Annotated in this window: 56 protein-coding genes and 1 riboswitch (1 of these 57 running past the window's edge); of the genes, 41 read left to right on the top strand and 15 right to left on the bottom strand. The window is 45.0% G+C overall.

Annotation, left to right across the window (positions count from 1 at the left end; genetic code table 11):
* Positions 1-145: the 5' end (the start) of an ABC transporter permease gene (locus D3H55_RS11560; protein WP_119547075.1), read on the bottom strand. The gene continues 608 nt to the left of window position 1, outside the view; only the first 145 of its 753 coding nucleotides appear in the window; the start codon lies at positions 143-145; the stop codon falls past the left edge of the window.
* On the bottom strand, positions 129-917 hold the full coding sequence (locus D3H55_RS11555; RefSeq protein ID WP_119547074.1) for an ABC transporter ATP-binding protein: 789 nt from the start codon (positions 915-917) through the stop codon (positions 129-131). The genes D3H55_RS11560 and D3H55_RS11555 overlap by 17 nt, the downstream gene beginning before the upstream one ends.
* 186 nt (positions 918-1103) lie before the next feature.
* Here D3H55_RS11555 and D3H55_RS11550 point away from each other — a divergent pair, with 186 nt between their 5' ends.
* From D3H55_RS11550 to D3H55_RS11540, 3 genes are all read left to right on the top strand, one after another.
* Complete coding sequence (locus tag D3H55_RS11550) at positions 1104-3293, top strand: DNA topoisomerase III (protein WP_119547073.1); 2190 nt, start codon at positions 1104-1106, stop codon at positions 3291-3293.
* Positions 3294-3578: 285 nt separating this feature from the next.
* Entirely contained in the window at positions 3579-4556 is a 978-nt protein-coding gene (locus D3H55_RS11545; protein ID WP_119547072.1) for a nuclease-related domain-containing protein, read from the top strand.
* Between the two features lie 203 nt (positions 4557-4759).
* On the top strand, positions 4760-4954 hold the full coding sequence (locus D3H55_RS11540) for a hypothetical protein (RefSeq protein ID WP_119547071.1): 195 nt from the start codon (positions 4760-4762) through the stop codon (positions 4952-4954).
* 30 nt (positions 4955-4984) lie between these two features.
* Here the strand turns inward: D3H55_RS11540 and D3H55_RS11535 are convergent, their stop codons facing one another.
* Both D3H55_RS11535 and D3H55_RS11530 read right to left on the bottom strand, forming a co-directional pair.
* Entirely contained in the window at positions 4985-5425 is a 441-nt protein-coding gene (locus tag D3H55_RS11535; protein WP_119547070.1) for a GNAT family N-acetyltransferase, read from the bottom strand.
* Between the two features lie 23 nt (positions 5426-5448).
* The gene (locus tag D3H55_RS11530; protein WP_420808747.1) at positions 5449-6678 is read right to left on the bottom strand and encodes an MDR family MFS transporter; all 1230 of its coding nucleotides are present in this window, start codon (positions 6676-6678) and stop codon (positions 5449-5451) included.
* Positions 6679-6787: 109 nt separating this feature from the next.
* On the opposite strand from D3H55_RS11530, the gene D3H55_RS11525 reads away from it, so the two are divergent.
* From D3H55_RS11525 to D3H55_RS11385, 29 genes are all read left to right on the top strand, one after another.
* On the top strand, positions 6788-8563 hold the full coding sequence (locus D3H55_RS11525) for an SgrR family transcriptional regulator (RefSeq protein ID WP_119547068.1): 1776 nt from the start codon (positions 6788-6790) through the stop codon (positions 8561-8563).
* A 278-nt stretch (positions 8564-8841) separates the two neighbouring features.
* Positions 8842-10167 (top strand): phenylacetate--CoA ligase PaaK, encoded by a 1326-nt coding sequence (paaK, locus tag D3H55_RS11520; protein WP_119547067.1) that lies wholly within the window; start codon positions 8842-8844, stop codon positions 10165-10167.
* A 74-nt stretch (positions 10168-10241) separates the two neighbouring features.
* Positions 10242-11210 (top strand): 1,2-phenylacetyl-CoA epoxidase subunit PaaA, encoded by a 969-nt coding sequence (gene paaA, locus D3H55_RS11515; RefSeq protein ID WP_119547066.1) that lies wholly within the window; start codon positions 10242-10244, stop codon positions 11208-11210.
* A gap of 15 nt (positions 11211-11225) precedes the next feature.
* Complete coding sequence (gene paaB, locus D3H55_RS11510) at positions 11226-11582, top strand: 1,2-phenylacetyl-CoA epoxidase subunit PaaB (protein ID WP_119547065.1); 357 nt, start codon at positions 11226-11228, stop codon at positions 11580-11582.
* On the top strand, positions 11579-12394 hold the full coding sequence (gene paaC, locus D3H55_RS11505) for a 1,2-phenylacetyl-CoA epoxidase subunit PaaC (protein ID WP_119547064.1): 816 nt from the start codon (positions 11579-11581) through the stop codon (positions 12392-12394). The genes paaB and paaC overlap by 4 nt, the downstream gene beginning before the upstream one ends.
* Positions 12395-12399: 5 nt before the next feature.
* The gene (gene paaD, locus D3H55_RS11500; protein WP_119547063.1) at positions 12400-12897 is read left to right on the top strand and encodes a 1,2-phenylacetyl-CoA epoxidase subunit PaaD; all 498 of its coding nucleotides are present in this window, start codon (positions 12400-12402) and stop codon (positions 12895-12897) included.
* 15 nt (positions 12898-12912) lie between these two features.
* A complete protein-coding gene (locus tag D3H55_RS11495; protein ID WP_119547062.1) occupies positions 12913-13221 on the top strand; it encodes an EthD family reductase in 309 nt (102 codons plus the stop codon).
* A complete protein-coding gene (locus tag D3H55_RS11490) occupies positions 13214-13993 on the top strand; it encodes an enoyl-CoA hydratase/isomerase family protein (RefSeq protein WP_119547061.1) in 780 nt (259 codons plus the stop codon). The genes D3H55_RS11495 and D3H55_RS11490 overlap by 8 nt, the downstream gene beginning before the upstream one ends.
* A 13-nt stretch (positions 13994-14006) precedes the next feature.
* On the top strand, positions 14007-14780 hold the full coding sequence (locus D3H55_RS11485; RefSeq protein ID WP_119547060.1) for an enoyl-CoA hydratase-related protein: 774 nt from the start codon (positions 14007-14009) through the stop codon (positions 14778-14780).
* A gap of 18 nt (positions 14781-14798) precedes the next feature.
* Positions 14799-16316: an aldehyde dehydrogenase family protein gene (locus tag D3H55_RS11480; RefSeq protein WP_119547059.1), complete on the top strand. Its 1518-nt coding sequence runs from the start codon at positions 14799-14801 to the stop codon at positions 16314-16316.
* A gap of 107 nt (positions 16317-16423) precedes the next feature.
* Positions 16424-17275: a 3-hydroxyacyl-CoA dehydrogenase gene (locus D3H55_RS11475; protein ID WP_119547058.1), complete on the top strand. Its 852-nt coding sequence runs from the start codon at positions 16424-16426 to the stop codon at positions 17273-17275.
* Between the two features lie 13 nt (positions 17276-17288).
* Entirely contained in the window at positions 17289-18491 is a 1203-nt protein-coding gene (locus tag D3H55_RS11470; protein WP_119547057.1) for a 3-oxoadipyl-CoA thiolase, read from the top strand.
* A 229-nt stretch (positions 18492-18720) separates the two neighbouring features.
* Positions 18721-19596 (top strand): phenylacetic acid degradation operon negative regulatory protein PaaX, encoded by an 876-nt coding sequence (gene paaX / locus D3H55_RS11465; protein ID WP_119547056.1) that lies wholly within the window; start codon positions 18721-18723, stop codon positions 19594-19596.
* 118 nt (positions 19597-19714) lie between these two features.
* Positions 19715-20665, top strand: a complete 951-nt coding sequence (locus tag D3H55_RS11460; protein WP_119547055.1) for an NAD(P)H-dependent flavin oxidoreductase — start codon at positions 19715-19717, stop codon at positions 20663-20665.
* Between the two features lie 344 nt (positions 20666-21009).
* Complete coding sequence (locus D3H55_RS11455; RefSeq protein WP_119547054.1) at positions 21010-21999, top strand: ABC transporter substrate-binding protein; 990 nt, start codon at positions 21010-21012, stop codon at positions 21997-21999.
* 172 nt (positions 22000-22171) lie between these two features.
* Positions 22172-23194, top strand: coding sequence for an ABC transporter permease (locus D3H55_RS11450; protein ID WP_119547053.1), 1023 nt, complete (start codon positions 22172-22174; stop codon positions 23192-23194).
* A complete protein-coding gene (locus tag D3H55_RS11445) occupies positions 23178-23972 on the top strand; it encodes an ABC transporter ATP-binding protein (protein ID WP_119547052.1) in 795 nt (264 codons plus the stop codon). Before D3H55_RS11450 ends, D3H55_RS11445 begins: the two co-directional genes overlap by 17 nt.
* Before the next feature lie 799 nt (positions 23973-24771).
* A complete protein-coding gene (locus D3H55_RS11440) occupies positions 24772-25164 on the top strand; it encodes a thioesterase family protein (protein ID WP_119547051.1) in 393 nt (130 codons plus the stop codon).
* Positions 25165-25229: 65 nt separating this feature from the next.
* On the top strand, positions 25230-26336 hold the full coding sequence (locus D3H55_RS11435) for a Leu/Phe/Val dehydrogenase (protein ID WP_119547050.1): 1107 nt from the start codon (positions 25230-25232) through the stop codon (positions 26334-26336).
* Between the two features lie 33 nt (positions 26337-26369).
* Positions 26370-27434 (top strand): pyruvate dehydrogenase (acetyl-transferring) E1 component subunit alpha, encoded by a 1065-nt coding sequence (gene pdhA, locus D3H55_RS11430; RefSeq protein ID WP_119547049.1) that lies wholly within the window; start codon positions 26370-26372, stop codon positions 27432-27434.
* Positions 27434-28429: an alpha-ketoacid dehydrogenase subunit beta gene (locus D3H55_RS11425; RefSeq protein WP_119547048.1), complete on the top strand. Its 996-nt coding sequence runs from the start codon at positions 27434-27436 to the stop codon at positions 28427-28429. The genes pdhA and D3H55_RS11425 overlap by 1 nt, the downstream gene beginning before the upstream one ends.
* 12 nt (positions 28430-28441) lie before the next feature.
* Entirely contained in the window at positions 28442-29665 is a 1224-nt protein-coding gene (locus D3H55_RS11420; RefSeq protein WP_119547047.1) for a dihydrolipoamide acetyltransferase family protein, read from the top strand.
* Positions 29666-31096 (top strand): dihydrolipoyl dehydrogenase family protein, encoded by a 1431-nt coding sequence (locus D3H55_RS11415; RefSeq protein ID WP_119547046.1) that lies wholly within the window; start codon positions 29666-29668, stop codon positions 31094-31096.
* Between the two features lie 99 nt (positions 31097-31195).
* Entirely contained in the window at positions 31196-32332 is a 1137-nt protein-coding gene (hppD, locus tag D3H55_RS11410) for a 4-hydroxyphenylpyruvate dioxygenase (RefSeq protein WP_420808745.1), read from the top strand.
* Between the two features lie 180 nt (positions 32333-32512).
* A complete protein-coding gene (hisC, locus tag D3H55_RS11405) occupies positions 32513-33628 on the top strand; it encodes a histidinol-phosphate transaminase (protein ID WP_338067932.1) in 1116 nt (371 codons plus the stop codon).
* Positions 33618-34229 carry a flavin reductase family protein gene (locus D3H55_RS11400; protein WP_119547043.1) on the top strand — a complete coding sequence of 204 codons (612 nt, stop codon included), beginning with the start codon at positions 33618-33620 and terminating at the stop codon, positions 34227-34229. Before hisC ends, D3H55_RS11400 begins: the two co-directional genes overlap by 11 nt.
* A gap of 4 nt (positions 34230-34233) precedes the next feature.
* Positions 34234-35154, top strand: a complete 921-nt coding sequence (locus D3H55_RS11395) for a fumarylacetoacetate hydrolase family protein (protein ID WP_119547042.1) — start codon at positions 34234-34236, stop codon at positions 35152-35154.
* Positions 35148-36302: a homogentisate 1,2-dioxygenase gene (locus D3H55_RS11390; protein ID WP_205685478.1), complete on the top strand. Its 1155-nt coding sequence runs from the start codon at positions 35148-35150 to the stop codon at positions 36300-36302. Before D3H55_RS11395 ends, D3H55_RS11390 begins: the two co-directional genes overlap by 7 nt.
* A gap of 111 nt (positions 36303-36413) precedes the next feature.
* Complete coding sequence (locus D3H55_RS11385; RefSeq protein ID WP_119547040.1) at positions 36414-37304, top strand: DUF4097 family beta strand repeat-containing protein; 891 nt, start codon at positions 36414-36416, stop codon at positions 37302-37304.
* 358 nt (positions 37305-37662) lie between these two features.
* On the opposite strand, the gene D3H55_RS11380 is transcribed toward D3H55_RS11385, so the two are convergent.
* Genes D3H55_RS11380 through tenA form a run of 4 tightly spaced genes read right to left on the bottom strand, consistent with a single transcriptional unit; the run spans position 37663 to position 40859 of the window.
* Positions 37663-38667: an ABC transporter substrate-binding protein gene (locus tag D3H55_RS11380; RefSeq protein WP_119547039.1), complete on the bottom strand. Its 1005-nt coding sequence runs from the start codon at positions 38665-38667 to the stop codon at positions 37663-37665.
* Positions 38664-39416, bottom strand: coding sequence for an ABC transporter permease (locus tag D3H55_RS11375; RefSeq protein ID WP_119547038.1), 753 nt, complete (start codon positions 39414-39416; stop codon positions 38664-38666). Before D3H55_RS11375 ends, D3H55_RS11380 begins: the two co-directional genes overlap by 4 nt.
* Positions 39413-40192: an ABC transporter ATP-binding protein gene (locus D3H55_RS11370; RefSeq protein WP_119547037.1), complete on the bottom strand. Its 780-nt coding sequence runs from the start codon at positions 40190-40192 to the stop codon at positions 39413-39415. Before D3H55_RS11370 ends, D3H55_RS11375 begins: the two co-directional genes overlap by 4 nt.
* Positions 40185-40859 carry a thiaminase II gene (gene tenA, locus D3H55_RS11365; RefSeq protein ID WP_119547036.1) on the bottom strand — a complete coding sequence of 225 codons (675 nt, stop codon included), beginning with the start codon at positions 40857-40859 and terminating at the stop codon, positions 40185-40187. Before tenA ends, D3H55_RS11370 begins: the two co-directional genes overlap by 8 nt.
* A gap of 160 nt (positions 40860-41019) precedes the next feature.
* Positions 41020-41124, bottom strand: a riboswitch (TPP riboswitch).
* Positions 41125-41273: 149 nt separating this feature from the next.
* On the opposite strand from tenA, the gene D3H55_RS11360 reads away from it, so the two are divergent.
* Together D3H55_RS11360 and D3H55_RS11355 are read left to right on the top strand one after the other, a co-directional pair.
* The gene (locus tag D3H55_RS11360; RefSeq protein ID WP_119547035.1) at positions 41274-42557 is read left to right on the top strand and encodes a homoserine dehydrogenase; all 1284 of its coding nucleotides are present in this window, start codon (positions 41274-41276) and stop codon (positions 42555-42557) included.
* Between the two features lie 222 nt (positions 42558-42779).
* Complete coding sequence (locus tag D3H55_RS11355; RefSeq protein ID WP_119547034.1) at positions 42780-43550, top strand: DeoR/GlpR family DNA-binding transcription regulator; 771 nt, start codon at positions 42780-42782, stop codon at positions 43548-43550.
* A 68-nt stretch (positions 43551-43618) separates the two neighbouring features.
* On the opposite strand, the gene D3H55_RS11350 is transcribed toward D3H55_RS11355, so the two are convergent.
* A complete protein-coding gene (locus D3H55_RS11350; protein ID WP_119547033.1) occupies positions 43619-43918 on the bottom strand; it encodes an AbrB/MazE/SpoVT family DNA-binding domain-containing protein in 300 nt (99 codons plus the stop codon).
* A 154-nt stretch (positions 43919-44072) separates the two neighbouring features.
* Here D3H55_RS11350 and D3H55_RS11345 point away from each other — a divergent pair, with 154 nt between their 5' ends.
* Positions 44073-45356, top strand: coding sequence for an ATP-binding protein (locus D3H55_RS11345; protein WP_119547032.1), 1284 nt, complete (start codon positions 44073-44075; stop codon positions 45354-45356).
* Between the two features lie 66 nt (positions 45357-45422).
* Positions 45423-46544, top strand: coding sequence for a DEAD/DEAH box helicase (locus tag D3H55_RS11340; protein WP_119547031.1), 1122 nt, complete (start codon positions 45423-45425; stop codon positions 46542-46544).
* 161 nt (positions 46545-46705) lie between these two features.
* On the opposite strand, the gene D3H55_RS11335 is transcribed toward D3H55_RS11340, so the two are convergent.
* Both D3H55_RS11335 and D3H55_RS11330 read right to left on the bottom strand, forming a co-directional pair.
* Entirely contained in the window at positions 46706-46852 is a 147-nt protein-coding gene (locus D3H55_RS11335) for a lmo0937 family membrane protein (RefSeq protein WP_119547030.1), read from the bottom strand.
* Positions 46853-46968: 116 nt separating this feature from the next.
* The gene (locus tag D3H55_RS11330) at positions 46969-47154 is read right to left on the bottom strand and encodes a CsbD family protein (protein ID WP_119547029.1); all 186 of its coding nucleotides are present in this window, start codon (positions 47152-47154) and stop codon (positions 46969-46971) included.
* Between the two features lie 203 nt (positions 47155-47357).
* Here D3H55_RS11330 and cls point away from each other — a divergent pair, with 203 nt between their 5' ends.
* Positions 47358-48863, top strand: a complete 1506-nt coding sequence (gene cls / locus D3H55_RS11325; RefSeq protein WP_119547028.1) for a cardiolipin synthase — start codon at positions 47358-47360, stop codon at positions 48861-48863.
* A 253-nt stretch (positions 48864-49116) separates the two neighbouring features.
* Here cls and D3H55_RS11320 read toward each other — a convergent pair whose 3' ends face one another.
* Positions 49117-50754, bottom strand: a complete 1638-nt coding sequence (locus tag D3H55_RS11320) for an amidohydrolase (RefSeq protein ID WP_119547027.1) — start codon at positions 50752-50754, stop codon at positions 49117-49119.
* Between the two features lie 264 nt (positions 50755-51018).
* Here D3H55_RS11320 and D3H55_RS11315 point away from each other — a divergent pair, with 264 nt between their 5' ends.
* Positions 51019-51468, top strand: a complete 450-nt coding sequence (locus D3H55_RS11315) for a GNAT family N-acetyltransferase (protein ID WP_119547026.1) — start codon at positions 51019-51021, stop codon at positions 51466-51468.
* Between the two features lie 65 nt (positions 51469-51533).
* Here D3H55_RS11315 and D3H55_RS11310 read toward each other — a convergent pair whose 3' ends face one another.
* From D3H55_RS11310 to D3H55_RS11300, 3 genes are all read right to left on the bottom strand, one after another.
* The gene (locus D3H55_RS11310; protein WP_119547025.1) at positions 51534-52271 is read right to left on the bottom strand and encodes a hypothetical protein; all 738 of its coding nucleotides are present in this window, start codon (positions 52269-52271) and stop codon (positions 51534-51536) included.
* Positions 52272-52417: 146 nt separating this feature from the next.
* Complete coding sequence (locus D3H55_RS11305; protein WP_119547024.1) at positions 52418-53974, bottom strand: ABC-F family ATP-binding cassette domain-containing protein; 1557 nt, start codon at positions 53972-53974, stop codon at positions 52418-52420.
* Positions 53975-54123: 149 nt separating this feature from the next.
* Positions 54124-54360: a protein YuzH gene (locus tag D3H55_RS11300; RefSeq protein ID WP_119547023.1), complete on the bottom strand. Its 237-nt coding sequence runs from the start codon at positions 54358-54360 to the stop codon at positions 54124-54126.
* A gap of 140 nt (positions 54361-54500) precedes the next feature.
* On the opposite strand from D3H55_RS11300, the gene D3H55_RS11295 reads away from it, so the two are divergent.
* From D3H55_RS11295 to D3H55_RS11285, 3 genes are all read left to right on the top strand, one after another.
* Positions 54501-55202, top strand: coding sequence for a YqjF family protein (locus tag D3H55_RS11295; protein WP_119547022.1), 702 nt, complete (start codon positions 54501-54503; stop codon positions 55200-55202).
* Positions 55203-55375: 173 nt separating this feature from the next.
* A complete protein-coding gene (locus D3H55_RS11290) occupies positions 55376-56971 on the top strand; it encodes a GGDEF domain-containing protein (RefSeq protein WP_119547021.1) in 1596 nt (531 codons plus the stop codon).
* 117 nt (positions 56972-57088) lie between these two features.
* On the top strand, positions 57089-57424 hold the full coding sequence (locus D3H55_RS11285; protein ID WP_119547020.1) for a hypothetical protein: 336 nt from the start codon (positions 57089-57091) through the stop codon (positions 57422-57424).
* Positions 57425-57671: the final 247 nt, after the last annotated feature.

Below are 57671 nucleotides of genomic sequence, written 5' to 3'. Positions count from 1 at the left end.
AATCGGAAAAACCGATTTTTAATGACTGATAGACATCCGTAGGGGCAGGGAGAATGATTTTCGGCCATAATCCCAGTCGGGCTCCACCTTCCCAAAGCAAGAGTACTACGGCAAAAAATAGTATCTTTTTAACTATTGGCTTCATATGCTAATTCCTCGCTGACTACTTTATCGATTTCTTTTTTGAGATGGACCATGATTTCTTCTTCGATGGCGATCATCTCTTCTTTATGTTCTTCACGCGGACGGGGGATATCCACCTTAATGTCCGCAATGATGGTACCGGGACGCGTACCCATGACGATGATCCGGTCTGAAAGCTTAATGGATTCAGAGATGCTGTGTGTCACGAACATCACCGTTTTTTTCGTATCCATCCATATTTGTTCCAGCTGTATGTGCAGACGGGAGCGGGTCTGTTCGTCAAGCGCACCGAATGGTTCATCCATCAAAAGAATTTCAGGATTCATCGCCAGAGCCCTGGCAATTGCCACACGCTGCTGCATCCCTCCGGAGAGTTCATGTGGATAATGGTGAAGGTAATTGCTCAACTGGACCATTTGCAAGTATTTTTTTGCCTGCTCTGCAGCATCCTTTTTAGACATCTCTTTTTTAAGGGGAAAAGTGACATTATCCAGGACATTCAACCAAGGAAATAATGCTGCCTGCTGAAAGACCATTCCTCTGTCTTTGCCTGGCTTTTTAATTGTTTTCCCTGCTGCTTCGACAACGCCGGATGAAGCGGAGTCCAGGCCAGCCACAATATTCAAAAGGGTGGATTTTCCACATCCTGACGGCCCGAGAATCGAAACAAATTCCCCTTTTTCAATGGAGAGGCCGATGTCCTTTAGAACTGTCACAGGCTGGCCGTCCTTATCATTAAAGTGTTTGTTGAGACCCTCTATATTTATAAACATATTAATCACCTATTCTCATAATTCATATAAAACAAGTCGGAATACAAAGGTTAATTATATTCTATTCTGGTTAATTGTCAAGGATAGCCTATTTTTCAGGCCGGAAGTCCCTCCTTAAATTGTGAGAGGGAATCCTGTATAATGAAGATACTATGCGCTCGTTCGCAAAGGAAAGGATTGTTTGGATTGAGTAAAACGTTAGTATTAGCTGAGAAACCTTCAGTCGGCAGGGACATAGCTGCCGTTCTGAATTGCCATAAAAAAGGGAATGGTTTTATCGAAGGAGACAAATATATCGTTACATGGGCATTGGGCCACCTTGTCACACTTGCTGAGCCTGATGCGTATGACAGCAAATATCAGACCTGGAGAATTGAAGACCTGCCTATGATGCCCGAAAACCTTAAACTCGTGGTCATCAAAAAAACAGGCAGACAGTTCAATTCGGTCAAGAGCCAAATGAGCCGCCAGGACGTGAAAGAGATCGTCATTGCGACCGATGCCGGCCGTGAAGGGGAGCTTGTAGCCCGCTGGATCATTGAAAAAGCAAGGGTGAACAAGCCGATTAAGCGGTTGTGGATTTCTTCTGTAACCGATAAGGCCATAAAGGAAGGATTCCGTAAACTAAAGAGCGGGAAAGAATATGAAAACCTGTATGCTGCTGCACAGGCACGTTCTGAAGCAGACTGGTATGTAGGGATGAATGCTACGCGTGCCCTGACAGTGAAGCATAATGCCCAGCTGTCCTGCGGAAGGGTGCAGACGCCGACACTTGGGATCATCGCCAAGCGTGAGGAAGAAATCAAACACTTCAAGCCCAAACCTTTCTATGGGTTAAAAGCAAAAAGCAGGGACCTGATCCTCACCTGGAAGGACAGCAAGACCAATGAATACCGTACTTTTTCAAAAGAATTTCTGGAGAAATTAGAGGGGAAGCTGAAAGGCGGGAAGAAAGCGAGCGTGACTTCAGTCGATAAAAGCCTGAAGAAAAGCTTTTCTCCACAGCTGTATGATCTGACTGAGCTCCAGCGTGATGCACATAAGATTTTCGGTTATTCTGCAAAAGAAACATTATCGATCATGCAGAAGCTGTATGAACAGCATAAAGTCCTGACATATCCAAGGACAGATTCACGACATCTCTCGAGTGATATTGTTGATACTCTGAAAGACCGTATCCAGGCGGTTTCGATCAAACCCTATAACCTGCTTGCGGCTAAAGCGATGAAGAGTACCGGGAAATTAGGAAAAGCATTTGTCGATGACAGCAAGGTGTCCGACCACCATGCCATCATTCCAACGGAACAGACAGCATTCTTGAATTCTCTGAGTGACAAAGAACGAAAGATATATGATCTTGTGGTGAAAAGGTTCCTGGCCATGTTCCTGCCTCCGTTTCAATATGAACAGACAACCATCGAAGCGGAAATAGCCGGTGAGAAATTTGCAGCCAAGGGTAAACGCATCATCGAGCAGGGATGGAAGGAAATTTTCGACCGCCAAGGCGTCAGTGAAGATAATGGAGAAGGACTGGCGGACCAGACCCTGCCCAAGATTGAAAAAGGCGACGTTTTGTCTGTTTCTTCTATTGAAAGAACAACTGGTCAGACCCAGCCGCCAAGCAGGTTCAATGAAGGGACGCTTCTATCTGCAATGGAAAATCCAAAGAAATACATGGCTGGCGAAAATCAGGACCTCATCAAAACCATCAGTTCTGCCGGGGGCTTGGGAACAGTCGCCACCCGTGCGGATATCATCGAGAAATTATTCAACTCTGGCGTGATTGAAAACAAAGGGAAATCCATCATGATCACCTCGAAGGGGAAACAGCTTTTGGATCTGGCCCCCGATGAATTGAAATCGCCTGCCCTGACTGCCGAATGGGAGCAGAAGCTTGAAGCCATATCAAAAGGCAAACTGAACAAAAGTGCTTTTATCAGTGAAATCAAGGATTACACAAAAAAATCCGTCCATGAAATCAAAAACAGCACCAAAAAGTTTGCGCATGACAATATAACAGGAACGAAATGCCCGGATTGCGGCAACTTAATGCTGGAAGTCAAAAACAAGCATGGCAAAAAGCTTGTTTGCAAGGACAGGGAATGCGGCTACCGCAAAAACGTCAGCAAGAAAACCAACGCCCGCTGCCCGAACTGCCACAAACGTCTGGATCTGCGCGGGGAAGGTGAGGGCCAGATGTTTACATGTGTCTGCGGCCACCGGGAAAAACTTTCTACCTTCAATGAAAGAAAAAAGAAAGAAAAGAACAGCAAGGTATCCAAACGGGACGTCAATAAGTATATGAAGAAGCAGGATGACGCCCCTGTCAACACCGCCCTTGCTGACGCACTCGCCAAACTCAAACTGGATAAATGATCATTTGCTGCCCCCAGGCTTCTGCCTGGGGTTTTTTTGCTGGGTAGGGGCGGTTGGGTGCGTCGTGGAGTGGGGTTCTGTGTCGAAGCGTGTCGGTTGGTCGATAAACCTGGAAAAACGCTGATAAATCTGAAGAATCGCTGATATATCCCAAAAAACGCTGATAAGTTCGTTAGAATCGCCGATAAATTCCAAAAATCGCTGATAAAAAAATTCTATGAGAATTTAAAGGGATTAGCTTTTTGAAGGAGAATCATAAAAAGAACTAATTAAAGAGGTGATGCAATGATTATTAAAGAACGGGATAAACCAATTTTTTTAACTAAATTGGAAGCATTAAATAGGCGTCTGTCAATAAACCATGAGAAAAAGGGGGTAGTAAGCCAGCATCTTATAAATCGTTCGGCAGGATATAAAGGAGAACAAAGTTTGGATTACTTTATAAGCTTTTTATCGGAAAGCGAATATCATATTCTACACGGTTTAAGGTTATTTGATGGAAAAAATTACTGCCAGATTGATACCCTCCTAATTTCCCGGAAAGTTATTATTGTTTCAGAAATTAAAAGAATGGCAGGAACACTAAGCTTTGATCCTGACTTTAATCAATTTAAAAGAATAACTGAAGAAAACGTAGTAGAGCCCTATAACGATCCTATTGTTCAAGTTGAAAGACAGAAATTCCAGTTGAATAAGTGGTTGCGGCTGAATACTATGCACGCCAACCTCCCAATAGAAACACTCGTAATAAGTACATCCAATAAAGCGATTCTCCAGACTACCCACGGAAATAAAACTGTCCAGGAAAAAGTGATCCATAAAGAATACTTCCCTTTTAAAATCAGCAAGCTGGAAAAGCAATATACTGAAAAAATTATTAGCACTTCCGGACTCCATTTTCTTTCCAACCTCCTCTTACAAAGCCACACTCCTCAAATTCCTGACATTCTAAATAATTATGATATTTCTCCAACAGAAATCTTAACTGGTGTTCATTGTCCAGGTTGCGATTACCTTCCTATGAAAAGAAAGAAGGGAAGATGGGTGTGTCCAAAATGCGATTCAATTGCTAAACACGCTCATATAAAAGCTTTGATCGACTATTCGCTTTTGATATGTCCAAAAATTACGAATGCAGAAGCGCGTCGATTTTTGAGGATCGACTCCAGTTCAACTGTAAAACGATTATTAGGGGCGACTTGTACAAGGTTTCAAGGAAATAATAAATCCCGTCTTTATTTATTGGAGAATCTAAAAGAATGAATTAGGGGGAAACGCCGATAAAATCCTAAGAATCGCTGATAAATTTCTAGAATCGCTGATAAATTCCAAAAAACGCCGATAAATCCCAGAATCGCAGTCGCCGCTCGAATCAAAAATACACGTTTAGCCATTTGTCATTTTGTGGTACTAAGAAGAATACAGATGAAAAGAGGACGGTTGGTATAGAAAGGGGTCTGTTGAAGATGGCAATGTGGATTTGGATTGCAGCGGGTGTTTTGGTGCTCCTCGCAGTGGTGGAGGAAGTGATTTACTTTGTGTTAAACAAGCAGCTGGGATTGGAACGGGAGTCGAAATGGAAGAAATTCAAACTCCTGATGCATAAAGGTACGGCCTTTTTTAAACGAGAGAAAAAACAGCAGGACAGCCAGTCGGCATAAATAAAGCTTGAGACCGCGGTCTCAAGCTTTTTATAATGTAACTTTCATGAATTTGCTGACATCCCGGAAGCCCATTTGTTCGTACAGCTTCACGGCTTTTTCATTGTGGGTATAGACATTCAGCCTTACATCATTGTAGCCATTGTCTTTGAATCTCTTAAATGCCTCTTCGATAAGCAGTATGGAGTAGCCTTTTCCGCGAAATTCCTGCTTCACATACAGGTCATTGATCCAGCCGACTTCATCACCGGTGAGGTAGTCAAATGCCTTGTCTATCATGATCCAGCCAAGGAGCACATCCCTTTCTTTTAAACAAAGGAAATAGGCATTATGCTTTAATGAATGCTCATAGGTCTCTATCATTTTCTGTCGGTTGTCTGGGGCATCAATATTTGCAGCTTCTCTTCTATTATCCCCTGCCAGTTCATAAATCTCTTCCAATTCTACATCAGTTGCTTTTATCCATTCCATGATAAACGTCTCCCAAAGTCAGTTTACTTTGATTTTAACATGAACTTCCTTAAAACAGGAAAGCTGGAAATTCCGGACATCTTCTGCAGGGATAATTGTGCCGCTCCTCCAGCCAGAAGGAAGAATGCAGATAGTGAAAACAATGCTGCACCGCCCCATTCTATCAGTATCAATCCTCCAAGGAAAGGCCCCGCCATCCGGGAAATGTCCCAATGGGTTCCGTATATCGCAAAGTAGAGTCCGCGTTTAGTGGAAGGGGCTATCTCTGAAATATGATTGAGGAGCCGGTTCAATCCCAGGCTTTCGGCAATCGTCACCATCAACTGTGTAAGGATGAGCAGCAGCAGCGAAGTCGATAAGCCGTATGACAACGCTGAGATAAAATAAAGGCTGTAGGAGAGAATCAGGATTTTGTTTAATGAGAATCTTCTGCTCCACCTTACCAGTGGAATCTCAAGCAGTATGCACATAACCGCTTTGATGGAGGCAAGCGTTGTAAGGACCGCCAAAAAATCAGGAAACAAATCTTCTAGATAAATGCGGTAATTGGTTTCTGTCTGTGCGTAGAAAAAGCTGATCGGCAGGCTGAAAACCATCAAGCTGAAAACATACGAATGTTGAGATAGAAAGGATTTCAGTTTTAGTCTGTGAATCTCATTATTTTGTTCTTCTCCATCAATATCAGGTATTGTTTCGGGCAGTTTGAAAAAAACAACAGCCAGGTAAATCATCAATGCGGCGGCCTGCAGTCCAAAGATGATCCCGGGGTCCCGGGTATAGACGAAGTAGCCAATCACCGGTCCGAGCGCCATTCCAGCTGCACCGACCGTGTTGATCAGAGCAAAAACCTCAGGGCGGATCCCGGCCTCAACTGAATCGGCGATTTGTGCCCGCTGTGCGGGGATGTATATAGACCGGCCGGCTCCATTCAGGATGTAGAGCAAGGAGAACAGCCAGACCGATTTTGCAAAGATAAAGCCCGCCATTGCGCCTGCCTGCAAGAGCAGTCCGGCAACAATGATTTTTTTCCTTCCCATCCGGTCAGTCAGTCCGCCTCCTAAAAAAGTGATGATAATCTCTGATAATGGCTGCAAACCGACGATCACCATCGGCAGGAGAACATTTCCGTCAAGTTTGTCGTAAAGATAGATGATCAGAAAAGGAGCCAGCATGGCCCCCGTCACACTTGTCAGCATTTCTCCAAAGATCCGGATCCAAACCAAACCCGGATAGCGATTCAAAAGCTTTCGCACCATCATTCATCAGTCCTTTCTTGTAGATTTATTTTAGTAGGAAGGAAAAAGATGAAAAAGGGTAGAAATACTAAATAAAACACTTCATCTTTTAAGGAAGGAATCTTCTATGAAAACGTTAGAACATTATGCGCGATTATTTTCATTTTTAAATACAGATTTGGAAAAGGAAAATGAACTTTCCCTTTCCGCTGTTTCCGAGGTATTGTTTTGTACGCCAAGGAACAGCAAGCTGACCATTCAAAAGTGGGAGCAGGAAGGATGGATAAAGTGGTCTCCAGGCAGGGGAAGAGGAAATAAATCAACTCTTTCATTTTTGAAGGAACCTGCAGATCTTTTGTTTGATGAAAGCAAGACTCTTGTTAAAAAAGGGAAGCTGGCGGGAGCCCAGGAGATGATCAGTGAATACAGCGGGAAATTCGGTGGTCTGGAAGAAAGGTTTGAGCTATGGCTGGATACACTATTTGGATACAGTGCGGAATCAAAAAATGACAAGCCCCGGGATGTATTGAGGCTGAAATATGGAAAACAGCCATTTTCTCCGCTCGACCCCATGCTTGCCAGCCTTAGGTCGGAATGCCATATTCTAAAGCATGTTTGTGACACATTGGTTTTATATAATGAAGAAAAAGAAGTGGTAGAGCCGCGTCTCGCCTTTCACTGGGAGCATAATCAAGCGGGAGATGAGTGGACTTTTTATATAAGGAAAGGCGTGAAATTTCATGATGGAAACCGTTTGACCTCCGAAGACATCCAGTACAGTTTCCATCGTTTTCAGTCGTATGAGGATAATCCTTACCAGTGGATGCTGGCAAATGTAGAAGAGACGGTTATCTTAGATGAATATGCCCTTAAGCTGAAGCTGAATCATCCCAACTTTCTGCTTCTTCATATTTTGAGTGATGAGCATTTATCAATTGTAAGCAAGACATCCGACAGTGCCGTTTTTCAAGAATCACTCATTGGAACAGGGCCATTCCGCCTCGTGAAAAATAATGGTTCGATGCTGGTGCTTGAAGCGAACGAATACTATTTCAAGGAACGGCCGTTTCTGGACGCGGTCGAGTTCTGGAATGTGCCTGAGGAGACCGGGGACAGGACACCAGGCAGAACAGAAGTGGAATTCGGTTACTATCGTGAAAAAGACGAGGGAGACAAAAGCAGGAAAAGAGTAAAAAGGGTGGAGAGAAATGTGCAGTTCCTGTCTTTCAACGGCAGGAAAGCGGGACCGATGGGTGATCCTTTATTTCGCCTTGCTTTAAAAGCTATTATTGATCCAGCTGTTCTTGTAGAGGAACTGGGGGAATTTCGCCAGGAAGCAGCTGCCGGTTTTTTAAAGGCCTATTCAAATGAGGGTTCAAAGGAAATCCAGAAGATTCTTGAACAGAGTATATTTAATGGGGAGGAGCTGTTTCTGTATACCTTCCAGGACAGGGATCATGTGGAGGATTCCGAATGGCTGAAACAGCGATGCAGCCGATTTGGAATCAACATTAAAAATAACTTCCTTCCAGCAGAGGAGCTGCTAAAAAAGGAGAACATCGAAAAAGCCGATATCATCCACGACAGTGCCACAATCACCGAGCAGGAAGATTTCAGTTTTCTGCAATTGATCCTGGCTGAAACCAGCCCGATCTGGCACCATCTCCCCGAGGAGCAAAGAGAGATTATTTTGAATGAGGTCAATCACCTGAAAAGTTTATCCAATCCAGAAGAACGGATGAAGAAGCTATATAATATAGAAGAAACGTTACTGGAAGACTGTCATGTGCTGCCGCTGTATAAAAATATGTCTGAGCTGGAAAGCGATGAGGATATTCAGCAGGCCATGATCAATTCCCAGGGATGGATTGATTTTTACCGCATTTGGTTTAAAAGAAAGTAAGGATTGCCGGGCGATGAGAATCGTCCGTTTTTTTATGTTGGATGGGAGGGAAAGCGGGCGCAGTTGTGTACTCCTCTCTCACTTTCCGCCATGAAACAACAAAAGTTGCTGTAAAAATATAAATTTTCAGAAAATATATTGACTTTTCAAGGGTTTCACGTTATCTTTTGATTGTAGGTATATAACAAAATAAACATATCACGAATAAAAAGCGTTATATAAAATGGAAGATGACTAACAGGGGAAGGGTCATGGTCAAATAAAGGGGGAAACAGTGAGTGATTTTACATGAAATTGAAACCGCTTCCAGAAGTAACGTTGAAAAGATCCAGCTTTCACGGCTGCAGCAGACTGTAAGCAATGTGTACTCTAATGTCCCGTTTTACAAGGAACAGTTTGATCACAGGGGTATCAAGCCGGAGGATATTCAATCGTTGGAGGATTTGAAGCTTCTTCCTTTCACAAGGAAAGCTGATTTGCGGCAGCATTATCCGTTCGGCCTCTTTGCGGTCCCCCAAAATCAGCTTGTGAGGGTTCATGCTTCTTCGGGGACGAGCGGAAAGCCTACTGTTGTCGGCTATACCCAAAATGACATCGATATGTGGAGTGATATCGTCGCCAGGGCCATTGCGATCGGCGGCGGAAAACCGGGTGAATTCCTGCATAATGCCTATGGTTATGGGTTATTCACCGGCGGTCTCGGACTGCATTATGGAAGCGAGCGCCTCGGCTTGGTGACGGTGCCAGTGTCAGGCGGAAATGCAGAAAGGCAGATAACACTCATCGAAGACTTTCAGCCGGCGGTCATTTGCGGAACGCCTTCTTATATTCTTAATATCGCTGAGAAGATGGAAGAGCAGGGGAAGGATCCCGCCCAGACTTCTGTGAAGTATGGTATTTTCGGGGCTGAACCCTGGTCTGAGAAGATGAGGCAGAAGATTGAAGAAAAGTGGAACCTTAAAGCATGCGATATATACGGACTTAGTGAAGTAATCGGTCCGGGTGTCGCCATGGAATGCCACGAAGACCAATCTGGCCTGCATATTGCGGAGGATCACTTCCTTCCTGAGATCATCGACCCTGTTACACTGGAGGTGCTGCCTCCTGGTGAAGAAGGAGAACTTGTATTTACATCGCTGACAAAGGAAGCTTTTCCGATTATCCGCTATAGAACTGGAGATATCGCGTCCTTGTCATATAATGAGTGCTCCTGCGGCAGGACAACGGTCAAAATGTCCCGTGTGAAAGGACGGGTGGATGATATGCTGATCATCCGCGGGGTCAATGTCTATCCTTCAGAGGTGGAGCATTACCTTTTGACCGTAGAAGAACTTTCGCCTCATTATCAGCTGCATTTGACCCGGAAGGGAACGCTGGATTGCGTCGAGCTGCATGTGGAAATAAAGGATGAGGTGTTCACCGGACTCCAACAGAATATGGAACATGAAATGATTTACCTCCTCACCCAAAAGATTCAGCATATCATGAAAAGCAGCTGTCTCGTATCGATGGAAGTGAAAATCAATCAGCCAAAGTCGATTCCCCGTTCTGAAGGGAAAGCAGTAAGGATACTGGATAAGCGGAATAGCGGGATTGAAGTATAAAATTTTTTGATTTCAAATAGTATCACAACATAAATGCACAACGTTAGAAATACGTTATTCAAGGAGGGTTTTACATGAGTGATACAGCATCTTTTACGGCACTGACCGAAGAAGAAAAGATGGCACACTTTATGAAACGGATTGAAGCAGGGGAAAAAATCGAAGCCGATGACTGGATGCCTGATGAATATAGGAAGACTTTGATTAAATTGATCTCCATGCACGGAATCAGCGAAATAATGGGAGCGCTTCCTGAGAAAGAATGGGTGCCGAAAGCCCCGACGCTTGGAAGGAAACTCGGCATCATGGCGAAGGTACAGGATGAAATGGGCCATGGGCAGCTGCTCCTTCGTGTTGCTGAAGATTTAATGAAGCCTTATGGAAAAACACGGGAAGAAATCATGCAGGATCTTTTTTCCGGAGATTTGAAGTTTCATAACGTTTTTCATATGGAAGCCCCGACGTGGGGAGACGCCGGTCTAATCGGCTGGCTGGTTGATGGAGCCGCCATCATTACGCAAACCAACATGCTTGGGGCATCTTATGGCCCTTATGCAAGAGCATTGAAACGGATCTGCGCTGAGGAAGTCTTCCATGCCCAGCATGGTGAAGCGATCATCATGGCACTGGCAGAAGGGACCACTGAGCAGAAGGAAATGGTCCAGGATGCAGTCGACCGCTGGTGGGAATCGCTCCTGATGTTCTTCGGTCCGGGAAGTGCCTCTACGACAGGTTCTTCAAAACAGGATATTACGATTAAGTATGGAATCCGCACCAAAACAAATGAAGAACTGAGACAGGACTTCTTCTCGAAATATGTTCCTAGAATCCTTTCACTCGGGTTGAAGCTCCCGGATGAAACGATGTACTTCGACAAGGAAAAAGAAGAGTGGGTGTATCAGCAGCCTGACTGGAGCCGATTCAAGGATATCGTGAAGAATAACGGTCCAAAATCAAAAGAGAGATTAAGCCTTCGAAAGATTTCTTATGAAAACAACGCATGGGTCCGTGAAGCACTGAGCGGAGATACAGCGGCAGGATAAAGGGGGACGGTGTACATGTCGGATAAAAGCAGGAATTTTTACCAGGAGTATGAAGTATTCAGCAGAAGAACAGATAATGCCCCGATGCAGCATCAGTTCAGCCTGCTGGCGCCCAATCAGGAAATTGCACTCGTTATGGCACAGGAAAATTTCCTGAGAAGGGAACCTGCAACAGATATCTGGGTCGTGAAGAGATCGGATATCAGGAAGATGGACCAGGAAGAAAAGGAGTCTCTTCAGCGCCTGGACAACAAGGATTACCGGAATGCCAAGGGCTATGGGTATTTAAAGAAAAAATGGCGTCACTATGAACAGGAAATGCTGGATGAGAAAGAGATCTTATCCTGGGAAGGGAAGGCGAAGAAATCATGACAGTGGGCAGTGCAGCGGAAGTGAAAGACCAGGCATACAAAAACGCGCTGGTTGAGCTTCTATATCAATTGGCAGATGATGATTTCATCACTGCCTACAGAGGATCGGAATGGCTCGGGCTTGCTCCTCATATTGAAGAGGATGTCGCTTTTTCATCCATCAACCAGGATACGATGGGGCATGCGGCAATGTTCTACAGGCTGCTTGAAGATCTCGGCGAAGGGGAAATGAACAGCCTTGCCCATGCCAGGGGATCAGAAGAACGCCGCAACGCTATCATTTTGGAAGAAGTCAATGGTTCAGGAACCTATCTTGTGGAACCGAATTACGATTGGGCCTTCGCGGTAGTCAGAAATTATTTCTATGCCCAGGCGAAAAAGGTCAAAATCGATTCATTGAAAAATTCTTCCTATCAGCCATTGGCTGATGCGGCAGTGAAGGTGAACATGGAATTATACTACCACCTGCTGCATTGGAAGACATGGTTCTCGCAGTTGATGAATGCAGGGGGCGAAGCGAGAAAACGCATGATGGATGCAGTGGATAAGACGGCAGCGGATTTTGCAGGTGTCCTGTCACTGGGAGATAAGGGAGAAGAAATCGCGAAAGCAGGTCTGATCGAAGGCGGGGATATGCTCATGGTCCGCTGGAAAAATGCTGTGAAACCAATCTTTGAATCTTGCAATCTTCCTGTTCCTGAATTGGAAATGAAGAGAGGGAACGGCAGGAACAAGGTGCATACACCTGACCTTGATCAGGCCATCGGCACATTGAGCGAAGTCTACAACTCTGATCCGGCAGCAGCCTGGTAAAAGGAATGATTCCATTGACAGAAAAAAATGAACTCATAGTAAACATACTTCAGCAGGTGAAAGACCCGGAAATTGATTCTGTCAGTATCGTTGAATTGGGAATGGTGGAAAAGGCAGGCTTTCAGGAAGGGAAGGCAACAGTAAGATTGCTGCCGACGTTCATGGGCTGCCCGGCACTGGAAATCATAAAGGGCAATGTGGAGAAAGTTCTTCTTGCGGATTCCCATATCCATGAAACCGATGTCGATTTCCTGTTCAGTCCGCCATGGACATCAGACAGGGTCTCAGAAGCGGGCAGGGAGAAGCTGAAGGAATTCGGTATCGCTCCGCCCCCGGAAAGACTGGAAGATGACGGCGGATGGAAGGTCAATTGCCCATATTGCGATTCACCATATACCACCATGGAAAACATCTTCGGACCCACCGCCTGCAGAAGCATCCTGTACTGCAAACAATGCAAGAACCCATTCGAAGCAATGAAACCAATATCTACTATTATGTAAAAGGGAGAGAATACAATGGTAAAATTGATCGCGCTTTATAAACATCCTGAAAACCAGGAACAATTCGACGAGCATTACTTCAATACTCATGCACCGATCACAGCTAAAATTCCAGGATTAAGAGAAATGAAAGTGACTAAAATCGTCGGCTCGCCAATGGGCGGAGAAGGCAAGTACTACCTTATGTGTGAAATGTTTTACGACAGCCATGACGCATTGAAGACAGCTTTGAAAACAGATGAAGGTAAAGCTTCCGGAAAGGATCTAATGTCTTTTGCCGGCGATCTCGTTACATTGATGATCGGTGAAGAAGTGAATGAATAGAACCTTCGAGTATATCAATGCCGGTATGGAGAATGGGATTGGTTTTGTTGAACTCAACCGCCCGAAAGTTCTTAACGCAATCAACAGGCAGATGGTGTCAGAGATTCTTTCCGCATTTGAACAGTTTGATCGTGACTCTGAAGTTAAGGTCATCCTTCTGTCTGGAAAAGGAAGAGCGTTTGCTGCAGGCGCAGATATCGATGAAATGGCCAATGACAGTGCCATTGATTTCGAACTTCTGAACCAGTTCACCGATTGGGACCGGATTGCCGTCGTGAAAAAACCTATCATTGGAGCCGTTCAAGGTTTTGCCTTGGGCGGAGGTTTTGAAATGGCCTTATGCTGTGACATGCTGTTTGCCTCAGATGACGCCGAATTTGGTTTTCCTGAAGTCAATCTGGCCGTAATGCCTGGAGCTGGCGGAACTCAAAGGCTGACCAAGTTAATCGGCAAGACAAGGGCAATGGAATGGCTGATGACAGGTGACAGGATGTCCGCCAAAGAAGCACAGCGCCTGGGAATCATCAACCGTGTGGTAGCAAGGGAACTGTTAATGGAAGAAACAAAGAAATTCGCTGCCAGACTGGCCAAACAGCCTCCGCTGTCCCTCCGTTTGATAAAGGAGTCTGTCCATAAGGCTGTAGACTATTCGTTGTATGAAGGAATGCAATACGAACGCAAGAACTTCTCACTTCTTTTTGCATCTGAAGATCAAAAAGAAGGAATGAATGCTTTCATTGAAAAAAGAAAACCGGACTATAAAGGGAAGTAAAGGAGGCATCAATATGTTTGAAACGATCCTCTATGGAGTCAGCAATGGAGTGGCATGGATCAGAATGAACAGACCAGATAAACTCAATGCCTTCATTGCCCAAATGAACGCCGAGATTGCGAAGGCCATGAAGCAGGCTTCCCGCGACGAAGCTGTCCGTGCGGTTGTCATTACCGGTGAAGGCAGGGCATTCTGTTCGGGCCAGGATCTAAGTGAAGTAAGTGAAGACATGGATCATGGAGAAGTCCTCCGGAATCACTATGGTCCGATGGTCAAAGAATTGGCTGCCTGTGAAAAACCGGTCATTGCCGCGGTCAATGGGGTTGCGGCCGGGGCGGGGATGAGCCTGGCGCTTGCCTGTGACTTCCGGTTGTTATCAGAGAAAGCCAGTTTCGTAGAAGCCTTCATTCATGTAGGGCTCGTACCGGATTCAGGGAACCTGTATTATCTGACACGGCTGGTCGGCCATGCCAAAGCGTTGGAACTTGCTGTATTCGGGGAGAAAATTTCAGCCGAAAAAGCAGCGGAGCTGGGCCTGGCCAATAAAATCATTAGTCTTGACCAGTGGGAAAACGAAGTAAAAGCTTACGCTGAAAGACTTGCCGGCATGCCGACAAAAGCAATAGGCTTGATTAAAAGATATTTAAATGAAAGTTATGATTCCAGTTTGGAAGAGTATCTGGAAAAAGAAGCATACGGCCAAAGAATTGCCGGACAGAGCAGCGACCACCGGGAAGGTGTAACGGCATTCATGGAAAAAAGAAAGCCCGTATTCCAGGGAAAATAAAATTGAGGAGATGAGAAAATGGCGACTGTAAAAGAACAAAATTTCGAAGTCCTTGAGACAAAACGTGAACATTATGGAATGATTATCAATGGTGAAAGAACAGACAGTTCATCAGGAGAAACATTTACTACATATAACCCGGCAACTGGCGAAGCCATTGCCACTGTTGCAAAAGCGACAACTGAAGATGCTGAGCGTGCTGTCCAGGCGGCAAGGGATGCATTTGATAATGGAAAATGGAAGAAGTTCCCGGTGAACAAGCGCCAAAGAATCATGATGAAAATCGCCGGTATCATGAGATCCCGTTTTAATGAATTGGTTTCTTTGGAAATCATGGACAGCGGTAAATCGTTATCAGCAGCACAAGGCCAGGTCATGCAGGCAATCGAAGACTTTGAATTCTATGCCGGTGCCATCGTCGGCCACCGAGGCTCAGTAAACAATGTACCAGGCCAGTTCCAAAACGTTGCAGAAAAGGAACCGGTAGGTGTCTGCGCGCAGATCATCCCTTGGAATTACCCATTGATGATGGCAGCTTGGAAAATCGCCCCTGCCATCGCTGTTGGATGCTCGGTTGTCGTGAAGCCGGCATCACTTACACCGCTGACAGCTTTAGTTCTTGGAGAAATCTGTGTTGAAGCCGGTGTTCCTCAAGGAGTGGTCAACGTCATCCCTGGATCTGGTTCTACGATTGGAAACTACCTTGTAGAGCACGACCAAGTGGATAAAGTGGCCTTCACAGGTTCAACGCCAATCGGAAAAAACATCATGGAAAGAGCTTCCCAGACTTTGAAGCGCGTGACATTGGAGCTTGGCGGAAAATCGCCTAATATCGTTTTTGAAGATGCAGATGTGGATGCCGCAGTCGATGGTTCCCTGTTCGGAATCTTCTATAATACAGGGCAGTCTTGTGAAGCACGTTCAAGATTGTATGTACATGAAGACATATATGATGAGTTCATGGAGAAGTTCGTGGCGAAAACAAAACAGCTATCCTTGGGAGATCCATCTGACAAAGGAACTCATATCGGTGCCATCATCGATGACAGCCAAGTGAAAACCATTGATGAATATGTGCAGTCTGCGAAGGAAGAAGGAGCGACGATCCTTGCCGGCGGAAAACCGGCAACAGTGGAAGGCTTCGAAAACGGCCACTGGTATGAGCCGACCATCATTACAGATGTAAATCATGAGATGAAAGCGGTACGTGAAGAAATCTTCGGACCGGTCGTTGTCGTGATGAAGTTCAGCAATGAAAAAGAAGCGATCAAACTCGCTAACGATACTGTTTATGGACTCGGTTCTGCTCTTTGGACTACTGATTACGCAAGAGCGACAAGAGTTTCAAAAGCAATCCAGGCTGGGATCGTCATGGTCAACTGCCCATTCTCGGCATTCCCCGGCACGCCTTTCGGGGGCTACAAGCAATCCGGATTCGGCAGGGAGCTGTGTATCGAGACGCTCGATCTATATACAGAGACAAAGAGTATCATTTCATACTTCGGAAGCCGTCCTTTAAATCCATTCGGCTTATAAAATAATCAGCATGTACGGGACTGAGGGTCCATCCGGTTCTTCCGGATAGGCACCAGTCCCTTGATGCTTATATTAATGAAGAAACTCGACTTGGAGGAGGCAGGACGATGAAAAAACTGGCCGTAATCGGTTCAGGCGTGATGGGAAGAGGGATTGCGTATGTCAGCGCAGTCGGCGGATTCCAGACCACGCTTTTTGATGTTGAACAAAGGCAGCTGGACAGTGCCCAAGGGGAGCTCGTCTCTATTTTTCAAAAAGGGATCGACCGCGGGAAAATTTCTAAGGAAGATAGTGATTCTGCTCAAGGAAGATTAACGTATTCAACGGACATGGCCCAAGCTGTTAAAGAGGCAGACCTGGTCATCGAAGCTGTACCTGAAAAGGCGGAGATCAAAAAAGCAGTGTTTGAAAAACTGGACGAGTATGCCGGCGGATCTTGTTATTTTGCTACCAATACATCCACCATGAGTCCAACAGAAATTGCTTCTTTCACAAATAGACCCGAAAGAGTAATTGCCATGCACTTCTTTAACCCTGTACATAAAATGCCGCTGGTAGAGATTGTCCGCGGCTTGGAAACAAGTGATGAAACAGCAGATTATGTGGAAGCAGCGGCTAAGCAGATGGGAAAAGAGACTGTTGTCATCAATGAATTCCCGGGATTTGTAACAAGCCGGATATCAGCACTTGTCGGAAATGAAGCGTTTTATATGCTTCAAGAGGGACTGGGAACACCTGAGGAAATCGATAAGGCAATCAAGTTAGGCTTGAATTATCCGATGGGCCCATTCGAATTAGGCGATCTTGTAGGTCTTGATGCCAGGCTCAATAACCTTAAATATCTTCATGAAAAGCTTGGGGAAAAATACCGTCCTGCTCCATTGCTTGAGAAGTATGTGAAAGCAGGAAGGCTTGGGAGAAAATCAGGGCGCGGGGTCTATGACTACACGAAGCAATAAAGGAGGATCCGCAATGAAAGAAGTCGTAATTGTCGATGCTGTACGTACGCCCATTGGAAAATATAAAGGTGCATTGAAAAATGTCCGTCCCGATGATCTGGGGGCAGTCGTAATTAAAGCACTGTTGGACAGAAATCCCGGGCTTCCGGCAGAACAGGTTGAAGAAGTGGTCCTTGGGAATGCCAATGGCGCAGGCGAAGACAACCGGAATGTAGCGAGAATGTCTGCATTACTGGCCGGCATGCCGGTGGAAATAAGCGCAACCACCATCAATCGTCTCTGCGGATCAGGCCTGGACGCAGTCAACTATGCAGCACGGGCGATCCTTGCCGGAGAGGGGAGTATCTTCATCGCAGGCGGAACCGAGAGCATGACCAGGGCTCCGTTTGTCATGGCGAAACCAGAAAAGGAATTTCCGCGCGGCAATATGGAGATGTTTGACACAACCATCGGCTGGAGATTCATCAATCCCAAGCTTGCCCAGAGATACGGAACAGACAGCATGCCGGAAACGGCAGAAAATGTTGCGCAGAAATTCAATATATCAAGGGAAGAGCAGGATGAGTTTGCCCTTCACAGCCAGCTGAAGGCGAAGGAAGCCATGGTATCCGGAATCTTCAATGAAGAGATTGTTCCCGTCGTTTACAAGGATCGAAAGGGGAATGATATTACGATCGACCGGGATGAGCATCCCCGTCCTGACTCCAGTATGGAAAAGCTTTCTAAGTTGAGGCCGTTATTTGAAAACGGGACCGTAACTGCCGGGAATGCTTCCGGCGTTAATGATGGTGCCTCGGCCCTGCTTTTGATGAGCGCGGAAAAAGCCGGGGAACTAGGGCTGAAGCCGATGGCTAAGTATGTGGTATCTGCCACAGCAGGCCTTGAACCATCCGTAATGGGCCTGGGACCTATATACGCGTCCAGGAAGGCAATGGACAGGGCTGGCATGAATAAAGATGATTTCGGCTTGATAGAATTAAACGAAGCGTTTGCCTCTCAGTCACTTGCGTGCATAAGAGAGCTTGGGCTTGATTCGGCATGCGTCAATGTCAATGGGGGAGCCATTGCATTCGGTCACCCCCTTGGAGCGAGCGGAGCAAGGATATTGACAACCCTTCTCTATGAAATGAAACGCAGGGAAGTGCGGCATGGCCTGGCAACAATGTGTATTGGTGTAGGCCAGGGAATCGCTACGATAGTAGAACGGATTGAATGACTTTCATCCATAATTCCATAGAGGCGTATGTCTTTATGGAATTTTTTTAATATAATAATCATCCTGTATGGCAGTATAATATTAATTTTCATAAAAGTGATAAAAGTCACGCTTTTAATTTTAAAAGTGATATCGTACTATGATAGAATAATGGTCAACGTAAATTTGACGTCACAAAATAATTATTTTAACAAAATGTCTTGTTAGGAGTAAGAAAGAGGCGAACAGGTTGAATACAAGATCGATGATTTTCACTTTATATGGAGATTATATCCGCCATTATGGCAATAAAATATGGATAGGAAGCCTCATCAAGCTTTTGAGGGAATTCGGCCATAACGACCAGGCTGTCAGGGCGGCCATCTCCAGAATGAATAAGCAGGGATGGGTCCAGTCAGAAAAGCAGGGAAACAAAAGTTATTATTCATTGACCGGAAGAGGCCTGAAGCGGATGGAAGAGGCTGCCCATCGGATATTCAAGCTGCAGACCGAAACATGGGATGGCCAATGGAGAATCCTCATGTATACGATTCCGGAAGAAATCCGAAATGTCAGGGATGAACTCCGGAAGGAACTGGTCTGGAGCGGATTTGGCACTCTTTCCAACAGCTGCTGGATTTCACCGAACAAACTGGAAAAACAGGTTTATGATCTGATAGATAAATATGACATCAAGCAATATGTCGATTTTTTCATCGCCAAATATGACGGACCCGATGAAGATCAGCGAATCATCAGCAAAAGCTGGGACCTGCAGGAAATCAATGAACGTTATTCAGATTTCATTTCGGAGTACAGCCAGAAATTCATCATTGATAAAAATAAAATTGAAAAAGGTGAAATGACGGAGGCCGAATGCTTTGTTGAAAGGACTAAACTGGTGCATGAATACCGGAAATTCCTCTTTGTTGATCCCGGCCTTCCGGAAGAACTGCTGCCGGAGAAGTGGCTTGGCGGACATGCCGCTTCCCTTTTTGGAGAGTACTATAAAGTCCTTGCAAAGCCGGCATCCCATTTCTTTGAGGAAGTCTATCAAGAAGGAAACGAGATGGGGAATAAAGATCAATCCTATAATATGTTTGACCATCCATTGATTTTGGATTAAACAGTCTTATAGATTGAACGTGTCATCATTATGGAAGCTGGATCTTCCATGCTTATTAGGGCTGTCCATGTAATTACCAGGAAAGAGAAAGGTTTTAGAATAAAGGGGGCAAAGTAAGGTGAGCAACTTAAATTCCATCCTTGGCATACGATATCCAATCCTCCAGGGAGGAATGGGCAATATAAGCAATGCACAGCTGGCCTCTGCTGTTTCGGAAGCCGGCGGACTTGGAACGATTGGAACCGGTACTATGAATGGCGATGAGGTTGAGGGGATTATCTTAAAAACAAAAGGGCTGACTGAAAAACCGATTGCCCTGAATATTCCAATCTCAGTAACGGGTCACTTGAAGGAAATGGTGGACCTTGTATTAAAGTATGACTTGGAGGCTGTTTCCCTTTCCGCAGGCAATCCTGCCCCTCTGGTTCCTATTTTCAAAGAAAGAGGAATCAAAGTCATTTGCGTTGTTGCTTCTGCAAAACAGGCGGTGAAAGCTGAAAAAGCCGGGGCGGATATCATTGTCGCCGAAGGGTATGAAGCAGCCGGGATCAATTCCAGTCTTGAAACCACCACTCTCACATTGATACCGCAGATTACGCAGGCCGTTAATGTTCCGGTTGTAGCAGCAGGTGGAATCGGCGATGGGAGAGGCCTTGCAGCTATGCTGGCACTTGGTGCATCCGGTGTGCAGATGGGTACCAGGCTGATTGCCACAAAAGAAGCGCCGTTCCACGAAAACTATAAAAATACCTTATTGGCAGCCGATGATAGAGGAACTGTCATTGTCGGCAGATCTGCAGGCCGCGTCCGCAGAATCATGAAGACCCCATATGCAGAGACACTATTGAAATACGAAAGCGATGGGATGGCACCTGAAGATTTTGCCAGGGTCACTTCTGAGGACTATCACAAAAAAGGTGCTCTTGAAGGCAGGCTCGATGAAGGATTCATCAACGGCGGACAGGTAAGCAGCCTGATTGAGGACATACCTTCTGTCCAGGAGTTATTTAAAAGAATGACAGCAGAAGCGAAAGAATATTTAGCTGCCGGAGCAGCAATATTAGATTAGAAGACGGGCTCAGCCCGTCTTTTTTTCTTGAATTCGAAGCCGGCATATAATTGCAATTGAAGTTTTAAAGGCCTGGAAACCCTGATGGAAAAATTATATAATGATAACAATTTTTAATTTTCGGAATATTGTTGACTTTCTTGCAACTTCGGTGATACTATAACGTTGTAATTACGCAGAGGTTGTTTTTCATCACAATAAAGCGCTGAAGTGATTTTGAATCCGGCGTTTGAAAAGAGCGAACCTAATGATCAACCATCCATCTTTTGCGAGATTTTTTTGATATAGAGGGGTACATGCTCCTGTATATAAATATTTTTTAATAGAACAAAGGGGGATTTCAGTTGAGAAAGAGTTTGCTGTTATTGAGTTCTGTATTAGCAGGGTCATTGATGCTAGCCGGGTGTTCCAGTGAAAAAGATGCAGCATCGGGGGATAAAACGTATACAATCGGAGTGACGCAGATTGTTGAGCATCCTTCATTGGACGCGGCATATGAAGGCTTTAAAAAAGCCCTTGCAGAGAACGGATACAAAGAAGGGGACAATGTGAAATTTGACGTGCAGAATGCCCAGAACGATCAAAGCAATTCCCAGAGTATCGCCAAAAAGCTTGTTGGCGATAAAGTGGACTTGATCTTTGCCAACTCCACTCCGAGTGCATTGCATGTCCTGAATGAAACAAAGGAAATTCCTATCGTGTTCACATCTGTTACAGATCCTGTCGGTGCCGGTCTGGTGGAGTCATTTGAAAAGCCGGGCGAGAATATTACAGGGACCACCGATACGAATCCTGACGCCATCCCGCAAACTGTCGGCTTCATGGTGGATGAAGCGGGGGCAGAGACCATCGGGGTGATTTATAATTCGGGTGAGCAGAACTCTGAAGTTCAGGTTAAGCAAGTAAATGAGATTGCGAAAGAAAAAGGGGCCGAGGTTGTAGAGGTTTCCATTTCTACTTCCGCAGAGGTTAAGCAGGCAGCCGAGTCACTTGTCGGACGGGTCGATGCTATCTACATCCCTAAGGACAACACGGTTGTTTCTGCTCTTGAATCCGTCATTTCCGTGGCAAATGATAAAGATATCCCGCTATTCGTTGGCGAATTGGATTCCCTTAAGCGCGGAGGTGTTGCAGCGAGTGGATTTAACTATGAGGACCTTGGGTATCAAACAGGTTTGATGGCTGTGAAAATCCTGAATGGAGAAAAGAAGCCATCGGAAATCAATGTGGAAACTCCTGAAAGCGCTGTCTTGACCTTCAACAAGGCTGCTGCAGAGGAACAAGGCTTGGAAATCAAGGATGAATGGGCCGACCTGGTTGAGTTCTTAGAATAGACTGTGAATTTATTGATGGTTACTTCCGGGGATTTTCCCCGGAATCATAAGACGTTCTTTTTTCTTGCTTACCAAGACCTTTCTGGGTAAACAGTATGCTGTCTTTACAATGGGGATTGAAAAGACAAGAAGCGTGAGAAAAGAGCCTTAGAATAGGGAAGGGTGATACAACATGTTTACCGCAATTTTTGGTTCTGTTGAATCGGGAATCATCTACGCCATCATGGCACTTGGAGTATATCTATCTTTCCGGATCCTGGACTTTCCAGACTTGACTGTAGATGGAAGCTTTGTAACGGGGGCGGCAGTTGCTGCCACCCTGGTTGTAAGCGGAGTGAATCCATTTGCCGCAACACTCGTATCTGTTTTTGCAGGGTTTGCTGCAGGGTGTATTACCGGAATTCTTCATACATTTGGAAAAATCAATGCTCTCTTATCCGGGATATTGATGATGATTGCCCTGTATTCGATCAATCTGAGAATCATGGGCAAATCCAATGTGCCTCTGTTAAATCAGGATACTTCTTTTACACATGTGGAAAGTTTTTGGGCTAAGATGGGAATCGATTCCGCCATGGAAAATATGCTGACGGCTGTCGGTTTGGGGGGCTTCATGCCAAGTACATGGGGAATCCTGTTCTTCATGGTGATTGTGACTTTCCTGATTAAATTCCTGACAGACAGATTCCTGAAAACCGAAATCGGATTGGCACTCAGAGCGACAGGTGACAACCAAAGGATGATCAGAAGCCTTTCTGCCAATACGAATACGCTGATCATTTTAGGCTTGGGGATTTCCAATGCAATGGTCGCCCTTTCAGGAGCACTGATTGCCCAATACAGCGGATTTGCCGATGTCGGGATGGGTATCGGAATGATCATCATCGGATTGGCTTCGGTAATTATCGGTGAGGCTCTATTCGGTACCAAAACAATTGTTAGGACAACACTTGCGGTTGTGGGCGGTGCCATCATCTACCGTATTGTTGTCAGTATGGCCCTTAGGGTTGAATTCCTGGAAACTGGTGATATGAAATTGATCACTGCCAGCATCGTCATCCTTGCATTAGTTATGCCAAAGGTCATGGACCGATATAAAGAAAAGAAACGTAAGGCTGCGAAACACGCCCAGCGGCTTCAGGAGCTCGCGCTAACTCCAAAGGGGAAGGATGATAGCAGTGTTACAATTAAATAGAATCCATAAAATCTTCAATGAAGGAACACCAGATGAAAAAGTTGCCCTTGGCGATGTGAGCCTGACCATGAATCCCGGTGATTTTGTAACCGTTATCGGAAGTAACGGGGCAGGGAAGTCGACCCTGATGAACATGATTTCCGGAGTACTTACACCCGACACAGGCGAAGTCATCATTGATGGCAATGATGTTACAAGGGTATCAGAATTCAAACGTTCCAGGCTGATAGGCAGGGTCTTCCAGGATCCAATGGCGGGCACAGCACCGACAATGACCATTGAGGAAAATCTGGCTATGGCTTATGCACGAAATAAAAAGAGGACACTGAAAAGCGGTGTAACAAGAAAACGCAGAGAGTACTTTAAACAAGTGCTGGAGTCGCTTCACCTCAATTTGGAAGACCGCCTGAATGCCAAAGTAGGGCTGCTGTCCGGAGGAGAGCGGCAAGCACTCTCCCTGCTGATGGCAACCTTTACAGAACCATCAATCCTATTGCTGGATGAGCATACAGCCGCTCTGGATCCCTCCCGTGCTGAGCTGATTACCAGCCTGACCAAGGAAATTGTTGACAAGTACCAATTGACGACACTGATGGTCACCCATAATATGCAGCAGGCAATCGACCTGGGCAACAGATTGATCATGATGGATAAAGGCGAAATCATCTTGGAAGTGAACGAAGAACAGAAGAAAGATTTGACTGTGGAAGGCCTGCTTAAAGAGTTCCAACGTATCAGAGGAACACAGATGGCAAGCGACAAAGCAATATTGGCGTGACTTAAAAAGGATGGAGGCCCCATCCTTTTTTATTATGGGGATTCTCTTTGGGGTAAGGGAATCCACTGGAGCAGGTGGGACGAATGAGTACATCGATTGCCGGTGACAAGGAGATCGACTGTGTCATAGAGTGTCAATGAATGCATCGAATCCCTGCGATGTGTAAAACGACCACATGGTTGGAAGATTTTCTGCATTCGACATCCATCAAGTATATTTCATACACCATTGTTTGCCCTGCGGTCAGATGATGCATTAAAAAGGCACTTTTTCCTGCATAATAACTGTTTACTCTCTTAATGATGTATAAAAAAAGCACTTATTCCAGCATGATTTGTATCAGACACTTAAGATTATGCCCCAATCCAATACATTTTCCTGCATTATCTTGCCCGGCTGATCAAATGATGTCCCAAAAAAGCAATTAATCAGGCATGATCCTTGTTAGGGACATTTCTTATGCATTCAAAAAATGATACCACATAAGGATTTTTCCAAAAATTCATGTTGCGTATGGAGAGTATCCTTTAACACAGAACACTCAGGCTGGCCTTGTAATACGTCTCAACCCTCACCCCTGAAATTTTCCATCCCTCTAAAAATTCCTTCCACTACTCCTCCCTGCAAATCTCACAGCATAGACTGCTGACCTGATAGGTAATGTACACCAAAAAAGAATTATTAATGTTTTAAATTTTTACAATTTATTGACTATTTATCATACAAAATGTTATTATATCGTTGAATTAACGTTATATGTTTTTTGTTTTGAAAAGGGGTCTTTAAAAGGAGGGGCAATATGAAGTCCGGAATGATGGTGGGACAGACAGCATCAATCACCGCTGCGGTGACTCCTGAAATGTTTGCCCAATTCGACGGGGAAGTTGTCCACCCGGTCTACTCGACTGTATCCATGGTCTATCATATGGAATGGGCTTCCAGGAAGATCATCCTTCCCTACCTGGAAGAAGGAGAAGAGGGTATGGGGGGAGCGGTCTCAATGAAGCACATCGCTCCAAGCGGTGAGGGGACCAGTGTTACCATCACAGCAACTTTAACCGAACTGCGGTCAAATGTGGTGATCACAAAAGTCGAGGCTAGAAATGAGAATGGCCTGATTGGGGTAGGGGAAGTCAAGCAAGTGATCCTGCCAAAAGAGAAAATTAATAGGATGGGACAAAAGGGAGAATAATCACCGATTAAATTTATCGGGATTTGTAAGCGGTTTCAAATCAAAGGGTATGAGGAGATGATTTCATGGATATGTTTGAAAAAATTCGTGAGCATGAACAAGTGGTTTTCTGCAATGACGAGGAAACCGGTTTAAAGGCGATCATAGCCATACATAATACAACGCTGGGACCGGCATTAGGGGGCTGCAGGATGCGTCCTTATAAGTCTGTTGAGGAAGCTTTGGAAGATGTTTTGAGGCTTTCAAAGGGGATGACTTATAAATGCGCAGCCTCGGATGTTGATTTTGGCGGCGGCAAAGCTGTCATCATCGGTGATCCGCAAAAAGACAAAAATCCTGAATTATTCCGTGCCTTCGGTCAATTCGTAGAATCATTGAATGGGAGATTCTATACGGGTACCGACATGGGGACAACACCGGAAGACTTTATTTATGCCTTGAAAGAAACAAACTGCATCGTGGGTGTGGACGAGGAATACGGCGGAAGCGGAGATTCATCGGTTCCGACGGCAATGGGTGTCATATACGGATTGCAAATCACCAACAAAACGGTTTGGGGAACAGAAGACCTTGGAGCAAGAAGCTATGCCATACAGGGGCTTGGCAAAGTAGGGGTGAAAGTAGCTGAACGCCTTATGGATGAAGGGGCTGAATTATATATTGCCGACATCAATCAGCATGCGATAGATGACCTTGTTTCAAGGGCAAACGAGAAAGGTGTCGCTATCAAAGTGGTGTCCGGAGATGAAATCTATTCAGTCGATGCTGATGTTTTTGTTCCTTGTGCCATCGGAGGCATCATCAATGATGACACAGTCGAGCAGCTTAAGGTCAAAGCGGTCGTCGGATCAGCCAACAATCAGCTGCTTGATACCAGACATGGAAAAAGGCTGCATGAAAGGGGAATCCTCTATGCGCCGGATTACATTGTTAATGCAGGGGGGCTTATCCAGGTGGCAGATGAATTGTATGAGCCAAATAAGGAACGTGTCCTGCAGAAGACACGGACAATTTACAACTCCCTGCAAAGAATTTATGCTCAGGCGGAGAAAGAAGGCATTACATCCGAAGAGGCTGCAAACCGTTACTGTGAAAACCTAATCCAAACGCGTTCACGCCGGAACAGCTTTTTCTCTCATATGAAAAGACCGAAGTGGTCAGTGCGCACTTAATCAGCATTCCAGTTTAGAGATAGAGGTGAAGAAATGGAAGAACAGTTTCCGATTTACAGGATAATCGATAATGATGGGAATCTTCTTGGTAATCAAGACAACAGCATTACCGAATCCCTGGCCAAGGAATTTTATCGTCATATGGTCAGGATCAGGATATTCGACAAGAAGTCGATCAGCTTGCAGAGGCAGGGGAGGATCGGAACCTATGCCCCATTTGAAGGACAGGAAGCTTCACAGGTCGGCAGTTCAGTTGCACTGCAGGCTGATGACTGGATGTTCCCTTCCTACAGGGACCATGGTGCCGCAATGACGTTCGGCCATTCTCTTAAAAACATCCTGTTGTTTTGGAAAGGCAGAAATGAAGGCTGCGTCCCGCCTGAAGGCAAAAAGATTTTTCCGCCGGGCATCCCGATTGCCACCCAGCTTCCGCACGCTGCTGGTGCAGCATATGCGGAAATGCGTAAGGGCACAAAGAATGCGGCCATTGTTTATTTTGGTGACGGAGCCACTTCGGAAGGCGACTTTCATGAAGGCCTGAATGTGGCAAGCGTACTCAATGCCCCAGTTGTCTTTTTTAACCAAAATAATGGATTTGCTATTTCTGTACCCGTCAAAAAACAAATGAAAACAAAAACCATCGCCCAAAAGGCACTTGCCTACGATATTCCGGGGGTGCGCATAGATGGGAATGACATATTCGCTGTTTACTTTGAAACCTTGAAAGCATTGGAGAGGGCCAGGGATGGAAAAGGCCCGACATTGATCGAAGCGGTGACATGGAGATATGGCGCTCACACAACAGCCGATGATCCGACGAAATACAGAGATCAGTCAGAAAGTGATGAACGCAGAAAGCTTGGCGATCCGATCGCCCGCCTTCAGCGATTCATGGAGAAGCAGGGCTGGTGGGATCAGGAGTGGGCCGGTTCTGTTGAGAAAGAATATACGGCAGAAGTGGATCAGGCTGTCGAGGAGCTGGAAGCCTATCCTGAAGCAGATCCAGAAGTGATCTTTGATTATGTGTTTGAAAAGCCGACATGGACAATCTCTCAACAGAAAGACCTGCTGCTTCAGCAGTTAAGGGGTGAAGGATGATGAAGACGGCTGTGAAAACGAATAAGCTGACAATGGTTGGTGCCATTACGGATGCCATGAGGGTCATGCTGAAGGAAAAAGATAACGTCCTCCTTCTGGGAGAAGACATCGGAACCAACGGAGGGGTTTTCAGGGCTACGGATGGTTTGCAGGAAGAGTTTGGTGAAGAGCGGGTATTGGACACACCGTTAAGTGAAGCGGGCTTTATCGGTGCGGCCATCGGCATGGCGGCCAATGGATTCATCCCAGTGGCCGAGATCCAGTTCCTTGGGTTCATCTATCCTGCCTACGAGCAGCTCATGACCCATGCTTCGCGTTTGCGTGCAAGGACTTTGGGGCACTTCACTTGTCCGCTGGTCGTCCGTGCCCCATACGGAGCGGGAGTCCGCGCCCCGGAAATCCATTCTGACAGTACCGAAGCCATTTTTACACATATGCCGGGACTTAAGGTCGTCTGCCCTTCCAATGCTTACGATGCAAAAGGGCTGCTGATTGCGGCCATTGAAGATCCGGATCCTGTTCTTTTCCTTGAGCCGATGCGGATTTACAGGGCAGCAAAACAAGATGTGCCCGAAGAGAAATATTCCATTGAGCTTGGCAAGGGAAAGGTCGTCAAGGAGGGCGAAGATGTCACCATCATCGCGTGGGGAGCAATGGTTCCCGTGGCATCCCAGGCAGCAAAAGCAGCGGAAGAGAAGGGGATCAGCTGTGAAGTGATCGACCTTAGGACACTCTATCCGATTGATATAGATATCATTGCAGAATCGGTACAGAAAACAGGAAGAACCGTTATCGTTCATGAAGCTCATGCCACCGGCGGTGTTGGGAATGACGTCCTGGCCATCATCAACGATACATCCTTCCTGTATCAGAAAGCACCAGTCGAGAGGGTTACCGGATTTGATACACCTGTGCCGTATTTCGGTTTCGAAGATTACTATCTGCCGACTGCAGAAAGAGTATTGAAGGCTGTTGAGAAGGCAGCGGATTTTTAGGGGGTGAAGAGGATGGAAGTTAAATTGCATGATATCGGTGAAGGAATGACGGAAGCGCATGTCAGCCATTTCTTCGTAAAGGCCGGTGATTCCGTAAAGGCGGACCAGCCATTGGTTGAAGTACAGACGGACAAAATGACAGCGGAAATCCCTTCTCCTTCTGCAGGTACAATCAAGGAGATTCTGGTATCAGAAGGAACAACAATAGAAGTGGGGACGGTTGTGCTGCTCATGGAGGCAGCCGGATACAAACCTGAAGAAAAAGGGAAGAAGGCAGAACCGGTTTCGGCAGCAGTTTCTATGTCATCTGCACCTGCTGCCCCCCGGAATCGAAAAAGAATCCTTGCCTCTCCCTATACAAGGAAAATCGCCAGGGAGAACGGCGTCGATATTACAGAAATAGAAGGGACGGGCGCAGCCGGCAGGATAACAGATGAAGATGTTACAAGATTCATAGAGGGCAGTAACACAGTCCAGACTCAACCAGCCGAAAAGGAGATGGAGGATCAGGCAACGGAAACGAATCAGGGTACTGCAGAAAGCCAGGAAAGCATTCCATTCAGGGGCAGGCGCAAACAAATCGGTATGAAAATGAAGTCGTCCCTGATGACGATTCCTCACTGCACTCATTTTGAGGAAATTGACGTCACGAATTTGATGGAGCTTAGATCCCAGCTGAAACGGGCGGATACCAATATTTCCGCGTCTGCGTTTTTTGTAAAAGCCCTTTCCCTGGCCCTAAAAGAATTTCCGATTTTCAACAGCAGGGTGGACGAAGAAAAAGAGCAGATCACGTTTATCAGGGAACATCACATAGGAGTCGCAACCGATACTGAAGAAGGCCTGATTGTCCCGGTTGTGAAAAATGTTGAGAATAAATCCCTAAAGGCCATTCATTCCGAAATGAAGGAGTATACCTTAAAAGCGAAGGAAAATAAACTTACGTCGAAGGATGTGACGGGCGGCACCTTCACGATTTCCAATGTAGGACCGATGGGTGGTTCAATCGGGGCCACACCGATCATCAATTACCCTGAGGTGGCATTGGTCTCCTTCCACAAAACCAAGAAAAGGCCGATGGTCAATGATGATGATGAAATCGTCATCCGGTCGATGATGAATATTTCCATGTCATTCGATCATCGGGCGGCTGACGGAGCAACAGCAGTTGCCTTCACCAACTGGTTTGCCGAACTGATTGAAAATCCAAATCTAATGATTGTGGAGTTGATATAAATGGTAGTGGGCGAATTGGCAGAAGAACGCGAACTGATCATTATCGGCGGCGGCCCTGGAGGCTATCACGCTGCCATAAGAGCGGCACAGCTTGGGCTGTCTGTCCTGCTGATCGAAAAAGAAGAACTTGGCGGCGTCTGTTTGAATAAGGGGTGCATTCCGTCCAAGGTCTTTACACAGCTCGCAAGGAAGCACAAAGAGCTGGATCACTATCAAAAAATGGGGCTTGGAACAGGCTCTGTGTCTGTGAATCTCTCTAAGCTTCAGGAATATAAAACAAGCTTGATAGGGCAATTAAAAAAAGGTGTGGATTCACTTTGCAAGGCCAATAAAGTGGAAGTGGTAAAAGGGGCAGCTTCATTTCTGGCCGAAAATAAAATCGGTGTGGAAAACGGCCATCAATTTACGGTGTATTCCTTTCAATCGGCCATCATTGCTACTGGCAGCAAAAGAGAGAAACCTTCTTTCATCCCGGGGTACAGCAGCCGGATCCTAAATGAATTTTCCATTTATGAGTTAAGGGAAATTCCTGAAGAATTAATCGTCCATGGAAGCAGCTACATAGAACTAGAAGCCGCCTCCAGTTTTGCTGCACTGGGTACGAAAGTGACTCTTGTATTGAATGGAGAGCTTCCGTTCGACGATTCTATCAACAAAGAGCTTGCGAGGGTGTTAAAAAAAATGAAGGTGAAGCTGATGACCGGCTTTGAACCCCAAGAAGCAGCCGAATCAAGCGATGGAGTATCCGTTACCTTCGTTAAGCAAGGCGGGGATTCCGTGACACTCGAAACTCCTTACTTTTTCTCGGCAGCCCGCCAAACGGCTAATATCGGTGACTTAGGTTTAGACCGTTTGAAGATGAACCTTACAAATGATGGATTCATAGAAATCGATGAATCCTGCAGGACATCCATTCAAAGTATTTTTGCAATCGGTGACGTGACAAGCGGTCAACCCCTGGCTGTCAAAGCAATCAGACAAGGAAAGGTTGCAGCGGAAAATGCCGCAGATGTACCTGCTGAATATGACGATTCACTCCTGCCTGTCATCGCCCAGACGATACCGCCAATTGCATCGATCGGAATGACAGAGAAAGAAGCAGCAGAGGAATATGATGTGTCCGTAAGCACCTATCCAATGGGCGGCAACGGATTTGCCCAGCTTTCTGGTGAAAAGGAAGGGGTAATAAAAGTTGTTGCTGACAGCGAAAATGATTTGATCCTCGGCATCCATATGATGGGAATCGGTGCGGTGGAAATGATCCCGGGAGCCGCAGTAGGAATGGAGATGGCGGGCAGGGATGAAGATTTCTCTTATCCATATTACCCGCATCCAAATACGAGCGAGAGTCTCCAGGAAGCAATGGAAGCATTAAAAGGCAGGGCGGTGCACCTTCCCCCGGTTAAGCAAAAAGAGTTTTCCAAAGTATAAAACGCTTTACCGCGGTGATGCGTTTCCGCTTTAACTCCCGCTCTTGAGAAAAGCTAATCCAAAAACTATTATAATATTTAGAATAATAAATAAAATTTAATGGAGGTTGTTCATATGCAAGGTAAAATGGCTGAAGTAAATCAAGACCAGAAGGTAGAAGATTTCTTTCCGGTAAGAGATGTAGACTTTTTAGAATACTACACAGGAAATGCGAAACAGGCAGCACACTATTTCTGCACAGCATTCGGATTCAAGATTGTTGCTTATTCCGGGCTTGAAACAGGAAATCGTGAAACGGTTTCATATGTTTTACAGCAAAATAAAGTCCGCCTCCTGGTTACAGGTTCACTTAAAGAAAGCACGCGTGTAGCCTCCTTTGTTAAGAAGCATGGAGATGGGATCAAAGATATCGCCCTGGCTGTGGATGATGTTGAAAAGGCTTACAGTGAAGCCGTATCACGCGGTGCCATAGAAATTGCCCCTCCAACGACCTTGTCCGATGATAACGGGACAATCAAAAAGGCGGTCATCGGTACATATGGGGATACGATTCATACACTTGTTGAGCGCAAGGATTATAAAGGTGTATTCATGCCTGGCTTCGAAGCTATGGAAATGAGCATTCCGGTCAAGGATGCCGGTATCATTGCCGTTGACCATGTGGTAGGGAATGTGGAGAGAATGGAAGAATGGGTATCCTATTATGAAAAGGTGATGGGCTTCAAGGAAATGAGACACTTCACCAATGACGACATTAATACCGAATATTCAGCCCTTATGTCCAAAGTGATGCACAATGGCGGCCGTGTCAAATTCCCGATCAACGAACCGGCAGAAGGCAAGAGGAAATCACAAATCGAGGAATATCTTGAATTTTATAACGGACCAGGTGTACAGCATATCGCCATCCTGACAGAAGATATTGTCCAGACGGTTGCCGCTTTGAAAGAAAATGGTGTGGAATTCCTTGAAACTCCTGACACATACTACGACATGCTGTCAGAACGCGTAGGTGAGATTGATGAGGAGATTTCCAAAATTAAAGAGTTGAAGATTTTAGTTGATAGAGATGACGAAGGCTACCTTCTGCAGATCTTTACTAAACCTGTAGTGGATAGGCCAACATTCTTCATTGAAGTGATCCAGCGAAAAGGGGCAAGAGGCTTTGGTGACGGAAACTTCAAAGCATTATTTGAATCCATCGAACGCGAACAGGAACGCCGCGGGAACCTATAAAAATAATTTGGGACGCCATTCTTAAGGATTGGCGTCTCCCCATAAAGGGACGTCCCATACAAGGAACGGGATCACACTGAAATCCTTCACAAGAAGAGTGGGACCTTGGGGGACGCCCTTTTATTTTCAAAAGCTCTTAATATAGAAGTTTCATAGAGAAAGCGGGGGTCAAAGGTGGTCGTGAAATTTAAAACAAGAAAAAGAGTCGAAGAGATTGCACCCTATGTCCTTGGTAAAAGCATGGAAGATATAAAGACAGAGCTCGGACTCTCGGAAATCCGCAAACTATCGGAAAATGAAAATATATATGGATGTTCTCCCAGAGTGAAAGCATACCTCAGTACAGGCGGGGCCGATATTTATCTCTATCCCGACGGAATGGCCCAGGAATTGAAGAACAAAACAAGTGAGTTTTTCAATGTCAGGCAGGAACAGCTTGTATTCGGAAATGGATCTGACGAAGTCATCCGCCTTCTGACAAGGGCTTATATCAATGAGGGTGATGAAGCAGTCATGGCTGATGTTACGTTTCCCAGGTATCAAACCAATGTATTCCTTGAGGGTGGGACACCTGTCATTGTTCCCCTGGCGGAGGGAGTCCATGATTTAAAAGGGATGCTTGATAAAATCACAGATAAGACAAGAATGGTGTTTGTCTGCAACCCCAATAATCCTACTGGAACAATCAATGGAAAAGCGGAACTCCGGAACTTTTTGGAAAGTGTCCCTTCACATGTTCTGGTTATCGTCGATGAAGCCTATGTGGAATATGTGACTACGGATGATTACCTGCATTGCATTCCGCTTTTGGATCAATTTGATAATCTGATTGTTCTCAGGACTTTTTCAAAAATTTACGGACTGGCAGGACTTCGTGTCGGTTTTGGTGTCATGAATGAGGAAATTGCGACCCAGCTGACAAAGGTAAAGGATGTCTTCAATGTCAGCAGGCTGGCACAGGGAGCCGCCATAGCCGCAATGGAAGACCAGGAATTCATACAACAGTGTGCTGCCATGAACGAACAAGGCCGGAACTACCTTCAGACTGAATTTGAAAAGATGGGATTATCCTATTTTCCTTCTCAATCCAACTTCATCATGGTCGATTGCGGAATTCGCGGGGATATCGCGGCAGCCGGCCTGCTGAGGCATGGGATCATTGTCCGTGCAGGTACCTTGCTTGGATATCCGACCACGGTGAGGGTCACAATCGGGACGGAAAAAGACAACCAAACATTCATTCAAGGCTTGAAACAGGTGATCGCAAAAGAGAAGGAGGGCTCTCATGGAAATTAAACCGGATATGCTCGAGTGGAAGGATGCTTATAAACTGCTTGTGGGATCGATCGTCCCGCGGCCGATTGCATTTGTTTCCACAGTAGATGAAAACGGGAAAGCAAACCTGGCCCCTTTCAGTTTTTTTACAGCTATCAGTGCCGATCCGATGCTGGTCTGTTTTTCTCCAATGAGGAAGGGAACGGACGGAAGCAAGAAAGACACCCTCAAAAATATTGAAGACACTAAAGAATTCGTGATCAATGTAGTCAGTGAAGAGTTTACAGAACAGATGAATAACACGGCAATCGAATTTGAAGCTGATGTCGATGAGTTTAAAGAAACGGGATTGACCAAACTGGATTCTGTAATGGTGGCGCCTCCCGCAGTGAAAGAAAGCAAAGTCCAGCTGGAATGTACGCTCCATCAAGTCCTTCATTTTGGGGAAGGTGCCGGTTCGGGGAGCCTTGTCATAGGGAAGGTCGAATATGTAAGAGTGGCTGATGAACTTTACTTCGATGGAAAAATAGACACAGAGCAGCTGAAACCAGTCGGAAGGATGGCAGGACAGATGTATACCAAGCCGATGGCAGATACATTTGAAATGGTCAGGAAAAGGTGATTCCATGAAGTTCATTACTTATCAAGACCAGGCAGGAAAAGTCAGGCTGGGTTACCTGCAGGATGAAAACACAGTAGTGGATGTGCATGAAGCAAGCGGAGGGTCCCTGCCGGATAACATCCTTTCCTTTTTAGAAAATAGTGCTGAAAATATGAGGGTTTTGAGCGGGATGACTGCTGGAAGTGAAGGCACCCATTCCATTAAAGATATATCAATCAAGGCGCCGATTCCACGCCCAGTCAGTGTCAGGGATTTTTACGCATTCGAAGAACATGTCAAAACAGCCAGGAGAAATCGCGGGCTGGATGTTGTACCAGAATGGTATGAAATGCCGGTGTTTTATTTTACCAATCATCTTGCTGTGAAAGGCGACGGCGATACCATCCAGAGGCCGGCCGGCTGCATGTGGCTGGATTTTGAATTGGAGATTGCCTGTGTCATCGGCAAGGAAGGCCGGAACATCAGTAAAGAAAAGGCTGATGAGTACATATTCGGCTATTGTATCATGAATGATTGGAGCGCCAGGGATTTGCAGCGGGAAGAAATGAAAGTGGGATTAGGACCGGCGAAAGGAAAAGATTTCGCTACATCCATCGGCCCTTATATTGTAACGAAGGATGAACTGGAAACTTACCGTGATGGAGACCGCTACAATCTGGAGATGACGGCGAAAGTAAATGGGCGTGAGCTTTCAAAGGGGAATTTCAAAAGTATCCATTATACATTTGCTGAAATGATAGAGAGGGCATCAGCCGATGTAACATTATATCCCGGTGAAGTCATCGGTTCAGGAACGGTTGGTACAGGTTGTATCCTTGAGCTTGGAACGGATGTCCACCGCTGGCTGGAGCAGGGTGACACTGTCGAACTGGAGATTACCGGATTAGGAAAGTTGAGAAATGAGATCAGGGAAGGAGGATTTTAATGTATTACCGCACATTGGGGAAAATCCCGCATAAACGACATACGATGTTCAAAAAAGAGGATGGAAGCCTTTTTCGTGAGCAGGTGATGGGGACGAAAGGATTTTCGGGAACACAATCCATCTTGTATCATCACCATATGCCGACAGAAGTGGCAAAAGCTGAACTGATCGGGCCTTATCTCCCTGAGTATGAGGAAAATCAGGAGCTTAAGCACCGGCATCTGCTGACGGATAATGTTTCTAAATCAGGCGATGCTCTAAAAGGAAGGGAATACTTGCTTGGGAATGATGACTTATTGATCGGCACGGTCCTCGTTACGGAAAAAATGAATAATTACTACCGCAATGGTGACGGCGATGAAATGCTCTACATCCACCGTGGAAAAGGAACCATGGAAACCATGTTCGGAACCTTGACATACCGTCCAGGGGATTATGTTGTCATTCCGATCGGCACCATCTATCGAGTCATCCCTGAAGAAGATACGAAAATCCTGTTTGTGGAGTCCTTCAGCCAAATCACTACGCCAAGGCGGTACCGTAATGAGTATGGACAGCTCCTGGAGCACAGCCCATTTTGTGAACGTGATATCCGCGGGCCGGAAAAGCTTGAGACACACAGCGAAAAAGGGGAGTTCGAAGTCATTACCAAATCAAGAGGCTTGCTGAATTCCCATGTGTTGAACCATCACCCGCTTGATGTTGTGGGCTGGGACGGATACCTTTATCCTTGGGTATTCAATATTGAAGATTTTGAGCCGATTACAGGGCGTGTCCATCAGCCGCCTCCGGTCCATCAGACTTTCGAGGGACACAACTTTGTCGTATGTTCTTTTGTGCCGCGCCTGTATGATTATCATCCTGAATCCATTCCGGCACCCTATTACCATAGCAACGTAAACAGCGACGAACTTCTCTATTATGTAGAAGGGAACTTCATGAGCCGAAAGGGGATCAGTGAAGGGTCGATCACACTTCATCCAAGCGGGATCCCTCATGGACCTCACCCAGGTACAACGGAAAAAAGCATCGGTAAGAAAGAAACCTTAGAACTGGCCGTCATGATTGATACTTTCCGGCCTCTTAAAGTTGTAAAGAAAGCGCATGACGTTGAAGATGAGAAGTATATGTACACGTGGATGGAATAACCTTCACAAGGGGATGGGCGGAAACGGCCTGCCCCTTTTTTATTGTAAATAAAAGGGATAACAGGTCCGCTATTGAATAGTGTAAGTAAGAGAAATTTAAGGAGTGAAAAGATGCTGGGTTTAAAAAAGAAAACAGAAGAATTTTTTTGGAATAAGAGTTTAGAGGGACATGGGGTCGAGAGGTTGAACATTGATACCTCCTCAACCGAAATCATTGTTTCTGCAGATTCAGGCGAGGATATCAGCATCGAACTGAAAGGTGAGATAAGCAGCAAGCTGAGAGACAAAGTTCAGGTGGATGCCCTTATAAACGGGAATGCACTGGATGTGAAAGTGCGTGTGGAACGGAATGACAGCTTCAGTATGGGAATCGAAATCATCAAACTGGCACTTAGTGTCGGAGTGCCTCATAAGGTGTATGAAATGATTACAGCTGAAACTTCTTCCGGTGGAATTGTGGCAAAGAACTTGGAAGGGAAAGAAATTCATTTCAAAGCGAGCTCCGGAGAAGTGGAAGCATCCGGAATAAAGGCTCATAGCGAATTTAAAAGCAAAGCCAACAGCGGAAGTATTGAACTAAAGAAAATCGACGCTCCTTCAATCTATGCCAAGGCTAACAGCGGGACGCTCATACTCCAAAATCTGACTGCTGAAGAGATTGACGCCAAAGCATCCTCCGGAAATATCATTGCCAAGAAGTGGCGGGGGGATTTTAAGGCAAAAACCAATTCAGGGGAAATCGATCTCCACTCCCCTGAGTTAACTGGGAATATAGATGCGGAAGCCTCGAGCGGGGACGTAATGCTCTACTTCGATAAAAAGCCGGAATCCTTTAAATTGGATTTTACAGGTAATTCGGGGGAAGCCGATCTTGAAATGGATGGCTTACAGTACCAGGAGAGGGGCGATCATCGTGTTGTGGCAGAAGAAGGCGAAGGAAAATACACCATTTCGGTAAAAACTTCCTCAGGGGATTTTAGTTTTAGTTCAAAGCGGGTTTAGAAGAGCAAAACAAGGTCTTAGCATTTGTTCGGGATTTAGGCAAAGGGGAAAAGTCGTTTAAGAGCCGGTCAGGATCCAAAAAGGCTAAGGTTTCAAAGGGGAAAGGCACGTAGCAAGGCCATAGAGTCCAAGATAGATGAGAATCCCAAGAGAAAAGTCGCCTAAGAGCCGGTCAGGATCCTATTCATAAAGATATTCCTGAAAAAGCTGTGTAGAAATCTTCGCTAATATTAGGTAGGAACACCAGGACGGATTCCGGTATTCCCCATACAACAAAAAGGGACGCCACCGCTCCGGGGGTCCCTTTTTCATTATGAGTTAAGCACGGCTCAACAGCTTTTACCTTCTTCCAATATGCCTATCCTGTAATGTCTACGAATAATTCTTCAGGTTCTATCTTTTTCTCTATCAGTCTGGTTTCTTCAAGCCAGTCCATTGTTTCCTGCCAGGACTCACTGCTTTGGCTGCCAAATTCCTGATCTTCCGAATCCATTTTTGGCAGGAGGACTTCCAAGCTTGCTTTTTCCACTTCTCCTATAAGCGGGAAGTTGGCTTCATCCTGGTTCTTCATTAAGATTTGAAGGGCTTCTTCCGGATTTTCCTTCATGAATTTGTAACCTCTGGCAGCAGCATTCCAGAATGCCCTGATATTCTCTTCTTTTTCATTCCATGTTTCATCATTTGTAACCAGAACCAGTTCGTAAAAGTCAGGAACTCCGTACTCTACGGGATTGAAATGCCGGGTTTGATAGCCTTCATGCGCCAGAACGGGAACTTCATGATTGATGAAGGCGCCGATCACAGCATCCGTCCTTTCGCTGACGATGGACGAGCCGAGATCAAAACCCACATCAATCATTTTCACCTTGTCAGGGTCACCGCCATCTCCCTTCACCATTGTTTCCAATAGAGCTTCATTTAGCGGGATCCCGGGATATCCGACTTTCTTCCCTTCCAGATCCTTTGGCGACCTGATGGGACTGTCTTCTGGAAATACTACGTGGTTCAAAGGGGAGCGTACAATCGCGGCAACAGACTTAACCTGAATGCCTTCATTGATCCTCGCAGTGATGACATCCGGCTGGTAGGAGATGCCCAGATCAATTTTTCCAGCTGCTGAGAGATTGATCGGATCAGTAGGATTTGCCGGAAATTTGATTTCTATATCAAGCCCTTCATCTTCAAAGTAACCTTTTTCTTGTGCTGCATAAAGATAGCTATGTACCGCGTTGGGGTACCAATCAAGCATGATCGTCATCTTTTCCAATTCCTTCTGGTCAGTTGCTGAAGCATCTTCTTGTTGTGAGCAGCCGCCCATAAAGATCAAGAACAAACTAAGTGTAAACAATAGTGTTTTTCTCATAAAGATTTCCTCCATTTTAACATTGTTTTTTCAAGCCAATTTACAAACAGAAACAACAAAATCCCTGCGATGGATAAAAGGACAATCGGTGCGAAGACGGCGGCACCATTGAATTGTGTCATCATCCTGCGGCTGAAGTACCCAAGTCCGGCTTCTGCCCCAAGCCATTCACTGATGGCAGCACCTATCACGCTCAAGGTGACGGCAACCTTCAACCCTGAGAAAAAGTAGGGAAGCGCAGAAGGAATGCTCAACTCACGAAAAATATGCCTCTTGCGGGCACCCATCGTCAGCATCAGTTCCTTTAACTCCTTATTGACTGACCGGAGTCCGTCAAATGTACTTACTGTGATGGGAAAGAATGTGATAAGAATTGTGACTGCAACCTTGCTCCAGATGGAATAGCCGAACCAAAGGACGAATATCGGCGCCAGGGCAATAATGGGAATGGTCTGTGAAGCTATCAAAATCGGATAAAAGGTTTTTTCTATAGACTTGCTGAAATTCATTGCCACGGCAAGGGAAACTCCCAGAATGATAGAAAGTGCCAGACCGAAAAATATTGTCAGAAGAGTTGCCGGTAAGTGTGTGCCAAGCAAAACCCACTTGAGCTCCCATAATTCTGCCAGGATACCGCCGGGAGCCGGCAGAATGAACGGCTTATTGTATAAGGCTGCGCCGATCTGCCAGATAACCAGTAAAGAAAGGATCATCAGGCTGGAAGCAATATAATATCTCCTATCTCTCATCGGAAAGAGGCTGACTTTCTTAATTCCGAAATCAATTCAGTCTTAATGGTTTGTATGTCTGCATCTGTTAAGTCATCGAACTTTCTGGGCCGGGGAAGCGGGACCATTATTTCTTTTACGGAGGCTATCGGCATTTGGCTGAACATCAAAATACGGTCAGATAGGAATAATGCTTCTTCCACATCATGAGTGATGAATAAAATGGTTTTTCCATTCCTTGTCCACTGCTCCAGCAGCCATTCCTGCATGGAAAGCCGTGTGATGGCATCCAATGCACTGAATGGTTCATCCAGCACCAGGAGATTGCAGCCGCTTATTACAGCCCTTAAAAAAGAAACCCTCTGCCGCATTCCGCCCGATAAATTATGTGGATATCTGTCTTCATACCCTTCCAGGCCAAACTCTTTCAGCAGGCCGCGGACTTTTTCTGCTGCGCGTTCTGTCTTGTATCCCTGAAGCTGGAGGGGGAGGACTGCATTCTCCAGTACAGTTCGCCATGGCATTAACAGATCCTGCTGCGGCATATAGCCGACAAGGCCCAGCCGGTCAGCTGCTGTTTTTCCTTCGAAATGAATCCTTCCTTCCCCTGGTTGCTCCAAACCTGTAATCAGCCGGAACAGCGTGCTTTTTCCCGAACCGCTCGGACCTACAATCGAAACGAACTCTCCCGGTTCAATAGACAGAGACAGTTTATCAAGTACTAGGACTGGGTGAGGAATCTTGTCTTCTGTATAAGAAAATGAAATGGATTCCAGTTCAAGCATTGGCCTATTCATTTGCCGGCCACATCTCTTCTTTGTAGGCCATGTCCCAAAACATATACTCGAAACGGCTCGTGTTCAGAAAAATCTCTTCCAGGCTGTTTAATTCTTCATCACTTTTTCCAACCACTGATTCATCTAGTAAATCAATCAGCCAAATGGAAAGTGAGCCAAATTCATCGGATGAATACATGGACACCCATTCACCATATAATTCATGCCCGGCAGCTCCTTGGATGTTGTTTAATTCTTTGCCGATCTCCCAATAACTCCACATACAGGGAAGAAGGGCGCAAATCAATTCTGCAAGAGTTCCATTTTCAGAAACATGAAGCATGTAGTGGGTATAAGCCAATGTAACAGAAGAAGGTTTTGCGTTTTCCAATTCCCCTGATGAAATTCCGAATCTCTCAGCGTACTGCCTGTGGAGGGACATCTCCACATTCAGCGTAGAATCAAGCATTTGAGCGAACTTGCCCATTGTCCTTGTATCCTTCGCTTTGACTGCACCCAGAGCGAAAAGCTTAGAGAAATCCATTAAATAAACATAATCCTGAACCATGTAGAACCGAAATTTATTCTGTTCCAATGTTCCATGTCCGATTCCCTGGACAAAAGGATGCTGATGATTTTTCTCCCAAATCGGCTTTGCTTTTTCAAATAAACGGTCACTGAATTGCATAGTCCATCCTCCTTTAATCAGTTTGATTTTCTTCTGACTTCCAATCGTAAATTCATTCATTTACAACAAAAAAACCACTTTCATGAGAGAAAGTGGCCAGGTGCAATTTTATATGTAAAGAGAAATACAGGCAGTAGAAATCTACTGTCTGTCATTTGCATACAAATGTCCGCCACTTCCCTTCGCTAGTATTACCTAGATCAGGTAGTCAGGGTTAAGACATCTAAATGTCTCTCTCAGCATAAACGCACCCCTAGTGTTGTGAAAAATATGAAATTACCTTACATTACATATCTATCATACAATCAATCTTTCTGCAACTTGAAAAATAAATTAAGTTTTTGCAGGAATACGAGAAAACATGCTGAATACATTTTTAAAATATCAAAAAGGAAACTGAACGGAGGCTGTTAATTGGAAAACATATCAATAGGGTTATTAGGACTGGGTACAGTGGGCTCAGGGGTTGTAAAGGTGATCCGGAACCATCAGGATAAATTGGTACATGGAGTCGGATGTACCGTTCACATTAGAAAGATACTTGTGAAGGACCCTGCCAAGGAGAGAAGTGTAGAAGTGGACCCTGCGATGGTGACAGTAAATCCCTCTGAAATCATTGAGGACCCATCCATTGATATCATCGTGGAAGTCATGGGGGGGATAGAGGAGACTCGTACGCTTTTACTGAAGGCACTTGAAAATAAAAAACATGTAATAACAGCAAATAAAGACCTGATGGCACTATACGGTCATGATCTTTTGAAAGCAGCCTCTGAAAATGGATGCGACTTATTCTATGAAGCAAGTGTTGCCGGTGGGATACCGATTCTCAGGAGTGTAGTCGATGGATTTGCTTCCGACCGTATCCAAAGAATCATCGGGATCGTTAACGGAACTACCAATTATATTCTCACCAAGATGAGCGATGAAGGGATGTCTTATTCGGAGGCATTAAAGGAAGCACAGGAACTGGGGTATGCTGAAGCAGATCCGGAAGCGGATGTTGAAGGAACGGATGCAGCCAGGAAAATGGCAATCCTGTCCACCCTGGGATTTTCTATGAATGTAGGACTTAGTGATGTCAGATGTAAAGGGATCTCAGGAATATCCCAAGAGGATATAGAGTATGGGCAGCAGCTTGGATATACGATGAAGCTCATCGGAACAGCTGAAAGAGACAATGACAGCATTGATGTTACTGTCCAGCCTGCCCTCGTTTCGGTTTCTCATCCACTTGCTGCCGTGAAAAATGAGAATAATGCGGTGTATGTCTATGGTGATGCAGTAGGTGAAACGATGTTTTATGGGCCGGGCGCGGGAAGCCTCCCGACAGCGACTGCTGTGGTATCCGACCTTGTCGGTGTAATGAGGAATATGAGGCTTGGAGTTAACGGGCATAGTGCGGCATTTCCTCAGTTTGAAAAAAAAATGAAGACTGCGGAAGAGGTATTCAAGAAGTACTTCCTGAGACTTGTGGTGGAAGATGAAGTCGGAGCGCTTGCAGAAATCACAGCATTACTTTCAACAGAGGGAATCAGTGTCGAAAAGATCTGGCAGAACCCCAAAAGAGGAAGTGTGTCAGAGATTATCCTTGTTACCCATAAGGTTTCAGAGAAGAGCTTTGAACAAACACTTGTCAAATTGAATGACAGCAGGGTGGTCAGTCGGGTGGGGAGTTCATTTAGAATTGAAATATAATCCTGGAAAACCAGTACTGCATGCTGGTTTTTTTGCTGGTCACATGAGGGTGTTCCAAAAGGGACAAAAACAGGATAAGGTCTTTTTAGTGAGATGATCATCTGAGCGATACATTAATCATCATTGAAAGCACCATAAAGGGAACAATCATGAAACGGATAATTGACAAAACAAGAAAAAAACAGCAATAATGTGAGGTAAGATGAGGAAAGGGTGGGAGAAATGTTCTCTGAAGAAAGAAGGAAAAGAATCCTTGAAATCCTTGAAAAAAAGGGAAGGGTCTTCGTGAAAGAGATGGCTGAGCACTTTGATGTTTCAATCGATTCCATTCGCAGGGACTTATCGATCATGGAGGGTGAACAGTTATTGAAAAGGACTCATGGCGGCGCCATTCCCCTGCCCGCTGTAAGGACGGCACCAAAAAATAATGAGGAACGTTTTGGAGAGAGCCTGCCTTGCCAAAAACAGATAGCCGAGAAGGCAGCAGCCTATATCAATCCTGACCAGACTGTGTTCATTGGCGGGACATCCATCCATTTTGCCATGCTCCCCTACATCCCGATGGACTTTTCTTTTACTGTCGTGACAAATTCTATAGAAATTGCCTATCAGCTGAGGAAATTTGAAAACATTCATACATATGTGATCGGCGGGAAAATGAAAGCTTCGGGAAATATCACAGATCCGCTTGCTGCCCAGTTCGCCGAACGCTTTCATTATGATCTCTGTTTTGCAGCAGGCGGCGGACTGACAACAAGAGGATTAAGTACTGCCGCTCCGGAAACAGCGCTGTTCCATGAAAAGGTGTATGATAATTCCCGCCGGATCATCACGCTTATCGAGCATACAAAAGTAGGGGTAGAATTATTCACAAGCATGTACCCTCTCAGGAAACTGGATATCATATTAACGGATGATGGAACTACAGAAGCTCAAATAGATGAGTTAGAAGCTCATGGAGTTAAGGTTATCAAAGTCCCCAAAAGTTTATAAGTATGATTCTTTAAGTGAAGAGAAAACTGTCTTCACTTTTTTGTTTTGCCGTACATTTTCAAACCAGCTTATATGACCTTCAGAATAAAACATTTGTCCTGTTCATCGACAAACAGGCAGAATTCTTGATGTGGCTGAATGCCGCTGATTTCACGGATTTCTTTAGGAATATGAATGGCGCCTTTTTCGGAGATATAACGTTTATTATTAGTGCTGTTTTGTTCAGGTTTCTTAATGACAATGGAATCCTGATCATAGCAGATTTCTGCCTGCCTTCCTGGAATCAGCCCGAACTGCTGCCGCCATTGATTTGGAAGCGTGACGTTTCCAGTTTTGCTGAAATCCCTGCATCTGTACTTTCTCCACATCGTATTTTCACCTCACTTATTGTCTTAAATAACCTTCCGCGGGCAGAATGAAACGTTCAAAAAGAAGGACAAGAATCAAGCGGATAACATAAATTGGGTGAACTGAGGTAATATAGAAGTATAAAATCACCTGAAATGACAGAGGAAGTTGACTATGGAAGAATCAAGAAAAATAGCAGGGAAAATTGCGATTGTTTATGTAATAATTGGAGCATTGTGGGTCATCTTTTCTGACAGACTTTCACTGGCGCTGGCCCATAATGATATGAGGGTTTTCATGTTTTTTCAGCAGTATAAAGGCTGGTTCTTCATCTTGATGACGGGCATTGTCATATATGCCCTCATTTATAAGCGGGCATCGAAATTGGTCGATTCGGCTGAAAGGTTAAGAAGTAAAGAAAACCAGCTTCAAAAAAGCAATCAGCATTATCAGTCCTTATTTAACAATAATCCCGATGCTGTCTTCGAAATTACTCGGGACGGGAACCTGGTCGCACTGAATCCTGAAGGAGAAAATATCATTGGATACACTCTCAAAGAGCTTAAAGGGCAGCCTTTAAACTTTCTGATTCATGATGAAAATAAGGAAGACGTTGGGCGGATGTTCAACAATACGCTTGATGGCATACCTGAAAAGTTTGAAATGAAAATACTCAGCAAGACGAAAAAGGAGCGGCTGCTGCGCTGTTCGCTTGTTCCCATAATAGTTGATGAAAAAATCATCGGGGTCTTCGGGATAGGAAGGGATATAACTCACTACCGGGAAAACGAAGAGATGATGATCGCTTCGGAAAAATTGTCGGTTATCGGACAACTGGCAGCAGCGGTTGCCCATGAAATCCGCAACCCATTGACCTCTTTAAAAGGATTCGTTCAACTAATGCAGATAACGAAGAGAGCGGAGGATGAACATCTTTCTGTCATGCTGTCGGAAATTGAACGAATCAATCTCATTTCAGGGGAAATGCTCATTCTGGGTAAACAGCAGGACATTGAGTTCGGCAGAGAGGAAGTGAATGACATCATCAGACAGGTTTTGGTTCTGATGGAGGCACAGGCCAATTTGGATAATGTTAAAATAGAATTTTTACCTGATGCTGAAAAGCTGTATGTCAACGCAGATCAAAATCAGCTGAAACAGGTATTTATCAACTTGATCAAGAATGCGGTTGAAGCAATCGAGGAAACGGGAGTAGCAAGGGTGGAAACGAAAAAGGATCTCAACCGTGTGCTGGTCAATATTGAAGACAACGGAGTAGGAATGGATCAGGAATGGATAGACCGCCTGGGTGAGCCGTTTTATTCTACAAAGGAAAAGGGGACTGGGCTTGGGCTGGCAGTATGCCAGAAGATCATTGAACGCCACCAGGGGGAAATCACATTTGAAAGTAAAAAGGGCAGGGGTACCACAGTCACAATATCTTTGCCATTAGCATGATGTTTTTTCTTTTGAACTTCGTGTAAAATGAACTACAGCATCTTTAATAGAGAGAGGAACTAATAAATGGATTATCTATCAAAGCTAGAACCTTTTTTGAAGGACGCATGGAATAACGCTGGATTCACCGAGTTAACCGAGGTTCAGCAAAAAGCGATTCCTGAAATACTGGAAGGCAAGAATATTGTCTGCGAATCCCCTACAGGAACAGGGAAAACTTTGGCTTATCTTCTGCCAATCCTTAACGGCATTGATGAAAAGAGAATGCAGGCGCAAAGCTTGATACTCGCTCCTTCCCATGAACTGGTCATGCAAATCCATCAGGAAATCCAGAAGTGGACGAAGGGAACGGGGATTAACAGCATAGCACTGATTGGCGGAGCCAATGTGAAGAACCAAATAGAGAAACTAAAAAAGAAACCGAAAATAGTGGTCGGGACAACTGGCCGCATAATGGAATTAATTAAAATGAAGAAGCTTAAAATGCATGAAATCAAAACCATCGTTGTAGATGAATTTGATCTAATGATCGGTAACGAACATATCAATAATATCCGCCAGATCGTCAAGTCTACGACTGCTGACAGACAGCTTCTTTTCTTTTCTGCAACACTTTCTGATGTGACGGATCAGGTGGCCTCTGAACTGATGGAGACCTATGATGTCATCCGTATTAACGAAGGGGTCGTTTCATCAGCAAAGGTTGAACACGGTTATCTGTTATCAGAACAGAGGGATAAGATAGAAGTGCTTCGGAAACTATCGAACGTAAAAGACATAAAAGCCCTGGTCTTCTTTAATAATCTTGAAAAGTTATCAGAAGTGGAAGAAAAGCTGAAGTATCAAAAGGCTTCCCTTGAAGTGCTGGCAGGAGAATCCGGTAAAATGGAGCGAAAGCACTCACTGGATCGATTCAGGGCAGGGAAAGTACCAATGCTCCTGACCACTGATGTTGCAGCAAGGGGCCTTGATATCACGGGTGTGACCCACGTCGTTCACTTTGAATTTCCGACAGATTCGAAACAATATATCCACCGCTCCGGAAGGACTGGACGGATGGGTGCCTACGGAACAATTATTTCCATCGTGACCAAAAGAGAAGAAAGTTTCCTGGAGAAAATGGCAGAAGAACTAAAGCTTAAAGTATCCAAGAAACGCCTCCATGGCGGAGAAATTGTAGAAGGATAGAAGAGTTTATTTGCAGGTGAGTATGGGGTAGTTGGCCGCCTCGTGTATGAATGAAGAGTTTATTTGCAGGAGAGTCGAGGTTAGCTGGCGAACTTAGGTATGAATAAAGAATTTATTTTGCAAAAAGGCCGGATTGATCAGCTGTTCAATCCGGCCCTTCTTTATCGTTTGCCCCTGTTTACAATAAGCTTGTACACGAGGACAATGACTGCGATAACTAGAAGAATGTGGATGATGCCGCCGGCAATTTTGAATACCAGTCCCAGTATCCATAGCACAATCAGAATTCCTATTATTGTCCAAAGCATTTTTTAGCCTCCTCTGCAGAGATATTTATACGTTTCCCCTCATATATTCATTTTATGAGAAATTTTAAGCACTCTGAATTTCTCAGAGTGCTGTTCTCAAGGGTATAGGGTTTTTTCTAGCGGCGGTGATCATCCTTTGCTTCACCAATAGCTTTGTGAACATTACCTTCACCCTTATCCATCATGCCTTCTCGCTGCAGCTCATGGTTATCGGCTGCACGGCCCGTTTGCTTTTTGACTTCCCCTTCGGCCTTCTTTGCTGCACCTTTCAACTTATCTTTCATGCCGTTATCTTTACTCATTATAAATCATCCTTTCGTGCGTAATAGTATTCTTTTTCCTTATTTATGAATAGTTAAACTATGAATAAGGTTAGCGGATAAATAAAATAGGGAATACAAATAAAACTTTCACATGTAACATAAATATATTTACTCAGCTTATGAACTGGAAAATGTGAAACAATAGGATAGGGAGCATTTCAGAAACGTGAGGGATTGGTCATATGAAAAGAAGGCTGGAATTTTTATTTGTCATTATTTTGATTGCGTGTGTTTATATCTTTCTTTATACGGGATTTCCTGCATACATAAAAGCAGGTGCTGCTTCGGTTTATATTCTGATCATCCTGATTACCGTATTCTCGCTCCTGCTTGAAAACAGGTCTGCACAGCACACATTGCTTTGGATATACGTATTGGTGTGTTTTCCGGTCTTCGGGTATTTCTTTTACTTATATTCAGGACAGTTATATTTAAAAGGTTATCTATTCAAGAATAAACGCAAGAACGACCGTGAAGAGTGGCAAAGGCTCCTCAAGAATGAAAACACCCCTGACTTATCCTTCCTGCAGGATAATCAAAGAAGTTTTGCGAGCTTTGCCAATAAGGTGGCGTGGTCGCCGATCAGCACTTCATCCACTACAAAAATCTTAAAGAATGGCGATGAAACGTTCAGTGCAATCAAAGAAAAATTAAAGACTGCACAACATTATATCCATATGGAATATTATATTTTCCGGTCGGACCGCCTTGGCAAGGAAATCATCAGTATCCTGATCGAAAAGGCAAAGGCTGGTGTTGAAGTTCTGTTTATTTTCGACGCAGTCGGCAGCATGCATCTGTCTTCTAAGGATATCCGCGCGATGCAGGAAGCAGGTGTGCAAGTACAGCCTTTCCTTCCATTGAAGTACGGATTCTTCAATCAGAAGTTCAATTTCCGGAACCACAGGAAAATCATTGTCATAGACGGGGTGGCCGGTTTTGTCGGCGGATTGAACGTAGGGGTTGAATACTTAGGACAGGACGAGAAATTCGGTTTCTGGCGTGATACACATATGATGCTTGAAGGCGGAGCAGTATTCACGCTTCATACTGTATTCCTGCTTGATTGGGAATATGTCTCCGGGGATATGATCCTGGAAAAGTATCAGGAACATCCTGAAATTCCTTCTGAAGACCTGGACGGAGCTGTCCAGGTCGTTGCGAGCGGCCCGGATACACAGCTTGGGATCATGAGTGACTTATATTATTCACTTATTTCATCCGCAACAAAATCCATCTGGATTGCAACACCTTATTTCGTGCCGACTGAATCCATAAGGACAGCACTGCGAGTCGCAGCTTCAAGAGGTGTTGAAGTCAGGATAATGGTTCCCGAGACCAATGACGGGTTCCTGACCCAATATGCAACCAGGTCCTACTTCTCGGAGCTGATCCGCTGCGGAGTCGAAATATACTCTTATAAAAAAGGATTCATGCACCAGAAAATTATTATCGTTGACGGTAATCTTGCGTCTGTCGGAACAGCGAACATGGATATGCGGAGCTTTCATTTGAATTTCGAAGTCAATGTCTTCCTGCTGGGGAACAGCTCTATCCGGGATCTTTCTGCCCACTATGAGGAAGATATGAAGGACAGTGTCAGGGTACGTCCAGTGGAATATTATAAAAGGGGAGTCATTGTCAGGGCGAAGGAATCTTTCGCAAGATTATTCTCCGGGGTTCTATAAGAAAGGTTGTTTTCGCCTATATTGTTGCTTTCGGTACAAAGGTTTTAATCCCGAAAAAGAACGAGCAGCTCTTTTCTTTCCTGCTCACAGGGGTGTTACGACGATTTACCAGGATATTAGTTGAAATTCATAGTGAATAGCAACAAAGTTTACGATAAGAGCCATAAGAAAAAAGCTCAGAAACGGTACCGGTCCCCTGAAAGTCAGAATGGTATATCTGACTTTCAGGGGAAGCACCAAATCTGTGCTTTTTTCATTTAGTAAAGAGCGCAAAATTTTCATGCTTAAAGACAATCTTGCCGTCCATTATGGTCAGAAGGACTTTTGCATCCTTAATTTCAGCGGTGCTGCGCTCAAACAGGTTGCGGTCGAGAATGATGATGTCGGCTTTTTTACCAACTTCAAGAGTCCCAAGGTCCTTCTCGCGGAAGTTGCCGTATGCTGGAGATTTCGTGTAATGAATCAAGGCTTGCGCCAGGCTTAATTTATGCTGGGGATTCCAGCCGCCATCTGGTGTGCCGTCCTCGTGCATCCGGGTTACTGCCCTGTATATTCCAAGCATGGGGTTCAGATCGACGATTGGATAGTCGCTTCCAAATACAAGTTGTGCGCCATGTTTTTCTAAAACCCCGAGGGGCCAGGTGAAATTGATCCTCTCAGGTCCCAATCGATCATGATATTCATGGGTTTCCAAGGAACTCGAAGCCAAATGCTCGGGCTGCATGGAAGGAAGGACGCCCAGCTTTGAAAATCTGGGAATGTCGGCAGGATGAATGACTTCTATATGCTCAATGGCATGGCGTGAATCTCTTTTGCCATTTATCGTCTGTGCATGCTCAAAGGCATCAAGTCCCAGCCTTACTGCTGCATCTCCGCAGGCATGGAGCCTGATTCTGTACCCTTGTCCATCCGCTTCTTCAATCCATTTGAAGTATGTTTCCCTGGAGTAAATTGTCCCGCCCTTTGTTGATGGCCTGTCTGTATATGGCTCCAATAGGAAACCTGTATAAGTGAGAGGGACTCCATCAATGAACTGTTTAAGTCCGGAGAATTGAAGTTTATCCGAATTGAAGTGTTCGTAATACGATATACCCTCCAAGTTTCCATCGAGCGGAACCATGAAATGGATGCGGACAGTCAATCTGTCTTCCTTATCATATTTCTGGTATTCTTCCAGATCGCCGAGTGTGAAGCCCGGCAACGGAAGCATGTCTCCCACGGATGTAATTCCGCATTTACCGGCTTTTTTCATAAAGGCATTCATTAAACGCGCCTTCTTACCGGGGGGGAGTTCAAAAGCACTGACCGCGAGTCCCACAGCTGTTTCGTAAAGGAAGCCGGTAGGTATACCTGCACTGTCTTTCTCGATCTTCCCAAACTCAGGCTCGACAGTATTTTCATCTATCCCGAGTATTTCCAATGCTTTTGTGTTAAGCCATGCACTGTGAGCTTCCTCGTTCAGAAGGAATACCGGCCTGTCTGGAATGAGCCTGTCCAGCGTATGTCTGGTGGGCAGTCTTTGGCCTGGCCATCTGACATGGTGCCAGCCAAATCCGAGTACCCAGGGGTCGCCGGGATTCTCATCGGCAAAGCGGGCAATCTTTTCAGCCGCTTCTTCTTCACTGCTGCATGAGGTCAGTGAAGCGTACTCCTGAAACATCGCTCCCAGCCACAAGTGAACATGAAAATCATGAAATCCCGGAAGCACAAGCTTTCCAAATGCTGAGATTTCCTTTGTGTGAGAGCTTTTATATTGTTCAATTTCCTTTTCTGATCCGATGGCGATTATTTTACCGTCCTTGACAGCGAGCGCACCATCAATTGTTCCATGGGTGTTTGCTGTAAAAATTGCATCACTTTTGATAATCAAATCAGCACTTTGTCTCTTCAAAACACATTTCTCCTTTGAATTTTGAGAAAATTATGGTAATCATCTATAAACAATGTTACTATAAAATCTTTAATAATGGTCTTTTTTTACTTTACTGCTAATTAAGGGCGGAGGGGATCTGCTTTTTATAAGGGCCACTGTTTACATCCTGCATGAAGACTCTCAGGGAAACTAGGGTATCCATCTTGTAAAAGGGAGCTGGAGAATGAATATCAGCGGCTATACAACAATAAAATTGAATGAATCCAAGAAGGAGGGACTGCAATGAAAGTGGTCAAAGCTGGAATCGAATATTTGGACCTTGTTTCGGATGTATTCAATCAGTATAGAATTTTCTATAATCAGGAAAATAATATCGAGAGCTGCCGTGCTTTCTTAAAAGAAAGGATGGAGAATGAGGAATCTGTCATCTTTCTCGCTTTAGAGGAGGGAGAAGGAAGTCTGAAACCACTGGGGTTCACCCAGCTGTACCCTATCTTTTCATCCGTTTCACTGAAAAGGCACTGGCTTTTGAATGATTTATTCGTCACAGAGGAAGCCAGAAGGAGGGGAGCAGGGGAGTGCTTGCTTAACAGCGCAAAGCAGCTGGCAGAGGAAACTGGCGCAAAAGGGCTGACCCTTGAAACCAGCCACGATAACTTTAAAGCACAGAAGCTTTATGAGAAGTTCGGTTTCAAGAAGCATACAGAGTTCCATTATACTTACGGGTTGTAAAAGCGATATAGACAAATAGAAAGGGCCGGAAACACATCTCTGTTTTCCGGCCTTTCCCTTTCTCTTCATCCTGATGACCTTTCCGTTTCCCCGAATTCGACTGCTTTATCGATCGCTTTGAACGGCTTTCCGTTATTATTAGTGATTTCATAAACCGATTTTCCTTTTTGCCACTGAATGACCGTCTCCGGTGAATCTGAAAATCCATTGATACTGATCATTCCACGGTCTTCAGGAGCAGGAAGATAGTGGGATTCAAGATACTCCACCACCTCTTTGGCAAGTTCGACTCCCTCGGGATATGGCTCATATGCATATTGGGAATCAGTAGGGAAGTCCATCTGGATAAGCCAACGCCCCTCATTCCATGAAATATATTGGTGTCCGGTGGCTCCTTCGACAAGTGCTTGGATGGAATGGCCTAGGTCAGTGTTGGTCTGCTCTACTTCCCGGTAGTTCTCGATAGCTTGAGCTGCTCTGTCCTCACTTTCATAATCGGTTTGCTCTATTCCCTCTGGAAGGCCTGCGGATGGCTCATCACTTTGTGAAGATGGCTCATTGCTATTATCTTCAGAGCCGGTCTCGTTTTCATCCCCAGCTGATTGATCATTGGTACTTTCCTGAGAGTTATCAGGAGATTCAGTTACTTCCTCAGAAGCGGAGGTATTATCATTGCTATCTTCAGATCTGGTGGTTTCTTGAACTGATTCTGAATCATCATTCTGGTTACCCTCACTATTGCAGCCCGCAGCGATCAGGCTGAAAGATAATAAAAAGGCTGTTCCTGCTGGTTTGAATTTCATCCTATCCCTCCATTTAATATGTTTATTGAACTTTTCCCTTTATGACAGTCAATAATCATTTCTGTCAATACAAAAAAGCTCCAGGGGAGGGATGCAGAGAGAATTCCGCTGCATCCTGACGATCCTGAAGCCCTTCTTTCTAATCTTTAAAAAACTTTTGTGGTCCACGATTCACAGTTCCAAAGGTCAGTCGCGATGTCCTGATAGAATTCAGGCTCATGGGAGATGAGAAGGATGCTTCCTTTGTATTCCTGTAATGCTCGTTTGAGTTCGGCTTTTGCCTCTGCGTCCAAATGGTTGGTCGGCTCATCAAAGACCAATAGGTTCGTTTCCTTGTTGATCAGCTTGCATAATCTGACCTTGGCTTTTTCTCCTCCGCTCAGCACTTCGACCTTGCTTTCAATATGCTTGGTCATCAATCCGCATTTGGCAAGCGCTGCACGAACTTCATATTGTGTGAAGGAAGGGAAATCCGTCCAGACTTCCTCTATGCACGTATTATAATTGGCATTTTTGATTTCCTGCTCGAAATACCCGATGTGAAGATGTTCCCCAAGTTCAACTTCCCCCGAAACAGGTTTGATTTCTCCGAGAATGCTTCTGAGCAATGTTGTCTTTCCAATTCCGTTTGCTCCGTACAAGGCGATTTTCTGACCGCGTTCCATGCGCAAATTCAACGGCTTGGAAAGCGGTTCGTCGTACCCGATGACAAGGTCCTTGGCTTCAAAGATCAGCTTGCCGGATGTCCTGGCTTGTTTAAAGTGGAACTCGGGCTTGGGCTTTTCGCCTGCCAGCTCGATGATATCCATTTTGTCCAGTTTCTTTTGGCGGGACATGGCCATATTCCGAGTGGATACCCTGGCTTTGTTCCTTGCAACAAAGTCTTTCAGCTCTGAGATTTCCTGCTGTTGTCTCTTGTAAGCTGATTCGAGCTGCTGGCGTTTCATTTCATAAACCTTTTGGAAATCATCATAATCTCCGGCATAGCGGTTAAGTTCTTGATTTTCCATATGATAGATGAGATTGATCACACTGTTAAGGAAAGGGATATCATGCGAAATCAGGATGAACGCATTTTCATATTCCTGCAGATATCTCTTCAGCCAGACGATATGCTGCTCATCGAGATAGTTGGTCGGCTCATCCAATAAAAGGATATCAGGCTTCTCGAGAAGCAGCTTTGCAAGCAGGACTTTGGTTCTCTGCCCGCCGCTGAGATCCTGGACTTCGCGTTCAAGGCCGATCTCATCGAGCCCCAGCCCTCTGGCGATTTCCTCCACTTTTGCATCAATTATATAAAAATCGTTATTCGTGAGTGCGTCCTGCAGTGTGCCTGTCTCATCCAGCAGCTTTTCAAGTTCTTCAGGTGAAGCGTCTCCCATCTTTCCGAACAGCTCGTTCATTTCTGTTTCCATATCAAATAGATATTGAAAGGCAGTTTTCAAGACATCCCTGATTGTCATTCCTCTCTCGAGGGAAGTATGCTGATCAAGGTAACCGACGCGTACTCGTTTTGCCCACTCAACTTTTCCTTCATCCGGCTCAAGTTTGCGGGTAATGATATTCATGAAGGTGGATTTTCCTTCCCCGTTTGCCCCGATCAGGCCGATATGTTCCCCTTTCAGCAAACGAAAGGATACATCATTGAATATGGCTCTGTCGCCAAAGCCATGGCTTAGATTCTTAACTGTTAATATACTCATATAAACTGCACCTTTTCTATTGTTTTCTTACTATCTCCTCATATTATAAAGGTGTTAAAAGCAGATGGATAGGGGTGGAAAAATTTAATTGGGGGATGAGTGAGCATGCCTGGCACAAAAAGGGAAGCTGTTCCAGGCACTCAACCGATTCAGCCGCGGCTCCGCCGGTTGATGTACTCTCTTTCTGAGCCAAGGTCCCTGTTAAGAAGCAGCTCCATTTCTTCAAGGTCCCTGCGTCCAACAATGGGGTCGTGAGTCGACCAGTAGACATTGTATACAAAATAGTAATCCTTGATCCTCCTGAAAAGGACCGTGGAGTTCGGGAAGCGGTCAAAGCTTGCTTTGATATTGTATCTCCTGGAATAGCTCCATTTATTGAGTTTCAAATCCGCCGCCCCCTTCTCACTGTTGATTACTTTATTCCCGGAAGGACATCGGATGCAAACGTAACAATGCGTCAGGACCGTTTGGCCATGCAGTTATATGTGTAAATTAAAGAGAGACAGGAAGTGAAGGAGGAAGCATGATGAATGAAGCAGGCAGGGGCTGGCTGTTGAAGCAGACATGGGAACATCTATTGTTCCTCCACTGGGAAGTGCCCGCTGATGTTCTTGAAGATAAGATTCCCCGCGAACTGGAACTTGACACTTTTCAAGGGAGTGCGTGGGTAGGGATTGTACCATTTGCCGTTAACCACATGCGCGGGCGTGGGCTGCCTGAAATCCCTTTTGCCAGATCTTATCTTGAGTGCAATGTCCGCACTTACGTTACTTATAAAGGTGATCCCGGTGTTTATTTTTTCAGCCTTGATGCAAACCATCTCCCTGTCACAGCCGGCGCACGTAAATTCTTTCACCTGCCCTATTATCAGGCAGAAATGAAAATGGCGGCCGAAAAAGGCAGCATCCATTTCAGCACCAGGAGGATTCAAAAAGGAACAAACGCTGAAAGTTTGTGGATTGAGTATACACCCGGGGCACCTCTGCCTGAGAAGAAGAATCCGCTGACCAACTGGCTGACGGAACGCTATTGTTTGTGGACAGTGAAGGATGGAGAGGTATATAAGGGAGAAATTGCCCATGAAACCTGGAAGCTGCATGAGGCAGAATCAGTGATTCATGAACAATCGTTGTGGCAGGCAGGGATATCGAATAACCAAAACGTCCACCTTTGCTGCGCGCCAAAACAAACAGCTTTTCTTTGGCCTGTAAGAAGAATTGGACAATGAAGAGGCCGGTAGTTCTTATAGTCTGGTAAAAAAGTAACAAAAATAGTTTTGTTTTCACTTTAACAGGGTAAAGTGCACAATGAGCAGATGTGTTGCTATTGAAATGGATTTTCAGGAGAATAGCAGATGTTATCTAAATGCATTTGTTTGAATAAACGGAATAGGGCGATGACATGAAGAAACTTAATTACTTAAAGACTACACTGCTTGGTTTGACAGCTTTTTCTCTTCTGTTTCTTGGGTGGCTCGTCTATTTTGATGGAAACGTCCAGGCATATGGTGTAAGTATGCTGGCTGCCGCAGCCATAGTTTTTACCTTGATGCTTCAAATTCTTTCTTATAGAAAATCTGAGGGGCTGCAGCGCAAATTTTTAGGCTTGCTGGTAACTGGCACTTTTCTCTATGCGGCGGCTGAGTTGGTTTGGTTTTATGAAGAAAAGGTTAAGGAGAGTTTTGTCTCTGTTCCCCTCGGGAGCAACCTGCTTTACATACTCAATATATTAATGATAATAACCGCATTTTCGTTGTTGACTTTCGCTGTGAAAAATCGGTATCAAGTGATTTATTTTTCAATAGATATCCTGATCATATTTTTTACTATCACGACGATCTTGTGGGTATACTGGTTTCACCCGCTGTACATTCAAGCTGGAGTCGCTTATGGACTGGGCGTGACTTCTTTTATTTATCCGGCATTGGAACTGCTTTTGCTGTTTGCCTTATCTGCCACCATGTTCGTGAAGAAATATTTTTTCCCGCTGGCACCAATGCTGTTATTTGCTGCTTCCATCGGGTTATTTTTTATAGGGGACAGCTTCCACGTGATGGCGTTGTATTATGGCAGCTTTGAACCCAACAGCCTGCTGGAAGTGTTATGGAGTTCCGGTCTTATCCTGCAGGGAATTGCCTCTATTGAGCTGCTCAGGAAAAAAGCCCCTTTGAATACGGGAAGCAATTCCTTCAACTATGATGATGGAGCCTATCCAGCCCTCAGGAGCCTGGTCAATATCGGAAGCATCATCATCCTGTTCCTGATTGCAAGCTCAAGCATGGATATAGTGGCCGGCTCAGTTCTCCTGTTGATCATCATCCTGGTCTATTCAAGGCAGCTCTTGGCCGGTTCGCAGCTTAGGGATATCACCAAATCGTATCAGGATCTTGCCAGGGATTTGGAAAACCAAGTGAATAAGCGGACGGAGGAACTCAGGAAAAAGAACACAGAACTGGAGAAATCAACTTCACGTTTAAAGCACATGGCCCTTCATGACCAGTTGACGGACATTTGGAACCGGAGAGCATTGGAAGGCAGGTTGAAAACGTTATTTGAGGAATCGTTGGGAGATGAAGAGGTAAAGTTTGCTGTCATCTTTATTGATATTGATAAGTTCAAAGCCATTAATGACAGTCTGGGCCATTCATACGGGGATGAGCTGCTGATCCAATTCACCAAAAAGATCAAAATGGAGTTCCCATCGGATGCCTTCATTGCGAGGCGGTCCGGCGATGAATTTGTCGTGCTTCTTGAAGGAAGGCACTCAAAGGAAGACGTTGAAAGAATCATACAGAATTTCTTTGCTGCGAATGAAGAAGGCTATAGGGTTTTTGGAGAGGAGGTCAAAATCACTTTCAGTCTCGGGGCATCTTTCTTTCCTGACGACAGCCGCAATACAAATGAACTCCTTCAGGCAGCTGACATGGCAATGTATGCTGTCAAACAGCAGGGCAGGAATGATTATCAAATTAACCAGCGGAAACAATTTTCTGGATAGATTCGTGTATTAATAGTAAAATTAACAGCTATAACATAAATAGGTACAAAATAGTTAGTGCTTATTTTGGTCAAGAGGAATATAATGATACTAATACTTTTTGGAGGAGGATAACAGATGAATAGATTTCTGTTCTTAATCGGCTTCATGATATTCGCCATCCTCACAAACAGTATTGGATTCGGACATTATTCCGTAAATGCTGTTCAGGAAAGCACTTTAATGGATCATCACTTGACCGATCTTGCCCAGCCTGGAGATCATTACGATTCCGGCAAAAGCAAAGCCGTCGTCACTGAAACGCAGGTCCTGCTCATATTCCTGATCTTATGCCTGGCAATGGCCAGTAATCAGAATGCTTCTTTATCCAGAAGGCTGATTATGCTTATGCCGGTTTTTCATCAATCAAATTACGTGGATAGATCCCTTTTGAACAATCAAACAAACATTTGATTTCAAAAGGGGGGAAAGATATGTGGATTCGTTTTTTAATGATGGGAGTGTTCTCGTTCACTGCTTTGACGCTTTTATCTTATCAAGCTATCGAAATCTACCAGGCTTTCATTGACTTTTTCCACCAAAAATAATAAATTCACCAAAGGTGTAAAGAAGGAATTAATCTTTACACCTTTTTTAATTAAAAAGCGGAAGCGCCTTGATCAGTCCCGACAGGCATAAGACGAGCCGGCGGGAAGGTTGC

Origin of the sequence: Bacillus salacetis (genome assembly GCF_003581585.1) — a bacterium.
In the GTDB taxonomy this organism is placed as follows: Bacteria; Bacillota; Bacilli; order Bacillales; family Bacillaceae_B; genus Rossellomorea; species Rossellomorea salacetis.
The sequence above is the reverse complement of the archived record's forward strand: the minus strand, read 5'-3'. Positions and strand labels throughout refer to the sequence as shown.

Excerpts from the sequence above, each read along its gene's own strand:
- D3H55_RS11535 (WP_119547070.1), bottom strand. The coding sequence starts at position 5,425 with ATGGAATGGATAAAAGCAACTGATGTAGAATTGGAAGAGATTTATGAA.
- D3H55_RS11400 (WP_119547043.1), top strand. The coding sequence starts at position 33,618 with ATGGAAATTAAACCGGATATGCTCGAGTGGAAGGATGCTTATAAACTG.
- pdhA (WP_119547049.1), top strand. The coding sequence starts at position 26,370 with ATGGAAGAACAGTTTCCGATTTACAGGATAATCGATAATGATGGGAAT.
- D3H55_RS11305 (WP_119547024.1), bottom strand. The coding sequence starts at position 53,974 with ATGAGTATATTAACAGTTAAGAATCTAAGCCATGGCTTTGGCGACAGA.
- D3H55_RS11335 (WP_119547030.1), bottom strand. The coding sequence starts at position 46,852 with ATGCTTTGGACAATAATAGGAATTCTGATTGTGCTATGGATACTGGGA.
- D3H55_RS11480 (WP_119547059.1), top strand. The coding sequence starts at position 14,799 with ATGGCGACTGTAAAAGAACAAAATTTCGAAGTCCTTGAGACAAAACGT.
- D3H55_RS11490 (WP_119547061.1), top strand. The coding sequence starts at position 13,214 with ATGAATAGAACCTTCGAGTATATCAATGCCGGTATGGAGAATGGGATT.
- D3H55_RS11415 (WP_119547046.1), top strand. The coding sequence starts at position 29,666 with ATGGTAGTGGGCGAATTGGCAGAAGAACGCGAACTGATCATTATCGGC.
- D3H55_RS11470 (WP_119547057.1), top strand. The coding sequence starts at position 17,289 with ATGAAAGAAGTCGTAATTGTCGATGCTGTACGTACGCCCATTGGAAAA.
- D3H55_RS11375 (WP_119547038.1), bottom strand. The coding sequence starts at position 39,416 with ATGAGAGATAGGAGATATTATATTGCTTCCAGCCTGATGATCCTTTCT.
- D3H55_RS11435 (WP_119547050.1), top strand. The coding sequence starts at position 25,230 with ATGGATATGTTTGAAAAAATTCGTGAGCATGAACAAGTGGTTTTCTGC.
- D3H55_RS11395 (WP_119547042.1), top strand. The coding sequence starts at position 34,234 with ATGAAGTTCATTACTTATCAAGACCAGGCAGGAAAAGTCAGGCTGGGT.
- hppD (WP_420808745.1), top strand. The coding sequence starts at position 31,196 with ATGGAGGTTGTTCATATGCAAGGTAAAATGGCTGAAGTAAATCAAGAC.
- D3H55_RS11495 (WP_119547062.1), top strand. The coding sequence starts at position 12,913 with ATGGTAAAATTGATCGCGCTTTATAAACATCCTGAAAACCAGGAACAA.
- D3H55_RS11330 (WP_119547029.1), bottom strand. The coding sequence starts at position 47,154 with ATGAGTAAAGATAACGGCATGAAAGATAAGTTGAAAGGTGCAGCAAAG.
- D3H55_RS11285 (WP_119547020.1), top strand. The coding sequence starts at position 57,089 with ATGAATAGATTTCTGTTCTTAATCGGCTTCATGATATTCGCCATCCTC.
- D3H55_RS11380 (WP_119547039.1), bottom strand. The coding sequence starts at position 38,667 with ATGAGAAAAACACTATTGTTTACACTTAGTTTGTTCTTGATCTTTATG.
- D3H55_RS11345 (WP_119547032.1), top strand. The coding sequence starts at position 44,073 with ATGGAAGAATCAAGAAAAATAGCAGGGAAAATTGCGATTGTTTATGTA.
- D3H55_RS11485 (WP_119547060.1), top strand. The coding sequence starts at position 14,007 with ATGTTTGAAACGATCCTCTATGGAGTCAGCAATGGAGTGGCATGGATC.
- D3H55_RS11555 (WP_119547074.1), bottom strand. The coding sequence starts at position 917 with ATGTTTATAAATATAGAGGGTCTCAACAAACACTTTAATGATAAGGAC.
- D3H55_RS11545 (WP_119547072.1), top strand. The coding sequence starts at position 3,579 with ATGATTATTAAAGAACGGGATAAACCAATTTTTTTAACTAAATTGGAA.
- D3H55_RS11475 (WP_119547058.1), top strand. The coding sequence starts at position 16,424 with ATGAAAAAACTGGCCGTAATCGGTTCAGGCGTGATGGGAAGAGGGATT.
- D3H55_RS11425 (WP_119547048.1), top strand. The coding sequence starts at position 27,434 with ATGAAGACGGCTGTGAAAACGAATAAGCTGACAATGGTTGGTGCCATT.
- D3H55_RS11440 (WP_119547051.1), top strand. The coding sequence starts at position 24,772 with ATGAAGTCCGGAATGATGGTGGGACAGACAGCATCAATCACCGCTGCG.
- paaB (WP_119547065.1), top strand. The coding sequence starts at position 11,226 with ATGTCGGATAAAAGCAGGAATTTTTACCAGGAGTATGAAGTATTCAGC.
- D3H55_RS11420 (WP_119547047.1), top strand. The coding sequence starts at position 28,442 with ATGGAAGTTAAATTGCATGATATCGGTGAAGGAATGACGGAAGCGCAT.
- tenA (WP_119547036.1), bottom strand. The coding sequence starts at position 40,859 with ATGCAATTCAGTGACCGTTTATTTGAAAAAGCAAAGCCGATTTGGGAG.
- D3H55_RS11355 (WP_119547034.1), top strand. The coding sequence starts at position 42,780 with ATGTTCTCTGAAGAAAGAAGGAAAAGAATCCTTGAAATCCTTGAAAAA.
- cls (WP_119547028.1), top strand. The coding sequence starts at position 47,358 with ATGAAAAGAAGGCTGGAATTTTTATTTGTCATTATTTTGATTGCGTGT.
- D3H55_RS11385 (WP_119547040.1), top strand. The coding sequence starts at position 36,414 with ATGCTGGGTTTAAAAAAGAAAACAGAAGAATTTTTTTGGAATAAGAGT.
- paaA (WP_119547066.1), top strand. The coding sequence starts at position 10,242 with ATGAGTGATACAGCATCTTTTACGGCACTGACCGAAGAAGAAAAGATG.
- D3H55_RS11350 (WP_119547033.1), bottom strand. The coding sequence starts at position 43,918 with ATGTGGAGAAAGTACAGATGCAGGGATTTCAGCAAAACTGGAAACGTC.
- paaD (WP_119547063.1), top strand. The coding sequence starts at position 12,400 with ATGATTCCATTGACAGAAAAAAATGAACTCATAGTAAACATACTTCAG.
- D3H55_RS11340 (WP_119547031.1), top strand. The coding sequence starts at position 45,423 with ATGGATTATCTATCAAAGCTAGAACCTTTTTTGAAGGACGCATGGAAT.
- D3H55_RS11295 (WP_119547022.1), top strand. The coding sequence starts at position 54,501 with ATGAATGAAGCAGGCAGGGGCTGGCTGTTGAAGCAGACATGGGAACAT.
- D3H55_RS11315 (WP_119547026.1), top strand. The coding sequence starts at position 51,019 with ATGAAAGTGGTCAAAGCTGGAATCGAATATTTGGACCTTGTTTCGGAT.
- D3H55_RS11290 (WP_119547021.1), top strand. The coding sequence starts at position 55,376 with ATGAAGAAACTTAATTACTTAAAGACTACACTGCTTGGTTTGACAGCT.
- paaC (WP_119547064.1), top strand. The coding sequence starts at position 11,579 with ATGACAGTGGGCAGTGCAGCGGAAGTGAAAGACCAGGCATACAAAAAC.
- D3H55_RS11525 (WP_119547068.1), top strand. The coding sequence starts at position 6,788 with ATGAAAACGTTAGAACATTATGCGCGATTATTTTCATTTTTAAATACA.
- D3H55_RS11450 (WP_119547053.1), top strand. The coding sequence starts at position 22,172 with ATGTTTACCGCAATTTTTGGTTCTGTTGAATCGGGAATCATCTACGCC.
- D3H55_RS11540 (WP_119547071.1), top strand. The coding sequence starts at position 4,760 with ATGGCAATGTGGATTTGGATTGCAGCGGGTGTTTTGGTGCTCCTCGCA.
- D3H55_RS11370 (WP_119547037.1), bottom strand. The coding sequence starts at position 40,192 with ATGAATAGGCCAATGCTTGAACTGGAATCCATTTCATTTTCTTATACA.
- D3H55_RS11310 (WP_119547025.1), bottom strand. The coding sequence starts at position 52,271 with ATGAAATTCAAACCAGCAGGAACAGCCTTTTTATTATCTTTCAGCCTG.